The sequence below is a fragment of the Secundilactobacillus yichangensis genome (assembly GCF_016861565.1).
In the GTDB taxonomy this organism is placed as follows: domain Bacteria; phylum Bacillota; class Bacilli; order Lactobacillales; family Lactobacillaceae; genus Secundilactobacillus; species Secundilactobacillus yichangensis.
Window position 1 is genome coordinate 173,015 of record NZ_BOLK01000004.1, and the last position, 57,671, is coordinate 230,685.

Genomic DNA, 57,671 nt, shown 5'->3' on the forward strand with positions numbered 1-57,671 from the left:
CATTTCGACTTGGAATCAGAAGTGAAGATTATTTTCACGGAAGGGTTTGACAGTACCGATTTAGGCGCAGCTTACATGAACCGGTTAGACAAGTCGGCCGGTGGCATGCATTTTACGAAATAAATTCAGCTTTTATATGAACAATTAAATAAACGGTTAAGCAATAGTTCGTGTCCTACGGATGAATATTGCTTAACCGTTTATTTTTGTTTGCCTTTTAAGGTCTAGACCCTTTCTTTTTAGTATTAAATTTGTTAAACTAAGGCATACTAAATGCCAAGGAGCTGATTGTGTTGAATTACCAAGAACAAGACCCAAAGTTATGGCAAGCTATTAGTCAGGAACAGGATCGTCAGCAGCATAATATTGAGCTGATTGCATCTGAGAATATTGTGTCTCCAGCAGTTCGTGCAGCCCAGGGTTCGGTGCTAACTAACAAGTACTCAGAAGGTTATCCTTCAAAACGGTACTACGGTGGTAACGAATACATTGACATCGTTGAAAACCTGGCTATCGAACGTGCTAAGCAACTGTTTCATGCTGAATACGCTAACGTTCAACCGCACTCAGGCTCTCAGGCAAATCAAGCAACTTACGCTGCTTTCTTAAAACCTGGCGATACGATTTTAGGGATGGGTTTAGACTCAGGAGGTCATTTGAGCCACGGTGCCAAGGTCAACTTTAGCGGTAAGCTGTACGAAGCATACAGTTATGGGTTGAACCCTGATACTGAGCTACTGGATTACGATATGATTCGTGATTTAGCCTTAAAAGTGAAGCCTAAGATGATCGTTGCCGGTGCTTCTGCTTACAGCCGGGTGATTGACTGGCAGGCCTTCCGTGATATCGCTGATGAAGTTGGCGCTTACCTGATGGTGGATATGGCGCATATTGCTGGATTAGTGGCCGCTGGTTTACATCCTTCGCCAGTCGGTATTGCCGACGTGGTCACCACAACGACCCATAAGACGCTGCGTGGGCCTCGTGGTGGTTTGATCCTGTCACAGGAGAAGTATGCTAAACAAATCAACTCTGCGGTCTTTCCGGGCACTCAAGGCGGTCCTTTGGAACACGTGATTGCAGGTAAAGCAGTAACGTTCCTTGAAGATCTGCAGCCTGAGTTTAAGGATTATGCTGCTCAAATTATTAAAAATGCTCAAGCAATGGCTGAAGTGTTTAATGAAGCTGACAAGGTTCGGGTAGTTTCCGGCGGTACTGATAATCACTTGATGACGTTAGATGTTAGTGGTACTGACTTAAACGGTAAGCAAGTCCAAGAATTGCTGGATAGTGTCATGATTACAACGAATAAAGAGTCAATTCCTAACGAGAAACTCAGTCCGTTTAAGACCTCTGGTGTTCGTTTAGGGACTCCTGCCATCACGACGAGAGGTTTCAAAGAAGACGATGCTAAGCAGGTGGCTGAACTGATCGTTACCGCAATTGATAACCACGATGATGAGGCGGTACTTGAACAGGTTCGTCACGACGTTCGTGCGTTAACGGATGCCCATCCAATTGATAAATACGTGGCTCCGATTAAATTCGACTAAAACAGAATATGATTAAGTGTTAAGAGCAGTTCAATTATTCGGCGTATGCTATCCGATAATCGAGCTGTTTTTTCATATGGAAACACCTTTAAAATAGGCGATCAGAGAAATTTTAGTCATTCTTATAGTTTAAAATGTGATGCAGATTTCTTTACACTCTTTTTACTTTTTTATCTTCACGGGTTCCTTTGCATGGTACAATTGAAAGAAATACCAAAGGAGTGTCAAAAACATGGGCAAGTTTCAGGTTATGGATCACCCATTGATCCAGCATAAACTGACAATTATTCGAGACAAGAATTGTGGGACGAAGGTCTTTCGTGAGGTCGTTGACGAAATCACCATGTTGATGGCGTATGATGTTGCACGGGATATGCCGTTAAAAGATGTTGAAATTGAGACGCCAATTGCCAAAACTACCGTTAAGACGTTAGCCGGCAAAAAAGTCGCTATCGTGCCGATTCTGCGTGCCGGGATTGGAATGGTCGACGGTATTATGAAGTTGATCCCAGCGGCCAAAATTGGCCATATTGGGATGTATCGTGATGAAAAGACGTTGGAACCTCACGAATACTTCGTTAAGCTGCCTGCTGATATTGACCAGCGGCAAATCTTTGTTGTTGATCCGATGCTTGCAACTGGCGGTTCTGCTATCATGGCAATTGATGCCTTGAAGAAGCGGGGTGCCACTAACATTAAGTTTGTCTGCTTGGTTGCTGCTCCGGAAGGTGTCAAAGCCCTTCGTAAGAAGCACCCAGACGTTGATATTTATACGGCTGCCCTAGATGATCATCTGAATAAGGATGGGTACATTGTTCCTGGTTTAGGTGATGCTGGTGACCGGTTATTTGGAACGAAGTAAATTCGCATAAATATGATAACAGTCAATTAATATGAATCTGTCTCGTAAGCGTTAGACCGGTCGATTAATTGGCTTTTTTTATCCGTATATTTTTCCGAATAGCTTTGTATTTTCATATGAACGGTGGTATTATTTTGTTTGTATTTGTAATGAAGATTTTTCATTAAAATACTACGTTCGAAGATTTGAAATTTGACTTGTTGATTAATGAACGAGGTTCTTCAGAACTTCCAACGTTAACTAGTTTGAAAAGAGGTGATACTCTGTGGGAGATCCATCTTCAGTTGCAACCTTTCAATTCGGGGGACTTACGTTTAATGCCGCAAACATCTTTTCGGGGTTAATTGCGTTTGTACTCGTTTTTTTGTTTGTATTTGCGCTTTCTCGGCACATCACAATGAAGCCAGGTAAGGGACAAAACGTCCTGGAATGGTTAATTGATTTTACAAACGGAATTTTGAAGGGTTCTATCCCTGGAAATGAAACGGGCGCTTTCGGCCTTTATGGGTTCACCTTGTTCCTATTCCTGTTCATTTCTAACCAGCTTGGTTTGTTCTTGCAAATTGCTGTTGGTGGGAAGGACTTTGTTAGAAGTCCAACTTCTGATCCAATCGTTACCATGACATTCTCGTTAGCAACCTTAATGATTGCTCAGTTTGCCGGTGTAATGAAGTTTGGTTGGAAGAAACACTTCTCAGGTTACTTGCAACCGTTCGTTTTTTGGTTACCAATTAGTATCTTTGAGGAATTCACGAACTTCTTGACGTTAGGTCTACGTATTTTCGGTGTGATTTTCTCTGGTGAAATGTTGCTGAAGATTATCGGTAACCTTGCCTTCTCGCATGGGATTGCGACGATGATCGTGGCAGTTCCACTGGAATTGGTATGGCAAGGGTTCTCTGCATTCCTTGGTGCCATTCAAGCGTACGTGTTTGTAACACTTTCAGCCGTTTATATCGATAAGAAGCTTGAAATTGAAGAGTAATTTGTCTTCAAATGAAGCTTGAAGTTGAGGAGTAAACGACTTACAATATTCATCTATTATGTCTACATCATTTTAAGGAGGAACTACAGATTATGGGAGCTATTGCAGCAGGTATTGCCATGGCCGGTGCAGCTATCGGTGGTGGTGTCGGTGATGGTATCGTTATTTCTAAGATGCTAGAAGGTATGTCACGCCAACCAGAATTATCTGGTCAATTACGGACTAACATGTTCATTGGTGTTGGGTTGGTTGAAGCCATGCCTATCATTGCCTTCGTTGTGGCCTTGCTTGTTATGAACAAGTAATGTTTTGCAACACGTTAAATTTAATTTTTAACAGAAGGAGGTGTCAATAGATGTTTTCACATTTAGCCGTAGCTAGTAGTCTTGCAATTGGAGATATGCTCTTCTATGCGATTTGTTTCATCATATTGATGTGGTTGATCAAGCTGGTTGCTTGGAAGCCAATCAATCAAATGATGCAAGATCGTGCTGACAAGATCTCTAATGATATCGATTCAGCAGAAAAGTCGCGTGACGATGCAGCAAAGCTTGCAAAACAACGTCAAGATGCGCTAGCTAATTCTCGTCAAGAAGCTACAGGAATTGTTGATTCTGCTAAGAAGCAAGGTCAACAACAACGCGATGGTATTTTAGCTCAAGCCCAAACCGATGCTCAGGCATTGAAGGACAACGCTAAGAAGGACATCGAGCAAGAGCGTCAAGATGCATTGTCTAGCGTACGTAACGATGTGGCTGACCTATCTATTGAGATTGCTTCCAAGATCATTCAAAAAGAATTAAACGCTGATGATCAAAAGGCATTGATTGATTCTTATATCGAAGGGTTGGGGAAGTAACATGAGTCTTGATAAGGTAACGGTAGCCAAGCGCTACTCAAAAGCGCTGTTTGAACTGCTTGCGAGCAACGACCAACTGGACGCTGCTTACGGGGACCTCAAACAGCTTCGTAAAGTCTTTCTGGACAACCCGCAATTGGGCAGTGCATTAACCGATAGTAGTTTAGCGCTAGCTAAGCGGGAAGCCTTAGTCAAGCCGTTATTAGATAGTACTGAAGGTACGATCCATAATTTGGTTCAAATGGTTTATGATTACGATCGGATGGATGCAATGGTAGAAATCATTGATCAGTTCGAACAACTGTATGATGAACATAACCAAACGGTTTATGCCGATGTCACTACTGCGGTCGCCCTTGATGATGCACAGCTTGATGCTATTAAATCAGGTTATGCTAAGCGGGTCGGCGCCAAACAAGTCATTTTAACAAGTAAAGTTGATACGTCTATTATTGGCGGCGTGATTATTCGGTCTGCTGGAACGATCCTTGATGGTTCCATTAAGACGAAAATTCACCGTTTGCGTCAAACATTATTAGTATAAGAGATCTTTATAAAGGGGTGAAACCTATATGAGCATTAAAGCTGAGGAAATCAGTGCTCTAATCAAACAACAATTAGCAAACTACCAAGACGAGATCTCTGTTGAAGAAACTGGTACTGTTACCTATGTTGGTGATGGTATCGCCAGAGCTCACGGACTTGAAAACGCGTTGGCTGGTGAGTTGCTCGAATTCGATAGCGGGGTTTATGGCATGGTCCAAAACCTTGAAAGTAACGATGTTGGTATCGTTGTCCTTGGTGATTTCACAAAGATCACTGAAGGCGATACAGTTAAGCGTACTGGTCGTATCATGGAAGTTCCCGTTGGAGATGCCATGATCGGTCGGGTCGTTAACTCATTAGGTCAACCCGTTGATGGTAAGGGCGAAATCAAAACTGATAAAACCCGTCCTATCGAACGAAAAGCACCAGGCGTTATGCAACGGAAGTCAGTTTTCCAACCACTTCAAACTGGTATGAAAGCCATTGACTCCTTAGTTCCAATTGGTCGTGGTCAACGTGAATTGATCATTGGTGACCGTAAAACTGGTAAAACAACAGTTGGTATTGATACGATCATTAACCAAAAAGACCAAGATATGATTTGTATTTACGTTGCGATCGGTCAAAAGGAATCAACTGTTCGTAGTCAAGTAGAAACCTTACGTAAGTTTGGTGCTATGGACTACACGATCGTTGTTACTGCCGGTCCATCAGAACCAGCTCCATTACTCTACATCGCGCCATATGCCGGTGCTGCTATGGGTGAAGAGTTCATGTTTAACGGCAAGCACGTTTTGATTATCTATGATGATCTTTCAAAACAAGCCGATGCCTATCGTGAACTTTCCTTGATTCTTCGTCGGCCACCAGGTCGTGAAGCTTATCCTGGGGATATTTTCTACACCCACTCACGGTTACTCGAACGGGCTGCTAAGCTGAGCGATGATCTTGGCGGTGGTTCAATGACTGCTATGCCAATCGTTGAAACTAAAGCTGGAGACATTTCAGCTTACATTCCAACCAACGTTATTTCCATCACCGATGGTCAAATTTTCTTGGATAGCGATTCGTTCTATTCAGGTATTCGGCCAGCTATCGATGCCGGGACTTCCGTTTCCCGGGTTGGTGGTGATGCCCAAATCAAGGCGATGAAGAAAGTTGCCGGGACACTTCGTTTGGACCTTGCTTCATATCATGAATTGGAATCATTTGCTCAATTTGGTTCTGATTTGGATGAAGCTACCCAGGCTAAGCTGAACCGTGGTGCTCGTACTGTCGAAGTATTGAAGCAACCGCTGCATTCTCCACTTCCAGTTGAAAAACAAGTCTTGATCTTGTACGCATTAACCCATGGTTATCTTGATAAGGTTGAGTTGGATGATATCGCCAAGTTCCAAAGCGGACTCTTTGATTTCTTCGATGCCTCACATGCCGATCTGCTTGAAACAATCCGTAAGACCGGTGATTTGCCAGACAACGATAAGATGGAAGCAGCCGTTTCTGAATTTGCCAAAACATTCCAACCAACGAATGATGACAAAGAAACCGTAGCGAACAAATAAACTTGAGGAAGGATAGTGAGAGCTGATGGCTGAATCAATGAGCGCTGTTCAACACCGCATTGCTTCAACAAAGAGTACACGCCAGATCACTTCAGCGATGCAGATGATTTCAACTGCTAAGTTGAATCAGATTCAAAAAGCAGCCGTAGGTTACCAAGACTACGTTAGCAAAGTCAAAGCTGTTGTGATGCATCTGGCAAAATCTCATCTATTGGATGGTTCCTCGAGTGATTCGCAATCCAAGCAGTCAAGTAAGACAGCATATTTAGTCATTACTTCTGATAGGGGTATGGTTGGCAGTTATAACAGTAACGTCCTTCGTGAGACCAATGAATTCATTACGAGCCACAGTGGCGATAATGAACATATGATTCTTGCAGTTGGCGGTACTGGTGCTGATTTCTATAAAAAGCGCGGTGAAAACGTGGCCTACGAATATCGTGGTGTCAGTGATGTGCCGACTTTTAACGAAGTTAGAGAAATTGTCAAAACGATTACCTCAATGTATGATAGTGGCGTTTTCAGTGAACTCTATGTTTGCTACAGCCATTTCGTTAACCGAATCAGTTCTCGGTTCCGTGGCGAAAAGATGTTGCCAGTTGACAGTGAAACACTAAGTGGCGATGCGGCTGAGGAAACTCAAGCACAACCGCTGACAGCAACTTACGATATGGAACCTTCTGAAAAGGAAGTATTGAAAGTTGTTCTACCACAGTATTCAGAAAGCCTCATTTTTGGAGCAATCTTGGATGCTAAGACGTCTGAACACGCATCAAGTTCTAATGCTATGAAGTCGGCTTCAGATAATGCTGACGACCTCATTGCTGACCTTGAATTGCAATATAATCGTGCTCGCCAAGCAGCAATTACGACTGAAATTACTGAAATTACTGGTGGGCAAGAGGCATTGAATAATTAATGACGGGAGGAATTAACGAATAATGAGTTCTGGTAAAGTTGTTCAAGTTATCGGACCAGTTGTCGACGTTGAATTCCCGTTGGATGACGAACTCCCAGATATCAATACTGCGCTTCACATCAAAAAAGATGATGGCAGTTTCCTTGTTACTGAAGTTACCCTTGAATTAGGTGACGGTGTAATGAGAACGATTGCCATGGATGGTACTGATGGTCTTCGTCGTGGAATGGAAGTTGAAAACACTGGTTCTTCAATTACCGTTCCAGTCGGCGATGACACACTTGGTCGAGTATTTAACGTCCTCGGGGATCCAATTGACGGCGGTCCCGAATTCGGCCCAGATGCTGAAAGATTACCAATTCACCGTGACGCTCCTAAGTACGATGAATTGAATCCTACTTCAGAAATTCTGGAAACCGGGATTAAAGTTATTGACTTGTTAGCACCTTATGTTCGTGGTGGTAAAATTGGTTTGTTCGGTGGTGCCGGTGTTGGTAAAACCGTTCTGATTCAAGAATTAATCCACAACATTGCACAAGGCCATAACGGTATTTCTGTCTTCACAGGTGTCGGTGAACGTACCCGTGAAGGTAACGATATGTACTATGAAATGAAAGGCTCGGGTGTTCTCGAGAAAACGGCCATGGTCTATGGTCAAATGAACGAGCCACCTGGTGCACGTATGCGGGTTGCTTTGACTGGCTTAACCATTGCGGAGTACTTCCGTGATGTTAAGGGTCAAGATGTGCTGTTATTTATTGATAACATCTTCCGGTTTACTCAAGCCGGGATGGAAGTTTCAGCCTTACTTGGCCGGATTCCTTCAGCCGTTGGTTACCAACCTACGTTGGCTACCGAAATGGGTCAGTTACAAGAACGGATCACTTCTACTAAGAAGGGTTCAATCACTTCTATTCAAGCGGTTTACGTTCCTGCCGATGATTATACCGACCCTGCTCCAGCAACGACTTTCGCCCATTTGGACGCTACCACCAACCTGGAACGTTCATTGACGCAACAAGGTATCTACCCAGCCGTTGACCCGTTGGCTTCAACTTCAACTGCCCTTGACCCACAAGTTGTTGGTCAAGAACACTATGAAGTGGCCACGGAAGTTCAACACGTTTTGCAACGTTACCGTGAACTTCAAGACATTATCTCAATTCTTGGGATGGATGAATTGTCAGACGAAGAACAGACCATTGTTGGTCGTGCTCGTCGGATTCAATTCTTCCTGTCACAAAGTTTCTCTGTTGCTGAACAATTTACCGGGTTACCAGGTAAGTATGTTCCGGTTTCCGATACCGTTAAAGGCTTTAAGGAAATCTTGGAAGGTAAGTATGATGATCTTCCAGAAGATGCTTTCCGTAACTGTGGCCCAATTGAAGACGTTGTTGAAAACGCCAAGAAGATGCAGGCTAACTTAAGCAAGTAAGGAGGGGTTCTAATTGGCTGATGATCAATCAGTTTTAACCGTTAGTATCGTAACCCCCGATGGTAACGTCTATGATAACGAGCAAGTTAAGATGCTAGTCGTAAAGACGCAGCTTGGTGAACTCGGTATTATGGCCAACCACGTTCCTGTGATTGCTTCGTTAGCATTTGATGAAGCACGTATCCAATCAGCCAACGGTGATCAGAAAGATAAAATTGCCGTAAATGGCGGTTTCATCGAATTCTCTGACAATGTTGCAACCATTGTCGCTGACTCTGCGGAAAAACAAGATGAAATCGATGTTGAACGTGCTCAAAACGCTAAGAAACGGGCTGAAGCTCGGATCAAAAAAGCGCAAGATGCACACGATAAAGATGAACTTGCACGTGCAGAAGTTGCACTTCGGCGGGCGATCAATCGAATTAACGTTGCTGGCAAGTAAAATTGCAAGCGAGGACGCTATGCCATTTATGGCTAGCGTCTTTTTTTGCTCCAAATTGAAAGCTGCATAAAAAGGAAGCTGATTGTCGGGTATTTAACAATCAACTTCCCCTTTTTATAAACTAATTGTTTAATTAAGTATTATCTAATGATTTGTATTTAGGGTTTAAGAATAATTTGAGTCAGTAATTTTTAAAATGAGTTACCTGACAGCAACTTTTGATGGTTAACCTCAAATCTTGCTTTTTCAGTAAAATATTCCACAATCATATTAAAATAATAACTCAGTCAACTGTTCCGGTTGAAGACCCTTGATGGGGGTTTGCCGTAGCTGATGTTCAATCACTGGTGTGACCGCTTGGGGCTGATAGGTCTTGCCAATCAGAGCCTGTTCGAAGCGCTGAAGGTTGATATTACTAAAGAAATCACCGGAAATCTTGATTGCTGAAAAACGCTGATGGTGATCTAAACTGAATGCAACGGCAATTACGCCAATGCCCTTTAAGTAGCGCTTATGGACGTGGTCAAAATCGCGGTGATCACTGTGCCATACCGCAGCCTCGCTAAAGTGCTCGGCGGCGATTACCCGTAAGCGGCTTTCTTCAGCAGAAGTTAAATAATCTGTTTTGGCGTTGGTGATCTCGATCAGCGCGTGTTCAAGTTGCTGTTTAAACTCCGCTGCGGTCCAGTTAGGTTGCTGTTCAATCAGGTTCACCGTTCGCTGGTGGACAGAGCTGATATGCTTTGCTTTCAGTTTTACCGGATCGACCTTTAGCACATGTGCCATCCAGTTCAGGTTTGAATTAAACAGCAGGCTGCCGTGATGCAGACGGAAGCCGTCAGTCATGTATTGGGCGCTACCAGAAACTTTGCGGCCGTCAACCACTAAGTCGTTACGGCTGTCATTTTGGGTTTTGATGCCGATTCGGTTCAGTGCTTGACTGACTAGACTCAAACCCGAAGTGAAATCAATGGTAGTGTCTTGAGTAGGCGTGATCAGAGTGAACTGACAGCCGCCTTGATCGTTATAAATGGTACCGCCACCCGACAATCGTCTGACTGCGGCAATGTGGTTAGCTTCTATAAAGGGGCGATTAAGCTCATTTTCAGCGGTTTGATACTTACCTAACATGACGGTCGGTGTTGTAGACCATAACAGTAAAACCGGTTCAGAGGGGCGCTTTTCAGTCATTAAATAGTATTCTAAAGCAAAGTTGTGTCGCACATCTAGGCTGTCGACAGGTAAGTAAATCATTTGTTTTCCACCGCTTCCAGCTCCTCCTTAGCTTTGTAGGAACTGCGGACAAGTGGTGAGCTGGCAACGAATTTGAAGCCGCGCTTCATTGCTTGTTTATAGTATTCCTGATAACGCTTCATCGGTACCCATTCACGCAGGGTGTAGTTTTTGGGGCCTGGTTGGACATATTGACCAATTGTTAAGAAGTCAACGTCGATTGCCCGCAAGTCGTCCATTAACTGGTAAACTTCTTCGTCCTTTTCGCCAAGGCCAAGCATGATCCCCGTCTTGACGTACATGGTTTTAGGCGCGTGTTCCTTGACGTACTTTAAAACGTGAAGGGAGGTCTCGTAAGTTGCACGGTTGCGAACTTTAGGCGTGATGCGGCGAACAGTTTCCATGTTGTGGTTAAAGACATCTGGGCCGGCCGCAATCACTTTATCCAAGCAGTCTTCGCGGCCTTGAAAATCAGGTGTCAGGACTTCAATGGAAGTCTTGGGATTGAGTTCCCTAATGGCGTTAATAGTTCTGACGAATTGGTCAGCACCTAAGTCTGGTAAGTCATCCCGGTCAACGCTGGTGACCACCACGTGGGTCAGACCAAGTTTTTTAGTCGCTTGGGCAACTCGTAGTGGTTCTAGCAGGTCGACATCTTTGGGATGCCCATGTGGAATGTCGCAAAAGCGGCAGGCACGGGTGCAGTTGGGCCCTAGGATAATGAACGAAGCTGATCCGCTGCCGAAACATTCGCCCAAGTTTGGGCAGTTAGCTTCCGCGCAAACCGTGTTTAGGTTCATTCCAGAAAGCAAGCTAGTCATCTTATCGACTTTTTTTTGATCGTACGTTACTTTTAACCAGCTTGGCTTTGCCGGTGCTTTAGTTGGTGCAGATGTTTGTTGTTTTGCTGTCATTTTGAATTCCTCCTAAGCGACTTCGATAGTTGCAACTAGGTCGCCAACTTTTGTGGTTTCACCAGCAGCTACCTCTTGTGCTTTTAAGATGCCATCTTCTTGGCTTTCAACTTGGCTGATGGCCTTTTCAGTTTCAACTTCAAACAAGACGTCGCCAGTCTTCACTGAATCGCCAGGCTGCTTGTCCCATTTACCGAAAAAGTACTCATCAGATTTGGGACTCAGCTTTGGCATATGAACTTCTTTAATCAAAATAATCATCTCCGTGAATGAAATGTTCAACTTAACGACTAAAGATTACCATCAAACGATAAGATTGTGAAATGGCGTAAATATTCTTTGTGGATAGCGCTTTCAAACGTTGGCATAGAAGTAAAGTTGTTGAATAAATGGCACTTCACAAGGAATATGTCTGATAGTCTATTAGTATATTAAAAAGTCAATTTTAATGAATAATTAATAATTCCAAAAATAGATTAACCTAGTTAAACTAAGTGTGAAGCAGTGATCGACTAACTTTGTGGTGAAAAAGGGATTTTTATTCGATGCAAATTTAGTCGTTTATAATGATAACTATAAAATTTATGTTACACATAAGGACTAAGATCGCGTAAAAAGTTTGCTTTGTAAAACGTAATATTACAAATGCAATAGAATTGGGGACAGAAGGCATGAAATATGCTATATTTTAGGGGTAATGCAGAAAGGAAAGTGAACCATGCAAACTATCGGTGCTCAGGCTTTGATGACATTAATTAGTCATTTTGTCTTTATTTTTGTGGCTTTTTGGAGTATTCAAAAACTACACATTGAGAACGTCATGCGGCTTTATCCGAGCCAAGCACGGGTACTGATCGTTTTACTGTCGGTAACAGTAGGCTATACCTGCAGCGAATTTTTCTTGAACTTTATAGATAATGTTAGAAATTTAATTTTTCTCGTTAAATAATGCAGCTTGTGGAGGGAATTTTTTTGGAAAAGATTATTGTACATGGCGGCCGCGAACTATCTGGGACTGTTCACATTGAAGGCGCAAAGAATGCTGTGTTGCCGATTTTAGCAGCATCGATCTTGGCTGAACATGATGATATGGTCCTCACAAACGTTCCGATTCTATCCGACGTCTATACCATGAATAAGGTATTAAAGTTTTTGAACTTGGACGTGGATTTTGATGAAGAAACAAATACGATTCGTTTAAATGCTGCTAAAAAATTGTCAACTCAAGCACCCTTTGAGTATGTTTCTAAAATGCGTGCTTCAATCGTAGTGATGGGGCCGCTATTGGCGCGCTACGGTCATGCAAAAGTTGCGATGCCTGGTGGCTGTGCTATTGGAACGCGGCCAGTTGACTTGCATCTGAAGGGCTTTGAAGCGCTAGGGGCCACTATTGATCAGCATGATGGCTACATTGAAGCCACTGCTGAGCGGCTGGTTGGCGCGAACATTTACCTTGATTTCCCAAGTGTCGGTGCAACCCAAAACATTATGATGGCTGCTACGTTAGCTGAGGGAACGACAACGATTGAAAATGTTGCTCGCGAACCAGAAATTGTGGATTTGGCCAATGTTTTGAATAAAATGGGTGCTAAAGTCCGTGGTGCCGGCACCGAAACGATTCGGGTAGAAGGCGTTACCAGCATGCACGGAACTGAACACTACGTTGTACAGGACCGAATCGAAGCGGGGACCTTTATGGTAGCAGCCGCCTTAACTCATGGTAATGTGTTAGTTAAGAATGCGATTGCTGAGCATAATAAGCCGTTGATTTCTAAACTTGAAGAGATGGGTGTCACGGTTTTGATTGAAGATGATGGCGTTCGCGTCATTGGCCCCGAAACCTTGAAGCCAACTAACGTTAAAACCTTACCGCACCCCGGCTTTCCAACGGATATGCAGCCCCAGATGACCGTCCTTCATCTCTGTGCTGATGGTACGAGTACGTTAACCGAAACGGTTTTTGAAAATCGGTTCATGCACTTGGAAGAACTTCGACGGATGAACGCCAAGTTTAAAGTCGAAGGCCGGACGGTTGCCCTGTACGGACCAACCCAGTTTAACGGCGCGGAAGTAGCGGCTTCTGATTTACGGGCCGCAGCTGCATTGGTACTTGCCGGCTTAGTTGCTAACGGTTATACACAGGTGACTAATTTGAAGTATCTTGATCGTGGTTACTATAATTTCCACTTAAAGCTAAGAGCGTTAGGTGCAGAAATTGAACGGGTTAGTGTACCGGAACAAGAAGAAGTTATTCTAAAGACTAAAACGAATGATTAATTCAACGCGGAGAGTTCGGAACGGCGAGTCTGTTCCGAACTTTTTTCGCTTACCCCATCTTAGTATGGATATGCTATAATTAACGGTTGAGATAATAAGTTCAGGAGGAATTCGATAGGATGGCAAAAGATATTGGTATTGACCTTGGTACCGCCAACGTTTTGATTTACGCGGTTGGCAAGGGAATCGTTTTAAACGAGCCCTCAGTTGTGGCGGTTGATACAAAGTCAAATCAAGTACTAGCAGTAGGCTCAGAAGCCTACCGGATGGTGGGACGTACCCCAAGCAACATTCGGGCAATCCGGCCATTAAAGGATGGTGTGATCTCTGACTTTGACGTCACTGAAAGCATGCTGTCATATTTTATTAGTAAATTAAGTGTAAAGGGCTTTATGGCAAAGCCGAACATTATGATCTGTGCACCTACCAATATTACTGAAATTGAGCGCCGTGCTATTATACAGGCTGCTGAAAAGTCCGGCGGCGGCAAAGTTTATTTGGAAGAAGAACCAAAGGTTGCTGCCGTTGGTGCCGGAATGGATATTTTCAAGCCGCAAGGCAACATGGTTATCGACATTGGTGGCGGGACGAGTGACATTGCCGTCTTGTCACTTGGTGACATTGTGGCCAGCAAGTCAATTCGAATTGCCGGTGATGAGTTAAACGCTAACATTATTAATTTCTTAAAGACTCAGCATAATTTACAGGTTGGTGAACGAACCGCCGAATCTATTAAGATCAAGATCGGTTCAGCATATCCGGATGATGATCACAACGAATCTTTGGAAGTTCGTGGTCGTGATTCCGTTTCTGGTATGCCACGGTCAATCGAAGTGACATCTAAGGATATTTATCCTGCAATCAGCAGTGTCATGGATCAAATTGTCAAGGCTGCTAAAGACGTGCTGGAAGTTGTTCCACCAGAGTTGGCCGCTGATATTATCGACCGCGGCATTATGCTTACCGGTGGGGGTGCTTTACTTCACGGTGTTGATAAGCTCTTGATCGAACAGTTGAAGGTTCCGGTTGTAATTTCAGAAAACCCACTAGATAACGTAGCCAAGGGTGCCGGTATTTTATTGGAACACATGAACGCAGCGACCACCAAGAAGCATGGTCGTAGATAGGAGTCGCTTTGAAAAGGTTATTGATGATGCTTGTGCGCGGCTATCAGCGCTTTATTTCACCGTTATTTCCGCCAACTTGCCGTTATTCACCAACCTGTTCAGCCTACACTTTAAAAGCACTGCAGAAACACGGTGCCATTAAAGGAACTTTAATGGGTGCAGCACGGATACTTCGCTGTAATCCGTTTGTGCACGGCGGCTATGATCCTGTCCCAGATCATTTCAGTTTAAAGCGCAACAAACAAGCTGAAATGGCCTATCTAAAAGAGATGAATTTAAAATAAAATTGTAAAAGGAGTTCCCCATGTCTAAAAAGAAACAACCAGTCGGTGTGGCAATCGACGATGTCACGGTTAAAGGCGTTGATGGGTTACAACTGTCCATTAATAAAGAAGTAATCGGGACCGTAATGCCACTGGAAAACGGCTCTTTTGAGGCTCAAGTTGGTTCTGATCGCCCGGTCAAAGTTAAAACACAGGACGAAGCTATTGAGTACTTGATTCAAACCTATAATCTACATCATTAATCTTCTCACTTGATATTTGAGACCTAAAAAAACGGTTAAGGATAGCAAATTTTTATCAGGATGGTGTTGAAGCCGTCTATAATAAACGCGTGAGTGAGAGGAGGATATGATGCAATGAATGAACGTCGCGAAGATGATTCAGAATCGCGAATCGACTATGGCGTTATTTTTTGCGTTCTGATGCTGGCATTGATCGGCCTTGCGTCGATTTATGTCGCGGCAACTCATGATTCCGGTGCAACCAACGTGATGACTGTCATGGTGTCGCAGGTTGCATGGTACGTTATCGGAACGATTGCCGTGGTCATTATTATGCAGTTTGATTCAGAACAGTTGTGGAAAGTAGCACCCTTGGCGTATTGGCTGGGAATTTTTCTGCTGACGGCTGTGCTGGTATTTTACAGCCGTTCCTACGCGGCTTCTACCGGTGCTAAATCGTGGTTCGCTATTGGACCATTGACTTTCCAACCTTCAGAGGTGATGAAACCAGCCTTCATCTTAATGCTGGCACGAGTTGCCAGTGACCATAATCATAAATATTATGAGCATACTACGCATTCGGATTGGCTATTATTGGGTAAAATGGTGGCTTGGCTGCTGCCAGTAGCCGTATTACTTCGGCTCCAAAATGACTTTGGGACGATGTTGGTGTTCTTTGCAATTGTGGCAGGTGTTGCACTAGTCGCGGGAATCACTTGGCGGATTATTGTTCCGGTGGCAGCTGCTTTGGCAGGTGTTGGCGGCGGGGCGTTAATGCTGGTCGCCACCACTACTGGGCGGACGATACTGGAACATTTAGGTTTTGCATCGTATCAGTTTTCACGAATCGATACTTGGCTGAACCCGGCAAGTAACACCTCTGATCAGGGTTATCAACTATGGCAAAGTATGAAGGCCATTGGCTCTGGTGGTATTTTCGGAACTGGTTTCGATGTTTCTAAGGTATACGTTCCGGTGCGTGAATCCGATATGATCTTTTCGGTTATTGGTGAAAACTTCGGTTTTATTGGCAGTTTAATTTTGATTTTGCTCTATTTCATGTTGATCTACCAAATGATCCGAGTGACATTTGATACCAAAAACGTATTTTATGCCTATATTTCAACCGGTGTTATCATGATGATTTTATTTCATACCTTTGAAAATATTGGGATGAATATTGGCTTGCTGCCACTGACAGGGATTCCTTTACCATTCGTCAGCCAAGGTGGGTCCGCGCTGATTGGGAATATGATAGGTATTGGCTTAATCATGTCGATGCGTTATCATAATAAGAGTTACATGTTTAGTCGTAACGAGGACTTTGAATAGAGTCAAAATAATTGGTATGAGGTGAAAGTATGAGTGAAGAAGCAACTTATTTCTGGACAAAAGTAATGGATGGCAAGACTCGTCTTGGGTTAACGAAAGCTGGTCAAGATGAATTAGGTACCATTAAGTTTGCTCACCTACCAAGTGTTGGCGACAAAGTGACGAAGGGCAAGACATTGATTAGCGTTGAAGCTGAAAAAGCCGTCTCGGACATTGACAGTCCTGTCAGCGGTGAAGTTGTTGCTGTGAACCCACAGTTAGCTAACGACTTTGACAGCTTAAATAGTGAAGAAGAAGCTGACGCTTGGCTCGTTGATATTAAGGAAGCCTAATTGCAGTTTGATTAGATTCTGAAATTTCAATGACATTTTTCCTTGACAGCTCTCATTGAGATGACTATACTTTTGTCATTGACTTAATTGAATAAGAGATCGGCAGAATGAGTAAGCGTTGAGTGGACGCTAAGAGAGTCCCAAGTGGTGAAAAGGGATCGGCACGAAACACTGAAGATGGTTTTGCACAAAGAGGTTACGGTGAACTTGAGTAAGCCGTGACTGGTTAACGGCCACTATCCCGTTGAGTCTTCGGACTCGTTGAGGTTATTGCTGTGAGGCAGTAACGAATATAAGGTGGTACGCGATAAGCTTCGCCCTTACTTAAATCATTTGATTTAAGTTGGGACGAGGCTTTTTTATTTGGATAAAGGAGGTAACCGCAGTGATTGAATTTAAAGACGTGACAAAAACATTCACCACTAAAGATGGCGATTTGACCGCTGTTTCCGATGTTAATTTAAACATTGATGACGGTGAAATATATGGCATTGTTGGTTATTCCGGTGCTGGGAAAAGTACCTTGACACGGATGTTAAATGGTCTTGAAACCCCAACCAGCGGTGAGATTGATATTAACGGTGATAAAATCACGGCACTTTCAGGAACGGAGTTAAGAAGAAAACGGCAAAAGATCGGCATGATCTTTCAGCATTTCAACTTACTTTGGTCACGGACAGTGATTCAAAACATCATGTTCCCATTGGAAGTGGCAGGAGTATCACGCAAGAAACGGCAGGAAAAAGCGCAGCATTTAGTTGACCTAGTTGGGTTGACCGGTCGTGAGCATTCTTACCCGTCCGAATTATCAGGTGGTCAAAAGCAACGGGTTGGGGTTGCCAGAGCTTTGGCTAACGATCCAGAAATCCTGATTTCCGATGAAGCTACCAGTGCTTTGGACCCCCAAACGACGGATGAGGTTTTGGATCTGCTGCTGGAGATCAACAAGAAAATGAATTTGAGCATTGTACTCATTACGCATGAAATGCACGCCATTCGTAAAATTTGCGATCACGTGGCAGTTATGGATGATGGTAAGGTCGTTGAACAAGGCACGGTCTTCAACGTCTTCCGGAACCCGAAACAAGAGATTACTAAGCGCTTTGTCAGTGAAGAAGTCGATCCAGCGTTGACCGATACGAACAGTATCGTGGAAGACTTGATCAAGAGTTATCCGGAAGGGACCATTGTTCAGCTGGTCTTTCATGGCGACCAAGCCAAATTACCGATTGTTTCTGAAATGATTCACCGGTTTCCAAAACTGCAAGTCAGCATCATTGAGGGCAGTATCCACCAAACGCAGGAAGGGTCCATTGGTTCACTTTACTTGCAGATCACTGGTGAGAAAGAAAGTATGGATGGCGCCTTGGAGCTGCTGAAGAAAATGCGCGTGGAAACGGAGGTGATTCACCGTGACTAACGGATCGTACTTTGCGTTTAAAACGGTTGATTGGGCCAACATGGGCGCTGCAACTTGGGAGACCATTTGGATGACAGTGGTTTCGATGATTGCCGTTGCAATCTTAGGAGTTTTATTAGGTTTGCTATTATTTGAGACAACGGCTAGTCAAAGTATTTGGGTCAAAGTGCTTAACGCTGTCGTTTCCTTCCTGGTTAACGTCTTTCGGTCAATTCCGTTCATCATTTTGATTATGTTGCTTTTGCCAATCACCAAGAACTTGGTGGGAACCATCATTGGTCCGGTTGCCGCGCTGCCATCGCTGATTGTTTCAGCAGCGCCGTTTTACGCCCGGATGGTTGAATTAGCATTCCACGAAATCGATCGTGGCGTTATTGAAGCCGCTGAAGCGATGGGAGCTAGCAGCTGGCAGATTGTCTACAAAGTATTACTGCCAGAGAGTATGCCGGCATTGGTATCAGGTGCAACGGTGACGACCATCTCATTGATTGGCTATACCGCAATGGCTGGTGCTATCGGTGCCGGTGGCTTAGGGAACTTGGCCTACATTGATGGTTTCCAGGCAAACAATAACACCATCGTGCTGGTTGCAACGGTTATCATTGTGGTTATCGTTTTTGCATTTCAATTTATTGGGGATTTCCTGGTTCGCCGGATTGATAAGCGGACCTTATAAAAACTTATTATTCTACATTTTGGGAGGAATTGTTCATGAAGACTTCGAAACGGATTCTAGGTATTTTAGGAATTGCTGCAACGACCATACTATTAGCCGCTTGCGGTAACAGTTCAAGTAAGCCAAAAACCACTACGATTACGGTGGGTGCTTCGGCCGTGCCTCACGCACAAATCTTGAAGCACGTTCAGCCTCAACTGAAAAAGGAAGGCGTTAACTTAAAGATCAAGGTTTTCCAAGATTACGTTATGCCTAATAAAGCCTTAGCAAGTAAGGAATTGGATGCTAATTACTTCCAGCACACACCATTCTTAAACCAATGGAACAAAGCTAACCATGGTACGTTGGTCAGTGCCGGTGGTGTTCACTTGGAACCAATTTCAGCTTACTCAAAGAAAGTTAAGAACTTAAAAGATGTCAAGGATGGGTCAACCATTTTAGCAAGTTCTAACACCCCTGACTACGGCCGTATCTTGACGATTTTGCAGGATGCTGGGTTGATCAAGGTTAAGAAGGGTATTGATATTACCACCGCAAACTTCTCAGACATTACGTCAAACCCTCGTCATTTGAAGTTCAAGCACAGTTATGAACCAAAATTGATGCCAAGTATCTACAAGAACGGTGAAGGCGACGTGGACTTCATTAACGCTAACTACGCTGTTCAAGCAGGCTTGAATCCATTGAAGCAAGCTATCGCAACTGAAAAGTCATCGTCTCCATACGTCAACATTGTTGCCGTGCGGAAGGGTGACCAAAAGAAGCCAGCTATCAAGAAATTGATGAAGGCATTGCAATCAAAGAGTACACAAAAGTGGATCTATAACCACTATAAAGGTGCCGTATTGCCAGCTAAGAGTTATAAGTAAGAGAGCTTAAAAAGGGACGTTTAGCCCCCAGAGTATAACAGAAATAACCCTATCACCCCGAACTTGGGTGGTAGGGTTATTTCTGTTATACGGCCGGGGGCTGTCTCTTTTTACGCGTTTAGGCTAGGTAAACGGAATAGCTTCACATTTTCTAACCCCCAAAAAATTTCCAATTGACAAACCATCGTCTCACCTTTATAGTTAGCTACATGAGTAACTAACCAAATAACGAATGGTTATCATTATGGATCAATGGAGGGGAATCATGACACTAAACCCAGTTGTCTCGGTACGAGACTTACACAAAACCTATGGCAGGACAGGTGAGAAGCAGTATGAGGCATTGAAGGGCATCAGCTTTGATGTAACCGCGGATGAATTTGTCGGCATCATGGGTGCCTCAGGGTCAGGCAAAACGACATTACTTAATATTCTAGCAACGTTAGATGAGCCGACGTCGGGTGAAGTCGAAATTAACCAGCAGGTTTTAGCCAATTTAAAGGGTAACCAAATTGCTGATTTTCGGGCCAAGCAGGTAGGCTTTATTTTTCAGGATTTTAACCTGCTAGAGAATCTAACGAACTATGAAAACATTGCGTTGCCACTCTCATTACAAAATATCAGTCGAAAAAAAGCGCAGCCTGAAGTTCAACGGGTTGCGAAGCAATTAAATATAGAAACGATTTTAGAAAAATATCCAACTGAAATCTCTGGCGGACAAAAGCAGCGAGTTGCCGCAGCACGGGCACTGGTCTCTCATCCAGCCATTCTTTTCGGCGATGAACCTACTGGCGCTCTTGATTCAAACAGCGCTCGGGATCTATTAGAGATGCTGTCAGCCGTGAATCACGATCAACAAGTGCCAATTTTACTGGTGACGCACGATCCGTTTTCTGCCAGCTATTGCCAACGCATCTTGTTTATTAAAGATGGCAAAATTAGTCAGGAAATTAGAAGAGGGAGCCAATCCCAACAGCAATTCTACCAAGCTATTCTTGATACGCTTGGCACATTTGATTAGGGGAGGACAGCCATATGTTAAACAGACTTGAATTTGCCGGTATTAAAAGCCGGCTAAAAGATTACATTGTGCTGTTTTTTGGTTTGATCATGTCCAGCGCGATATTTTATATGTTTGAATCATTGGCGACTAATAAAGCCTTTATTAAAGCCAACGCACGACAGATTACTGGTGCCGGCTTCATCTTCTTATTTGGTGCCATTCTCTTGACCATCATTACGCTTGTTTATGTTTTTTACGCCAATTCATTTTTAATGAGTATGCGTCGTCATGACTACGGCTTATTCATGATGCTTGGTGCGAAGCAATCTAAAATTGGCCAGCTGATATTAGTAGAAACGATGGTGATTGGTACCATTGCTAGTGTGATTGGTACGTTGGTAGGCTGGGGGCTCACTGCTACTGTTGGTCCGTTTTTAATGAGCCGAATGATTGGTACCAAATTACAGCATTTCAACGCTTTTTATTTACCAGCGGTTTTGATTACCATTGCACTGTATCTCGTTTTGTTTCTAATTGCTGGGGTGATCAACCGGTTTGCGTTAACGAAGACGTCAGTAATGCAGTTGTTGAAAGGTGACAGTCAGCCAAACAGGACCGTGTTGAAACCCATCAGTCAGCTAGCTCAGGTTGGCATCGGCATTGCATTGCTTACGCTTGGTTACTATGCCATGAGTCACATTCAAAAATTTGCGCTAAGCGCTATACCAATTGGGTTAGTGACCATTGTACTGGGGACTTATTTCTTATTCAACGCCATTTTTGTTTGGCTGATACTACTACTCAAGCGCTCAGGTTGGAGTAACCGCGGGTTAAACGCCTTTACGTTATCACAGCTTAGCTTTCGGATTCATAACTATACCAAAATTTTATCGGTAGTTTCAATCCTGATTGCTCTTTCATTGGGAGCAATTACTGTTGGCATTGGTATGCAGCGGCAAGTAACAGCTTTATCAACTGCCAGCAGCCCTTATACCATGGCAATCAAGAATCCATCGCGAAAAACTAGTCAACTGATCGATCAGTTAGCATTAGATACCAAGGTCACTTATCAGCAAAAGGAGACCAATAAGGTGATCTATTACCGTGCTGACCAACTCAAAAAACAGCCGGTGCAGTTTACTGGTTTTAAACCGCTATTGGATTCAAATAGAAGAAATCGTTTAGCATCACCGAAATACCGGAGCCTTACCAGTACCCAATTAAAGCAGCATCCAGAAAAATTGATGGTGCTGCAGCCGAATGCGCCTCAAAAGACTTTCCGGCTTGTTTCGCGAACTGTCTTTAACAAGGTTCCGGGTCAATCCCAGCGGTTAACGCTATTCAGGGTTAAAAATTTGCAGGCAGAAAAAACTAGGTTAAAACGAATCGTTGCTAGTATGGGAAGCCCTGCAGTTGAAACGATTCCGGGGACCTATGGTACTTTTGTTCTCGGCACGGTGTTATTCGGTGGTCTTGAATTTATGGGTTTCTTTTTAGGAATCGCTTTTCTAGCCATGCTTGCTAGTTGCCTGATGTTTAAGATCCTCAGCGGGGCTGCCAGCGATAAACGGCGTTATGAGATGTTAAATAAGGTTGGTGCCCGGCAGTCACAGCTTCGAGGTTCGATTGCTCGTGAGATTTTGGTTTTGTTTGCATTGCCCGCAATCGTTGGAATTGTCCACGTCCTTTTTGGGCTTCAGATGTTTAAGGTATTAATGCTGAATCCGTATTATCAGATTTGGTTACCATTTACAATTTTCTTTGTCTTGTATATGATTTATTACATTATAACCGTTCGGCTATACGACCACATTGTGTTGCCAAAGCTCACAATCGATAAATAAGTGGTTAACGGTGAAAGGAAGGATTGGATGGTGGATCATGCAGTTTGACTTTAATAGTACTGAACCGCTGTACCTACAGGTTGCGGAGCAGATTGAAGAAGCCATTTTTACGAACAGCTTTGAAGAGGGGACGCAAGTGCCTTCTACAACGGAAATTTCTAAACAATTTCACATTAATCCGGCCACGGTTCTTAAAGGGATGAACATTCTGGTCACTCATCATTTTTTGGAAAAGAGGCGTGGCTTGGGGATGTTTGTAGCAGCGGGTGCCCACGCAAAAATCCGGGAAAAAAGGCAGGCGGAATTCTACGACGACTACGTGATTAACCTGGTCAAAGAAGCAAAAAAATTAACGTTACCCGAAACAACCATTCTTGAAATGATAAAAAGGGGGTTCAAAAATGGCTAAATCTAAGCCAATTATAATTAAGCACGTCAGTAAATCGTTTGCCAAGCAGCAAGTTCTGAACAATATTGATCTGACTATCGAACCGGAAACAATCTACGGTCTATTAGGCCGAAACGGTGCTGGTAAAAGCACGTTATTCAACATCATTACTAATCGAATTCCGTCAAGTAGTGGAGAAGTCACGATTGGCGGTCAAACGGTAACCAACAATGATGAGCTGCTTAACCGAATCTACCTCATGAGTGAAGCAAACCTGTATCCCTCAAGGATGCGGGTGAAGGAGATCTTTAAATTAACGGCTCAGCTCTATCAGGGAATGGATATGGCACTGACTCAAACATTGACAAAACAGTTTGGGCTAAATGTTAATACCCGTTTCAGTAAACTGTCTACTGGATCACGTTCAATCATGAAACTGATTATTGCCTTGGCGGTTGATGTTGACTACGTTTTCTTAGATGAACCAACGCTTGGGCTGGACGCCAATCATCGCCGCTTATTCTACGATGATTTGCTGGATAGCTATGCTAAACGGCCGCGCAGTTTTATTATCTCCACGCATTTGATAGAAGAAGCCAGTAGCTTAATCGAACGCGTCTGGGTCTTGCAGGGCCATCAGATCATTATTAATGGGTCTACTGAAGCGGTATTGAATAAGGGCTTTGCTGTGACTGGGCCAACCGTGGATGTTGAAGCTTATACGAAAGGTTTGAATATTATCGGCCATGAGGCGTTGGGCAATCTGATGGTCCACTACATTTACGGTGAGCTGAATAACGATCGGCCGATACCGGACACTGTTTCAATCAGTCATATCGATTTACAGCGGCTATTCATTTATTTAACTAATCAGGAGGTGGCAACCGTTGAGAATTAAAGCGGCCTTTTCGTATCAGCTTAAAAATTATTTTAAATCATTCGGCTGGGTTTATTTGTGGTCAGTCGCGGTAGTTGTCATACTGCCCTTCTTGATTTCGCTGCTTCTAGGGAGAATCAACATTTATGACATAAGCAACTACTTGCCTCAGTTATTGCCAGCCATGATTCTAAGCTTTTATCTCTTCGTGTTTGGCGGGATCAGTTATGATGGGTTCAAATTATTTATTCAAAATGGGATTGGCCGAAAAACTTATTTCTTCAGCAAACTATACGCCTTGACCATTATTCTGGTAGTGGGTGAGGTTATTAACGTGCTGTATGGCATTTTCTACCATCGATTCATTAACGCCAAAAAGAACCCGGTGATGACCTTTAGCGTGTTATATGGGCACTATTTCAATTCAGCGGCTGCCAATGCGGTCTCAGTGTTTATCATTACGATACTTTTTATTGCTTGCATCATGGTTACCGGGATGGTCATCGGATCGTGTTTAGGCTTGTTCAGCCGGCGGATGCAACGGGCAATCATTGTTGGCGCCCCAATTGTTCTATTTGTGCTTTTGGCAGTGCTGGTGATGTTAAATGATCAAACTAGCTTAAAAATGACCTGGATAGGTGATTTCTTACTCTTTATTGTTGGTATGGGGAACCAATCGAATACCGGTCATTTTGTGGCTTTTGCACCAATGCTTTCGGGCGCAATTTACTTCATCGTGATGTTACTGATTAGTTACCGTCTTACTTTACATTTTCGGGTTCCCAGATAGTAACGGGGTTCGACTGCTTATTTTCTCGCTAGTCATAAACGTGCTAAAATAAGAACATGATCAAAGATCGGAGCGAGAAAAGTGGAAGCCAACAATCAGATAGATGACATACGTGAAGAGCTAAATGAAATCCGTAAACAGGTTAACGCAGGTGAACTATTTCAATCACTCAGCGGCAGACTTGAGTCATTGGTCAATTCGGTAAAGTGTGAAACAACTGTAAGTGATGTACAGCTACCTGATGATAATGACGGGATTCGCGACTTACTGACGCAGCTGAACGACCAGCTTAGAGATGAATCGCTAATCACCGTCAGTGATCAGCAAGTTCTTCAGTTGGTGCGGCATATTGGATCACCTGATCCCAACGTTCGCGATAAGGGAATTTATTTCCTGTTTAACGATCTGATTCAGCAGCACTTACTTTCAGATCAGCAAATGACAATGGTCGTGCGCTATTTAACCAGTGATACGGTCCTTTTCGCTCACATCCTTGAACCTGAAAACGACGCTGTCTACCAGCGGGCATTCGCGGTGCTGTTACTTTCAGTCATGATGTATGCCGATCGTGCCGGCTACCACTTTTTGGACCAGGATTTGGTCAATCAAGTTGTTGATCAGTTGGCGTTATACATGGTGTTAGAAGCAGATACTCGCGGTTTTATTAAAACTAACGGCTGGGCCCATGCATTCACCCATATCGGTAATTTGCTGGACGAACTGTCAGAGCGTGAGCATTTGAAGCGGGCGGATAAACTTTTTCTCATGGCAATCATCATTGAGCGGTATAAGACGTTAGACGGTCCCTTAATTTTTGGGGAACCGCAGCGCTTAGCTGGCTATCTCGCACGGCTGACGAATAAGAATCAACTGTATGCCGACTACTTCTTGAAGCAGCTTAAACATTGGCGGCAGGAGTTAGTAGTGGTGCAGCAGCAGGAGAGTCAATCTGGCTGGAACCGGATCTATAATCGTGGCCGGTTGATTGAGTCAATGATTGTCCGGCATGATTTCAACGACAGCATTATGCAATATTTGCGCTCAGTGATTGACTTTTTAGCTTAGTGAGTGAAAGGGTGAAACCAATCAATTATTATCGACGTTTATTTCAAACGAGTTATCAATTATTAAAGGTGCGGGTGATTAACCTCGGCTGGCTCCTGTTGCTGGCAATCTTAGTTACACTGCATATTCTCATGTTGAATCCAGGTTTAGTAGCCACCAAAGTGATCCTGATTATTGGTTTTTTATCAGGATTAATTTTTGAGTTGAACTTGATCTTAACCGCCTTTACGACCAATAAAACTATTTTGAATCAAACTGACCTCCTGATGCTGACGTCGTGGCACAGATTAGGCAAGCGCTGGCTGCAGTTAACGAGCCTGGTGGTTTTACTGGCAGTTTTATGGTTACCATTTGGGGATGCCGGTTTTACGGCACCAGTACTTAACTTAGTGATGCTGCCCATCAAGTGGGTGGACACGGTTGTCTTGCAGCGCCGAATCGTGGTTGCAGTTCTTATTGTGTTATACGGGATTGTACTGTATGGTTTTCTCAAATTGCTGGGTTTCTTGCGAGTGACGGTCAAGCCGGAATTGGTACCGATCAATGGCTGGCACCGGCTAGTGTGGTTCTTGCGCCCGCTGGTAGCTATTTGGCTGCCAATGTCAATTATTGACCACCTGGTTGTTCACGCTTTGCGCGGCTTAAGCAGTCTGCTTTCAAATGGGGTCGGTAATGGTACTAGTCTGGTCACCTTGGTTGTGGTAATTATCTTCTCACTGATCAGCCTTAGTCTTTTTTTGTTGGCGATGGTCTGGGAGTCGGTTGCGCAACCGGATTTTCAGCCGGAATTTTCGGAGGACGAAGCCCATTTGCACAGCATGGCCTGGTTCCCAACGGGATTAGTCATGCTTTTAATTATTCTTTTTGGGTTTCAAGCCTTTCATTTTGGTTCGGTTGCAGCTTCACCGAGTCTGACGATTGCACACCGCGGAGTGATCGGTAACAATGGTATTCCCAATTCACTGGATGCCTTTGAACGGACCGTGAGACATCAGCCAAATTTTGTTGAAATTGATGTTCAAGAAACCAAGGACGGTCAATTTGTTGTTTCTCACGGTGAAGATGTGAACTTAAAAACCGAAACTGGCGCAAAAATTTCAAACATTCAGAAGTTAACGTTGAATCAGCTTAAAAAAAATCGTGCTGAAAAAGACGGGAAAACAACCAAAATTATTAGTCTAGCCAGTTATTTAACAGCAGCTAAAAAAGAGAATCAGCGGTTGATCGTTGAAATTAAAGTGACGCCTCGTGACAGTTCTGATATGGTTCAGCGCTTTGCTGCGCAGTATGGTAGCCAGCTGATTGCCAATCATGATTTTGTGCACACCATGAGTTATCAAGCTGTTCTTAAGCTGAAACAGTTAGACCCCAATCTGATTGTGGGCTATATTGTGCCGCTGAACGTGATGTCGATTAAAAATTTGCCTGCCGATTTTTATTCCTTGCAGGCAATCGGTCTGAATACGACCATGATTCGACAGGCCCATTCCATCGGAGCGCCAGTTTTTGTTTGGACACCCGATAAGATTGCTGACATGCAGATCATGCGGGTGCTTGGGGTGGATGGTCAAATTACCAACCAGACAACTAAGCTTCAGCAAGTTAATCGTCAGCCCGTCAAACAGTTTAATTGGGCAATCGTTGAAAATGTCGTGAACCAGTTCTGTTAATTTCACGTATTTAGCTCTATAAGGAGCTGATAATATGACGACGAGATGTCCGTGGGCTGAGAAAAGTCCGCAATTATTGATCTACCATGATTTAGAGTGGGGTGTACCGGTTCGCGATGAGCGGCAGCTGTTTGAAAATCTATCTTTGGAGATATTTCAAGCAGGGTTAGCTTGGCATTTGATTTTGAAATACCGGGAAGCTTTAAGGGGAGCCTTTGAACAGTTTGAGCCGGATAAATTAGCTCAAATTACACCCGGTCAGCTACAGGCACTGCATCATGATAAGCGCATTATTCGTAATCAGCAGAAAATTGACGCTGTCATTGAGAACGCGAGGGTACTCAGCAGTCTGCATGAATTAGGCTGGACTTTAAGTGATGCCTTGTGGCAGCACGTTAACGGAACGCCGTTAGATCATCATCTAAAACCGGCCGAAACATTGGCGAGTGACTGGTTTGTAGCTGAATTAGCTCAGACCTTACGACAACTTGGGTTTAAACGAATTGGGCCGAAGACTTGTTATTCGCTGTTGCAGGCTTCCGGTATCGTTAATGATCATTTAGCGGATTGTTACCGCCACGATGAAATTGCTCAAACAGCATCGTAAAAACAAATCAAAAACGAGATCACTCAAAATCTTGAGTGACCTCGTTTTTAGTTATTAGAATTAATTTTCGGCTTTCTTTCTAGGTTGTTTAGCTGGCTTATTTTCCAAGTCTGTCCGCACAACCAGAACGTCACAAATCGCTGTACGAGTAACGTATTCAGTAACTGAACCAATCAATAACCGTTCTACGGCGTTTAAACCTGTAGCACCGATCATGATTAAATCAATACCTAACTTCTTAGGCATGTCACGAGCGATGATGGTCTTTGGTGCACCATATTCAATCGAGTAGTCAACGCTGCTAACGCCAGCATCTTTTGCTTGTTGAATGTACTTGTCCAAGGTCTTCTTGGCAGTATCGGTTACTTCTTCTACCATAGTAGTGTCGAAACTAGAAATATTTTGAAATGCCCGGGTATCCACAACGTGGACCAAGTGCAGGTCAGAATCGTTCCGCTTGGCAACGGCCACAGCTTTTTCGAATGCTAACTCGGCTTCGTAAGAACCATCAACTGGAACTAAGATGTGCTTATATTGTTGTAACATGATGACTCACCTCTCTCTACTTGTTACCTCTATTTTACGTTATTTTACGCCAAATAAAAAGAGAAATGTAAACCGTTTTCATTTAATTTTCGGAAAGAAGTGAACCAGCATTAATTGAATGGCTAAAATATCAAGCACACCAAGTAATAATGTCATGGAAATAAAGACGTCGTTTTGCATAACGGTAGCAACTGCGGCGATTATGCCAACAACGAATAATGACCAGCCTGAAAACTTAACGATGCCCGATAAATTCGGGTTTTCTTCGGGATGGAAAACCAAGAATGGCCGGTGAGTATGGGTAAGGAAAAACCACCCAAGAAAAAAGGTCAATAACACGTACAGAATCATTAAAATATTAATAACCACAAGGAAACCTCCAGGCTTTACGCCGCTTTTTGTCATAAAATAAAAAAGCTGGCTTACAAGGTGCAAGCCAGCCCCAAAGTGTTGCCACTTTGAAGATCTAATAGTGCCGTTAATTTGTCCGATAGGTTTTGGCCCGCTGATAAGCAGGTGGGACGGGTATATCTGCGTTCATGCTACCAAGTGTAAAAGGCCTGCAATCCGGAAGAGTTAACCCATGTCCCAATGTAACATTAGTTGTTCGGCAAACACGTATGTGGACAACGCGCACACCCTAGAACTTGTCTATATCTTAGCATATTTCAGCCAATATTGCCATTTTGATCTTCTTAGGTGCGTTAGCCTTTGGCGTGCTGTGCCTTTCGCAACCGTTCATACTGCTGTGCCAGCGCGGTTTCAAATTTACCGTTGGTTTTTGGCTCATAATATTGTGCATTTTTAATCTTATCAGGCAGATACTGCTGTTTAACCCAGTCGTTTTTAAAGCTGTGCGGGTATTTATAATCTACCCCGTGACCGAGGTCAGCAGCACCTTTATAGTGTGAATCTTTCAGGTGAGCAGGAATATCGCCGTAATGACCAGAGCTGATATCAGCCATCGCAGCGTCAATGGCCATGATACCCGAATTGGATTTGGGTGACAGACACAGCTCAATTACTGCATCGGCCAGTGGAATTCTGGCTTCAGGGAAGCCTAACCGTTGCGCTGCCGTTACGGCCTCAACGACCCGGGCAGCTGCCGGCGGGTTAGCCAGGCCAATGTCTTCATAAGCAATTACCGTCAGCCGTCGGGCAATGGTTGGCAAGTCGCCCGCCGTTACCAGCCGAGCTAAATAGTGTAATGCTGCATCAGTGTCACTGCCACGAATTGATTTTTGAAAGGCGGAAATGACATCGTAATGGGCATCGCCGTCCTTGTCATGGCTGAAGGCTTTCTTTTGCAGGCACTCTTCGATGATTGGCAAAGTGAGGTGAATGACACCATCTGTAGGATCAGTGGACTTAGCCGCTAATTCTAAGCCGTTCAAGGCACTTCTGAGGTCACCATTTGTGGCTGTGGCTAAAAGGTTCTCGGCTTCTGGTGCTAAATCAATTTGCTGATTACCCAAACCGTTTTCTTTATCAGTTAGGGCACGGTCAATTGCGGTTCGGATGTCGTCTGGCATCAGTGGCTTTACTTCGAAAATTTGCGTTCGGCTGCGAATAGCTGGATTAATACTGATGTAGGGATTCTCAGTGGTTGCCCCAATCAGTACGATCCGACCGTTTTCCAAGTGGGGCAGTAAAAAGTCCTGCTTGGCTTTATCCAGCCGGTGAATTTCGTCTAACAACAGGATTACCGTACCGCTCATCTTGGCTTCTTCAGCCACAATTTGGAGGTCCTTTTTTGAATCTGTAGCAGCGTTTAATTTTCGAAAGGCATATTTCGTTGAACCAGCTATGGCACTGGCAATACTAGTTTTACCGGTACCAGGTGGTCCGTAAAGAATCATTGACGACAGCATTTTAGCTTTGACCATTCGGGAGATAATTTTGCCCGGACCCACTAAGTGCTGCTGCCCGACCACGTCTTCGATCCGCTGTGGTCGCATGCGGTAAGCTAAAGGTTGTGGCATAGTTTGACTTCTTTCAAATAATTTAAAGACCGAGGTGTTTCTTCATTTTAGTCCAGAAGGTTGTTTGAGCTGATTGGGGCTTCGGTTGCTCATCTGCTGGTTGTTGGGCAGTCTTATCTTCAACTTTAATCGGATATTGATTAATTGCCGTTTTTGAAACCACGACTAATCCTGAATCGGTGGGGTTATTCCCGTAAAAATCATCTTGAACGATGGTGAATGCCCGTTGAAGCTGACCGGCGATTTGTAAATAGGGTTTCAGAGCGGTCATTCCAGTGTGACCGTTAAAAATCACCTGGTAATCTGGATGAGCATTCAATTCTGCTTGAAACGCTGACAGATATTCGGTCTTTTGAAGCTGTTGGATCGACATCAGCAGTGATACCCGTTCGCGAAACGTGCCCAGGTAGGTTCGCTGCTCATCAGGATGCAGCTTTGGCGGCCCGTACATGGCGTTATCCAAGTGAGACGTCATTTGATCTTTGTCAGGCATTGCGTAACACCAACTTTCATTAATAGTAAGACTATTGTAACATGTCTGTATGAACACAGACACCATGAAGAACGGGGGAGAGACTTTGTTTAATGATTCTGATTTTCAGGCTTTTGACGATCCAACGTTAGGGGGAAGAATGGCCGGTATTCGCAGCGAAATCGACCCAAAATTTGACGCCTTAGCACCGTTAGTGATTGAAACACTGGGTTTTCAAACGCCGATTTACGCCCACGTTGCTAAACATTTACGCCGGCACAAGAATCCGCCGATGAATACGTGGATCGCTTTTAGTACCAACAAGCGGGGTTATAAAATGAATCCGCATATTATGGTCGGTTTTTGGGACGACCGGCTGTTCGTTTGGCTGGCTAGCCTAGCTGAAGCTAAGGAGCGGGCACAAATGATTCAGCGATTATCGCGGCTATTACCGGAACTGGCTAAGCTTAATGATCACTATGATGTTAGTCCAAATCACATGGCGAAAACTTTTAGCCCAATTTCGGCTAGGAAATTAGACAAGCAACTAACGCGCTACCAACAGGTAAAACAAGCTGATTTTTTAGTCGGCCGTCAGTGGTTGCGTGGCGACGCAATCTTTGCTGATCCTACGCAGGTTGAACGGGAGGTTCTGGCAACTGTCACAGATCTGCGGCCGTTTTTTAACCAGTTAATTCAATAGAAAATCAAAAAAAAGCAATTTGCACATAACGTGCAAATTGCTTTTCTTTAGATAAACAACGCTTATTAACGGTTGTAGTATTCAACGATAAGAGATTCATCGAGGTCTGCATCCAATTCTTCACGTTGTGGTAAACGAACCAGTTTACCTTCAAGCTTGTCAGCATCGAACTCAACGTATTGAGGACGACCAACAACGGCTTCAACGGCATCCTTGATGATTTGCATATCCTTTGACTTTTCACGAACACTGATCACTTGACCAGGTTTAACTTCGTATGAAGGGATGTCAAGGCGCTTGCCATCAACGGTGATGTGACCATGGTTAACCAGTTGACGAGCTTGGCGACGAGTAGTAGCCAAACCTAAACGGTAAACCACGTTGTCTAAACGACGTTCGAGTAAGATCATGAAGTTAACACCATGCTTACCTTCGCGAATCTTACCTGCGCGAACGAATAAGTTGTGGAATTGACGTTCAGTCAAACCGTAGGTGAAACGCAGCTTTTGCTTTTCACGTAATTGGGTCCCATATTCGGAAAGCTTTGAACGACGGCCTTGGCCATGTTCGCCGGGTGCGAATGGACGACGTGCTAATTCTTTACCAGTACCTGAAAGTGAAACGCCAAGACGACGTGAAACGCGCCAGCTTGGTCCTGTATAACGTGACATAGATAGTTCCTCCAAAAATTTTAGTTGGAGTAAAATAATTTGACGTGAGTTTGATATTCGTGCAGATCCCTTTGCGGTTTTCGCCCTGTGCAGCCGCAGGTTACTTACCGAACCACCTTTTGGCAGTGATCTGTTGACGAGCTTACCGCTCACCGCTGCATTATTTTACACAATCGCCAGTATACAGCCAATTCCTACTGAATGTCAATATGTTTCAATAGGATAGCGGCGAATTGTTCCAGTTCTGTACGGTCATTTTCAGTGAAACGGCCAATCTTTGGAGAGTCCAGATCCATGACGCCAATCTTCACGCCGTCCTTGGTAAGTGGAACTACCACTTCACTATTGCTGGCCGAATCGCAAGCAATGTGACCGGGAAACTGATGAACGTCCTCTACTAACTGGGACCGCTGCGTTTTCAAAGCAGTCCCGCAGACACCAGCACCGTTTTTAATGTGCATGCAGGCTACATTGCCTTGGAAGGGGCCGAGCAGCAGTTCATCTTTCTTTGGCTGGTAGAGGTAAAAACCCGCCCAGTTTAGGTCAGCCATGCTTTGATTCAATAGGGCTGACGCGTTGGATAAGTTGGCAATCAAATTCGTTTCATTATATAGGAGCGCATCCAGCTGTTGATTCATCATTGAAACGGTGGTATTTGTTTCCGTCATTTTGATTACCCCTCACGTTTTAGTTTACGAATCTTGAAATTCGGGTGAAGCCTTTTCACAAGGTATGCTATAATTTAAACTGGTATAGATTTTAATGGGTATTTGATGAAAAATCAATCATAATCTATCTAAATATACATATAAAAGTGTATTTTGGTAACGAAGGATGGGGATTAGATGTTTAGGATACTAATAGGTGTCATTATCCTGGCAATTGTCATATACGCCGGTATATTAATCTACCAGCAGTATCTGATCAGACGGTTGAAGGGAATCGATCAAAAGCGAGAAGGACTGTCAATTGATAAATTGGGTGATTCAGTTGATCAAGTTCGTGCCATGAGTCTGACGGGGAAAACCCTGGAAGAAGTGGAACAGCTTACCACGGACTTTAGTGATCTGAAGGAACACCGGCTGCCGAGACTCAAGCAGCAAGTCAATGACGCTATTAATAGCGCTAAACAATACCGGGTACTGACGGCACAGCAGGAAGCTAAAAAAGCAGCTGCCTCGCTGGAAGTTGCTGAACAGGCAATCAAGCAAGTGCAAGATCACGTTGCGGAACTTAAGAAGATTGATGCCCAGCATAAGCAGGCAGTAAAAACGCTGGAGTCACGCTACCAATCGTTACGAAAAACGTTACTGGCGAAGAACTTTATGTATGGGGATGCCATTGACGGTCTTGAAACCCAGTTAGGGAAACTGGAAGATGATAACGATCATTTCCGTGAAGTCACCAGTAAAGGGGATCATGAAGAAGCAGCCAAATTACTGGGCCAGCTTCAAGTTGATACCGATCACCTAGACGAAATGTTAAAGGCAATTCCCCCGTTAGTTACTAATTTGGAGACCGAATTTCCAACCCAGATCAAAGAGTTGACTCAGGGTGAAAGTGAACTCACACAGGAAGGCTATCAATTCCCCATTGCTGATTTAAAGGATCAGATTGCTGCATTGCCCGCTGAAATCAGTAAGAGCAAAGAGATGCTGGCAAAACTGGACGTTGATGCGGTTAAGCAAGCAGACACTGCGTTATCCACTAAAATCGATCACTTTTATGATTTGATGCAAAAGGAAATAGTTGCTAAGACCAAGGTTACTAAGAACCTGGATTACCTGTCTAAGTTTATTAGCCATGCACAAAATCAAAACAGTGTTTTGATGAAGGAACTGGAACGATTAAGTCATAACTATACACTAGACCATCAAGAAGTAGAAACCACCCGGGAGTTCACCGAACAGCTTCGTAACATTGAGACGGCCTATCAAAAAGACGTGGAAAATATCCATAGTAATGAAGCTGTTTATACGGATGTCGAAGCGCGTCAAACACGACAGATCCATGATTTAACTCAAATCGAAAAGCAGCAGCAAGAAATAAACGATTCAGTTGCGGGATTAGCCAAGGAAGAAGAGCAGGCTAATCAGAATTTGCAGCAGTTTGAATTTAAGCTGCATAGTATTCGTCGGGAAGTCGAAAATCTGAATCTGCCTGGTGTAGCTAAGAGTTATCTAGATTATTATCAGGTCGTTAGCGATGAAATTGATAAGCTGACGGATGATATGAATCAAGTTCAGATTAATATGGAAGATATCACCAAACAACTGATTATGATTCAATCTGATTTAGACATTTTAACTGAAAAGACCAACGACCTTATCGACAGCGCGCAGTTAGCAGAACAGTTGATTCAATATGCTAATCGTTACCGCATGACCCACGAAGAAGTAGCAACAGCTAGTCAGGAAGCACAGCGGCTATTCGATGAAGAGTATGATTACCCCAAGAGTTTAGAGACTATCGCAACCGTATTGGATGAAGTTGAGCCGGGTTCATACAAGCGGTTAGAAGACCGTTATTATAAGAGTAAGCAGCCAGTTACTGATGAAGATGCTGGTGAGGTTTCGGAGAAGTAGGATTGTAATATTGGGAGTGCTGTGGGAATGCAGTGCTCCTTTTATATTGCTGAATTGGGCTTCAGCGGGCAGAGAGCTGCATGTAAGGGACTGACCACACAAATCCAAGCCCGGGATTTATGTAATCAGTCCCTTACACTTCGCTCTCTAAGCGCCCACTTCCGCACCTTTGACTTGCTTCCCCCCTCCATATCCTATATAATCAACCCCAGTCTATTTGATTGGAGTCGAACCAATCTAAAACGCAAAGAGGCAGAATATACATGATTTATTTTGATAATAGTGCAACAACGAAGGCTGATCCCGAAGTCGTTTCTACTTACGATAAAGTAAGCGAAAAGATTTGGGGTAACCCTTCTAGTTTACATCAGTTTGGTGAAGAAGCCTTCAACTTACTGGAACAGTCCCGCAAGCAGATTGCCGATTTACTTGGTGCATCTCAGAGCGAAATTCTGTTTACCAGTGGCGGTACCGAAGGCGATAACTGGGTTTTGAAGGGGACTGCTATTGAGAAACGGCAGTTTGGTAACCATTTGATTACCACTGCTGTTGAGCATCCTGCCATTCATAATTCAATGGAACAGCTTAAACAACTAGGTTTTGAAGTCACTTATTTACCAGTTGATGAACACGGTCGAATCTCCATTGACGATTTGAAAGCTGCCATTCGGCCAACCACGATTTTGGTTTCAATCATGGCCGTTAACAACGAAATCGGGACGATCCAACCGCTAAAAGAAGCCGCTGAAGTTTTGAAAGATTACCCAAAGATTCATTTTCACATTGATGCCGTTCAAGGTATTGGCAAGGGCATCCAAGATCTGATCATGAACGATCGGGTAGACTTTGTGACCTTTTCTGGGCACAAGTTCCACGCACCGCGGGGCATTGGTTTTATCTATGCCCGTCGCGGCCGTAAAATCGCACCGTTACTCACTGGTGGCGGTCAGGAACGTAATTTACGTAGCGGGACTGAAAACCTGCCGGCAATCGCTGCCATGGCAAAGGCGTTACGTCTGCTATTAACGGATGAAAAGCAGAAAGTGACTAAGGAAGCTGAAATCAAGCAGCGAATCTTTGACCACGTTAAGCAGTTTCCGTTAGTTACGACTTTTTCTGAAGACAACGATGGGTTTGCACCGCACATCTTATGTTTCGCAATTCAAGGTGTTCGTGGCGAGACCATTGTCCACGCCTTTGAAGAACAAGGAATTTATATCTCGACGACCAGTGCCTGCAGTTCTAAGAAGCACTTAGCTTCAAGCACTTTGACGGCGATGCACATTCCAGAAAGCCTCTCAACCAGTGCTATTCGGATCTCGTTGGATGACCATAACACGTTGGCAGAAGCTGATGAGTTCAATCAGGTCTTTGATAAGCTTTACGACAAATTCAAATTGTTATCAGCATAAGATTTAATCGAAAAGGAGGTCCACATGCAATATTCTGAAATTATGGTGCGTTACGGGGAACTTTCGACCAAGGGAAAGAATCGGAAAGATTTTATCCGTCAGCTTGGCCGGAACGTTCGTCATAGCCTTCATGAATTTGAAGGCTTAGATATTCGTGCGCAGTATGACCGCTTGCACGTTGCACTAAATGGCAACGATTCAGCACCGGTGATTGAACGCTTAAAGGGCGTCTTTGGCATCGAAAATTTTTCACCAGTGATCAAACTGGAAAAGGATTTTGAAGCCGTTAAAAAGACCGCTCTAGAGATGATTCAGGCTCAGTACAAACCGGGCATGACGTTTAAAATCAATACTCGACGTCAGGACCACCATTTTGAATACGACACTAACCAGATCAACGATAAGCTGGGTGGTCATATTTTACGTAACGTTCCAGGAATTAAAGTTAAGATGAAGAACCCTGATATTACGTTGCGGGTAGAAGTTCGCCTAAACGGGATTTTCCTTAGCAGCGAAACCATTCCTGGTGCCGGCGGGTTGCCCGTTGGTACTGGTGGTAAAGCAACGATGATGCTTTCTGGTGGCATTGATTCACCAGTAGCAGCTTACCTTGGTATGAAACGTGGCGTTAAGCTGGATATGGTGCACTTTTTCAGTCCGCCATATACCAGTGAACAGGCGCTGGCCAAGGCCAAGGAGTTGACTTCAAAGATTGCCGGATATGCTGGCAGCATTAACTTTATTCAAGTTCCGTTTACCAAGACTCAGGAAACGATTAAGGAAAAGGTGCCAGAAGGCTATTTGATGACCATTCAGCGGCGGATGATGCTGCGGATTGCTGCCGCCATTACGCAATCCCGTGGTGATAAGGGTGTCTTCACTGGTGAATCCCTTGGACAGGTGGCTTCGCAGACGCTTGAAAGCATGATGGCCATTAATGACGTGACCACTTTGCCGGTATTGCGGCCCTTAGTTTCAATGGATAAGACCGAGATCATTAAGATTGCCGAGAAAATCGACACTTACGAGCTGTCGATTTTACCATTTGAAGACTGCTGTACGATTTTCACGCCGCCGGCTCCTAAGACGCGGCCAGATTTAGAAAAGACCCGTAATTTTGAAAAGCTCATCGATGTCGACGGCTTAATGCAAGAAGCACTTGAAGGCATTAAAGTGACCGTGATTCATCCCGGTGAAAACTTTATGAACCAGCAAGAGGACGTTTTTGCGGAATTACTTTAACCTAAATTTAACACCGGAGCGTTCACTTTCTCTCAGATAACTTTGAGCGGGAATGAGCGCTCTTTTTGCGCCAAAACAGGTCTGATTACGCTTGCAATTTTCAGCCTCACGCTGTAAATTTAAGCTATAGTTGCACCCAAAAGGAGTGTTTAATTGATGAAGGTTAAATTTAACGGTGAAGCAGTTGAATTGGAAGGTAATCCACCTCAAGTTGGGGATCAATTACCGAAGTTTAAGTTGTTTAATCAAGATGGTGAGAAGGTTAAGATGGCGCAGCTGATTGGTAAGTCATTATTGCTTTCAATCGTGCCGGATCTGCAAACGCCCGTCTGCAGTACGCAAACGCACAAGTTTAATCAGCAGGCTGACCACTATCCGGATGCGACCTTTGTGACGATTTCAAATAATACGATTGCCCAGCAGAAAAACTGGTGCGGCGCAGAAGGGGTTATGAACCTGCAAGTGCTTTCTGATGAGGAGCTGTCATTCGGCTACGCCACCAACTTGTACTTACCAAACATGGGTGTTTTGACCCGTGCTATTTTGATTGCCGATGCTGATGGTAAGATTACTTATGAGGAAATTGTACCGGACGTTGCCCACGAACCTGATTACGTCGCAGCATTAAAAGCCTTAGAAAAATTAACATCTAGAGTTGACGAGTAGCCGAAAAATGGCTATCATATCGAGTATAAGCAATGAGCAAGAGAGTTGACCAACCGGTATTGCGCAGAGAGAAAGCCCTTGGCTGAAAGGCTTTTCGATTCGCTGATCGACAGTAGCTTGCGAGCTGTCAGACTGAACGCACAGTAGGTCTGACCGGAGTGACATCCGTTAACGATTGTTATTAAGAGGGGTTTAAAAGCCCAATTTAGGTGGTACCGCGAAAAGCACTTCGTCCTATTATTATAGGATGAAGTGCTTTTTCTTACATAGCAATCGAATAAGAAAGGAAGAGATCAAATGACAGATAAGTCAACAGAAATGCCACCCAAGTACGATCCGCAAGCCGTTGAGGCCGGTCGTTACGATGAGTGGCTGTCAGAAGGGCTGTTTAAGCCTAGCGGAGATAAAAAAGCCAAACCATATTCAATCGTTCTTCCCCCGCCAAATGTGACTGGTAAATTGCATTTAGGCCATGCCTGGGATACGACGTTACAAGATATGCTCATTCGTCAAAAACGGATGCAAGGGTACGATACCCTTTGGCTACCAGGAATGGACCATGCCGGAATTGCTACTCAAGCGAAGGTTGAAGCTAAACTTCGTGAACAAGGGATCAGCCGTTACGACTTAGGTCGGGAAAAATTTGTCGATAAAGTTTGGGAATGGAAAGACGAATTTGCCAGCACCATTAAGACGCAATGGGGCAAACTGGGCCTTTCGCTTGATTACTCCCGTGAGCGGTTCACCTTGGATAAAGGGCTGTCGGACGCCGTTAAAAAAGTGTTCGTGCAGCTTTACCGTAAGGGCTTGATCTACCGTGGTGAATACATTATTAACTGGGATCCTCAAGCACGGACTGCCTTGTCCGACATTGAGGTTATCCACAAGGATGATAAGGGTGCTTTTTACCACGTTAAGTATAAATTTGCCGATGGTAAAACCAAGTTAAACGGCAAGGACTACATCGAAATTGCCACTACCCGTCCTGAAACGATGATGGGTGATACTGCCATTGCCGTTAATGCTAGTGATGAGCGGTACAAGGACGTTGTGGGCAAGAAGGTTATTTTACCGCTTGCTAACCGTGAGATTCCAATCATTACCGACCAGCATGCTGATCCGGACTTTGGGACTGGGGCCGTTAAGATTACTCCTGCCCATGACCCGAATGACTTCCTGGTTGGGAACCGTCACAACTTGGAACGAATCAATACCATGAATGAAGACGCAACGATGAACGAAAAAGCCGGTAAGTACGAAGGTCTGGATCGTTTTGAAGCACGTAAAGCCATGGTTAAAGATTTGCAGGATCAAGGCTTGATGATTTCCATCGAACCAATCGTCCACTCCGTTGGTCACTCAGAACGGACCGGTGTTCAAGTTGAAGCCCGGTTATCAACCCAGTGGTTTGTTAAGATGAAACCATTAGCAGAACAGGCTTTAAAGAATCAAAAGGGTGACGATAAGGTTGATTTCGTCCCAGAACGGTTTGAAGGGACGTTTACTCACTGGATGGAAAACGTTCATGACTGGGTGATTTCCCGTCAGCTCTGGTGGGGTCACCAGATTCCAGCCTGGTACAACAAGAAGACTGGTGAAATCTACGTTGACGAGCAGCCACCAAAGGACATTGAAAATTGGGAACAAGATAAGGATGTTTTAGATACTTGGTTCTCTAGTGCGTTGTGGCCATTTTCAACCATGGGCTGGCCTGATACGGATGCCCCAGATTTCAAGCGCTACTTCCCAACCAATACCTTGGTAACCGGCTACGATATTATCTTCTTCTGGGTTTCACGGATGATTTTTCAATCACTTGAATTTACTGGCCGTCGACCTTTCAAACACGTGTTGCTTCATGGTTTGATTCGTGATGAACAGGGCCGCAAGATGAGTAAGTCATTAGGTAATGGGATCGATCCAATGGACGTTATTGACAAGTACGGTGCCGATGCACTGCGCTGGTTCTTATCTAACGGGTCAACACCTGGTCAAGATATTCGGTTTACTTACACTAAGATGGACGCTGCCTGGAACTTTATCAACAAGATCTGGAACGCCAGTCGTTACGTTATTATGAACCTGGGCGACATGAGTACGCCTAAACTGCCTGATGAAAGCGAATGGGACTTAGCTGACCGCTGGATTTTAAGCCGTTTGAATAAGACGGTGGCACAGGTAACGGAACAGTTCGACAAGTTTAACTTTGGTGAAGCTGGCCGAGCACTTTATGATTTCATCTGGAATGATTTTTGTGACTGGTACATTGAAATGAGCAAGGAAATCCTGACCGGTGACGATGAAAAAGCCAAAGCTAATACCCGTAACATTTTAGCTTACGTCTTGGATCAGACCCTGCGTCTGCTGCACCCAATCATGCCATTTGTTACCGAGAAGATTTGGCTGACAATGCCGCACGACGGCAAGTCACTGGTTACCGCTAAGTACCCAGTGGTTCACGACGAATTCGACAACGCCCAGGCTGAATCACAAATGGCTAACTTGATTGAATTGATCAAGGCCGTTCGGAACATTCGTGCCGAAGCCAACGCGCCAATGTCATCTGAAATTGACGTGCTGATCAAGACTGACAATCAGGAATTAGCTCACGTCTTTGAAACCAACCGTGATTACATCGACCGGTTCGTTCATCCAAAGGAATTGACAATCGGCGCTGACGTCAAGGCACCTAAACTTGCCATGACTGGAATTATCACTGACGCTGAAGTTTATGTTCCACTGGCTGAGTTGGTTGATTTGGACGAAGAAGCAGCTCGGCTGAATAAGGAAATCAAGAAGTTTGAAGCCGAAGTTGACCGGGCAAAGAAGAAGCTCAGCAATGAACGCTTCGTTGCCAACGCGCCTGACGATGTGGTTGAGGGCGAACGTCAAAAACAGGCTGATAATGAATCTAAACTAAAAGCAACTCAGGATCGTTTAGCTGCTTTGAAAGCTGAACAGTAGTTGTTACACATGTTATAATAAAATTCAGAATCAAAGGGGCGGGATCAATATTGATTCCGCTCCTTTTTAAATGAGAAGAGTGGAGATTGATAGTCATGGTGGAGAATTACGATGAGGCGTTAAGTTTTATTCACGGCCGGACGAAGTTTAAGAAAAGCGATCATTTGAACCGGATGCGGAAATTCTTGAAATTGCTGGGCGACCCGCAAAAGGAACTTAAAGCGATTCACGTTGCCGGAACCAACGGAAAGGGGTCGACCGTTGCCTATTTGCGGGATCTGTTAATGTCGCAAGGCTACACGGTAGGGACCTTTACGTCACCGTTCTTAGTTCGGTTTAACGAGCGCATTTCAATCGATGGGCAACCTATTTCTGATTCTGAACTGGTTAAACTAGTTAACCGGGTGCAGCCCGTAGTCGCTGACCTGGATGCCCATTATCCAGAAGGCGGCCCGACGGAGTTTGAAATCATTACCGCAATGATGTTTCTTTATTTCAAGACTAACGTTGACGTGGCCGTGGTCGAAGTTGGCATTGGCGGATTACTGGATTCAACCAACGTCTTTACGCCGGCCGTTTCAGTGATCACAACGATTGGGTTTGACCACATGAAGATCCTGGGGAACACGTTACCGGAGATTGCCGCGCAAAAAGCCGGGATTATCAAGCCAACTGTTCCCGTAGTGGTTGGCCGCTTGCCGGAGTCGGCAATGCAGGTGATGGAAAAGACGGCAGCCGCAAACCACAGTCCACTTTATCGATTGGAACACGAGGTAACGGTTACGATTAAGTCCGAGGCCGGCTGGCAGGAGAAGTTTGATTATCAGTTTAAAGATCAATTGTTTAAGGGCTTAAAAATCAGTATGCTGGGTGATTATCAAGTGGATAATGCCAGCTGCGCACTAACCGCCTTTATCCTGTATCAGCGACAGCAGCACCAAGCGGTCAACCAGTCGGATGCTGCCCGTTCGCTGGCGCAAACCGTTTGGGCAGGCCGTTTCGAGCCCATTAACCAGGAGCCGCTGATCGTGATCGATGGTGCGCATAACGAACCAGCTATTGAAGAGCTGACGGCCCTTTTAAAGCAGCGGTTCAGTGATAATGAGATTTACATTTTATTTGGTGTTCTGGCAGATAAGCAGCATGACAAGATGCTGGCTACCTTGCGGACCGTTTCCAACTTACACATTGTGCTGACTACTTTCCAGGGACCAGGGACCCGTGCGGTGACTGATCCTGAAGAGTTAGCTGCGCAGTATCAAAACGACGATCGAATTGAAGTAATTGACAACTGGCAACTGGCAATTGGCACTATTTCGCAGCGGATGTCAGCTGAAGATTTATTCCTGATTACCGGGTCACTCTACTTCATTTCTGACGTGCGGGCATTCTTCAAAGAGCCTTAATACATTATCCTTATATATGTAATGTTTAAATTCTTTTAAATAACAAATTAATACTTGCCAGACTGACCTATAATTGGTTATGCTTTTAATCGGCGAGTAGTTATTAAATTTTCGAGGTATGGTATAATAACACCTAGCAAATTAACAAGCAATCAAACGAGTGATTGTGGCTAAATGAAGGGATGAAACAGATTGTTCGGATTAGGAACTAAAAACATTGGTATCGATCTTGGGACAGCCAACACGATCGTCTACGTAGACGGTAAGGGTATCGTTTTACGCGAACCTTCAGTTGTCGCTAAGAATTCGAAGACCGGCGAAATTGTTTCAGTCGGTGAAGATGCAAGAGCAATGATTGGGCGGACACCAGCGAGTATCGTTGCCATTCGGCCAATGAAGGACGGCGTTATCGCTGACTATGATACAACCGTTGCCATGATGAAATACTACATTCAAAAAACGTTAGGCAGCTCAAACGGCAAGCCTTACGTCATGGTTTGTGTGCCTAGTGGTGTTACAGAAGTGGAAAAACGTGCTGTGATTGATGCAACCCGCGTGGCTGGCGCCCGCGATGCATACGTACTTGAAGAACCATTTGCTGCTGCAATCGGTGCGGGGCTTCCCGTTATGGATCCAACTGGTAGCATGGTTGTGGATATTGGTGGCGGAACCACTGATGTTGCCACTATTTCACTTGGCGGTATCGTTTCAAGCCGTTCAATCAGAATGGCCGGTGACAAACTGGACGAAGCAATCGTTGCCTACGTTCGTCAGCACTTTAACTTGCTGATTGGTGAGCGGACTGCTGAACAGTTGAAGTGGGACATTGGTTCTGCTTCTAAGGAAGCTGTTAAAGCTGACGATGGCGCATCAATCAGAGGCCGTGACCTCATTACAGGTTTGCCTAAGACAATTGATGTTTCAGCTGTGGATATTGCTGAAGCAATTCACGAACCAGTTGAAGAGATCATTGGAGCAGTTAAAGAGACGCTTGAAGAAACATCCCCTGAAATTGCAGCTGATGTGATTGATCACGGGATTGTTCTGACCGGCGGCGGTGCTTTATTGCACAATTTACCAGACGTTATCGCGGATGCAACTAAGGTACCAGTATTTATTGCTAACGACCCACTTGACTGTGTCGCTATTGGTACTGGTGAATCGCTTAAATCCATCGACGTCATGAAAAAGAAATAGCATTCGGGAGTGAGGCATTGGTTCTGGTTAATCGTTGGATGCGGTCAGTTTAGTATTTAACAATTAGGAACACCTCAAGCCGTGTAAGCAAATAATTCCGTATGTTCATTTTCCGAACATACGGAATTATTTACTTACAGGTAGTCAGGAAGATGCCATACTTTTTTATGTTTAATGTAAAAAGAGAACGAGTCAGTATTTCGGCTCACTCTCCAATCACTGGAGGACGATCATGAATAAATTCTTTTCAAACCGACGATTAGTGATTGTGATTGTTTGTCTAATTGTCAGTTTTGGGTTAATGAGTGTCTCCGTTGCCATTCGCAACAAACGTTCGACACCACCGATGATTCAACAGTTTGGCAACGATGTTGTCGGGTTAGTTAACCGCGTCGTTGCTTGGCCTGTTAATGGCCTGAAAGGTTCGGTTACCGGCTTTTCTGATTTAATGAATACGTATCAGGAAAACCAACGGCTAAAGGGCCAAGTCCAAGAACTGGCACAGACTAAAGTTCATGATCAAGCAATCAGTCAAGAAAATAAAAAGCTAAAAAAAGAACTCAAGTTAGACCATGCATTGACGGACTATTCACCAGTTAATGCAACGGTCATTGCCCGAACCCCTTCGGCATGGCAAAATCAAGTGATCATCGACAAAGGTAGTGCCGCGGGAATTAAGAAGAGTATGCCTGTATTGTCAGGATCAGGGATTGTTGGCCGAATTTCTGAGGTCAACCGGACAAACAGTAAAGTTGAACTGATTTCAAACAGCAGTGAAGCCGCTAACCGGTTTGCTGTGACGATTACCAATAAGTCCGGTCAAAGTGTCCATGGAATTGTTTCGGGTTATAACCGTGATAAGAACCTTATCGAAATGGGTAACGTTACTTCTAAGACTAAGATTGAAAAGGGCGACAAAGTTTCAACCAGTGGCCTGGGCGGCGTGATGCCTTCTGGTCTGTTTGTCGGTACCGTGGCAAGTACTGGAACTGATAATTATGGTTTAGCAGCGAAAATTTCAATTAAACCCGCAACCAACTTATCTGAATTAAGCGTTGTGACGGTAGCTGTTCGACAAGCTCAAACAACCAATTAAGGAGGCAACTATGTTACGAGTAACTAAATTACGTTACGGCTTTCCGATTGGGTTGTTCCTGTTTTTCTATTTAGACGGAATTTTAGGGGCGGCGTTTCCACGGCAGCTGTTTAGCGTGCCATATTCCATGAGCAGCTATCTGGTTGTTTTGTGGCTAGTGTTTGCCGTTTTCTTTGAAGATCAAATTCAGATTCCGCTAACCATCTGGGCGGCAATTGCAGGTGGACTGTTCGATGTTTATTACACGGGTATTTGGGGTATCTTTGTATTTGTTTTTCCAATTGTGGTTGCACTGACGAGGGCTTGTTATAAAGCCTTCCCAATTAACTTTTTGAGTGGTTTGCTGGTTTATTTTATCGACATCACTGTAATTTGCAGCCTGAGTTACTTTGGTAATTTAGTCGTGCATATGACCACTGCGTCATTTACGGATATGATGGTCGATTCGTTAGCACCAACGTTGGCTTATAATTTAGCCGCTTATGTCATACTATATTTTCCGGTGCAATGGTTATTCAATCGTTTGAGGAATTAAAAAGGGGTCGGGAGTATGCAAGCTGTAGTGTTACGTGGTAATCAGGATGGTTATCAACTTGTGTTGGATCAAGCAGCTAGTTTTAGAGAGATCAAGAAGACACTTAGGGAACTTCTTGATAATTTAGCAGCCGATTCTAATGCCACCAATCAAATCAGTTTTGACGTGCTTAGTAATCAACGTTTATTGACTGCTGAGCAAAATAAAGAATTAGAACAGATTTTTAGTGAATACGAACATTTTCAGATTCATAAGGTGATTCCAGACGTGATCACCATTGAGGATGCTATTCATTTAAAAGAACAGGATAACGTTCATTTAGCAACGCAGACGATTCGTAATGGACAGACGCTGGAGATGAAGGGCGACGTTCTGTATCTGGGGTTGATTAATGAAGGCGGACGCCTATTAACTACTGGTAATATCTATATCATGGGAACCGTTTTGGGCATTTTACAAGCCGGTTATCCTAGCGGTGAAGATAAAGTGGTAATCGGTGATCTGCAGCACGCTCAACAAGTTCGGATTGGTGAACAAATCAGTATTGTAGAAACTGACCAACCAGCAAAAGGCAGTCAGACCGTTGCGTACGTGAACGATTTACACGTGCTTGAATATGGTCAATTAAGTGATTTAAAGACGATTAATCCGAAGATTTATCACCGAATGGGAGGCTAACGAAGATGGGAAAATCAATTGTAATCACCTCTGGTAAGGGGGGTGTCGGCAAGACAACTTCCAGTGCCAATATTGGAACCGCTCTAGCCTTAATGGGGAAGCGGGTCTGTTTAGTAGATTTAGATATTGGCCTGAGAAACCTGGACGTTGTGCTGGGGTTAGATAACCGCATTATCTTTGATATTGTTGACGTTGTCGAAGGTCGTGCCAAACTTGCCCAGGCGCTAGTTAAAGACAAGCGCTTTGATGACTTGCTGTACCTGTTGCCAGCTGCTCAAAACACCGATAAAACAGCTTTGACTGAAGATCAGGCTAAAGCAATTGTGGACGAACTGAAAAAGGAATTCGATTACGTCTTGATCGACTGCCCTGCAGGTATTGAACAGGGCTTTCTTAACGCAATTGCGGGTGCTGATGCAGCCATTATCGTGACTACCCCAGAAATTTCCGCGGTTCGTGACGCTGATCGCGTAGTTGGTTTATTAGAGAAAAACCCGTTAAAAGAAGAATCACACTTGATTATCAACCGGATCCGCAGTCATATGATGGCTGATGGCGAAGCGATGGATATTGATGAAATTACACATCACCTCGGGGTACCGCTTTTGGGAATCGTTTTGGATGATGATGAGGTTATTGCAACTTCCAATCGCGGTGAGCCTATTGTGCTGGAGTCTGAGAACCCTGCTGGTCACGGTTATCGGGATATCGCCCGTCGTTTGGAAGGCGAAACGGTGCCGCTGATGAAAATTCAACAGCCGAAAACCGGCTTCTGGTCTAAGATTAGTCGCTGGTTCTCCCGCGGATAACGGTTAGAATTTGAATTTACGGTTCGATTTAATCGAATGCGAGTTGACAAGGAATATATTTAAGATATAATGAGAACTAATCTAATAAAACAAACGTTGATCAGACTAGTAGTTAAATTTAATTAATCAGAGAACCCGCGCAGGTGAGAACCGGGCAATTAAGTTTGATGAATCACATCTGGGAGTTGACTCTTTGAACAAAGTAGGAGAGCTCCGGTAAGCTCGTTATCGCTGAAGTTTATTATATAAACTTACTGAGGTTGGCTGTGTGAGCAGTCAGCGAATCAGAGGTGGAACCGCGAAATTATCGTCCTCTTAGCTTAATTGCTAAGAGGACTTTTTAATTTCATTAATAAACTTTGTGAGGATTGCTGTGCAAGCAGTAATCGAATTAGAGGTGGAACCGCGATATTGTCGCCCTCTTGAACTGTTAGTCAGCTCAAGAGGGCTTTTTTTATTAAGAAGGGGGAGACATTATGTTACATTATGTATCTGAAATTTTACCGTCACTGCTGAGTGGTGCCTGGATGACCATCAAAATTTTCTTCTGGACATTGATTGCTTCGATACCGCTTGGTATTCTGGCTAGTTTAGGGTTAACGTCAAGAATTGCACCGCTTCGCTGGATTTTAAAATTCTACGTTTGGCTCATGCGGGGCACGCCACTGTTACTGCAATTAATTTTCGTCTTTTATGGGCTGCCGATTATTGGTATTATCTTCCAACGTTATGATGCCGCATTATTTGCATTTATTTTGAATTACACAGCCTACTTTGCTGAAATCTTCCGTGGTGGTTTTCAAGCGATTGACCAGGGCCAGTATGAAAGTGCTCGGGTACTTCGATTGACTCGTGGTCAAACACTTCGAAAGATTGTGATCCCGCAAGTGATCAAGATCGTTGTGCCATCCATTGGGAATGAAACAATTAACTTGATCAAGGATTCATCGTTAGTTTACGTTATTGGCTTGGGCGATCTGCTGCGTGCCGGAAACGTTGCGACTGCAAGAGACGTCACGTTATTGCCACTAGTCTTAGTTGGTGTGATTTACTTGCTGATGACTGCCGTTGCTACTTACGCTTTACGTAAAGTGGAGCAGCACTACCGGGTATGGCGATAAGTTAGAGAGGGGAAACGCATATGCTAGAACTTAAAAATATTAAAAAGCAATTTAGCGGTCGTACCATTTTAGATAATTTCAACATGCAGGTGCCGGATGGTCAGATTACTTCAATCGTTGGACCTTCAGGGGCAGGTAAAACCACTTTATTACGTTGCATTAGTGGCTTGGAAAAAACTAATTCAGGGACCTTCATTTTGGATGGGAAGACCTTTGATCCGGCAAATAACCGCGACAATGACAATGTTATTGGGGTTGTTTTCCAAGATTTCCAGCTGTTTCCAAATTTGACGGTGTTAGATAACATTACTTTGGCACCGCAATTAGTGTTGAAGCAGTCAAAGGCTGAAGCTGAAAAGCGGGCCCAGGAGCTGATCGATCAGCTTAACTTGACTGGTAAGGAAGGTTTGTATCCTTACCAGTTATCAGGCGGTCAAAAGCAACGGGTTGCCATCGTGCGGGCTTTAGCAATGAATCCGAAGATTCTTTGCTATGATGAACCAACCAGTGCATTGGATCCGGATTTACGTCACACGGTCGAAAACATTATTCTTGGCTTAAAGAAGGATAATATGACACAAATTGTTGTTACTCATGATATGGAATTTGCGAAAAATATCGCGGATCAAATTGTTCGTGTTGAACCGATTAAAGCTTAGTGGGGAGGAATAAGCATGAAAAAAAGCATGAAGAAAATTTGGCTTTGCCTGATCATGCTGGTCTGCACCGTCTCACTATTGTCTGGTTGCAGCGGTGTCAGTGTTGGTAAGCGGGCTAATCATGTCGATAACTGGAACCGAATCCAAAAGCGCGGTTTCGTTACTGTCGGATTAGATGATACCTTCGTACCGATGGGATTCCGGCAAAAGAGCGGCAAACTGGTCGGTTATGATGTTGACTTGGCAAGAGCCTTGTTCAAACTTTATGGTATCAAGGTCAGCTTCCAGTCAATCGACTGGTCAATGAATGCCACTGAACTGAATAATGGGACCATTGACCTGATTTGGAACGGGTATTCTAAGACGCCTCAACGGGAAAAGAAAGTGGCTTTCAGTGACACTTATCTCCAAAATGACCAGACGCTGGTATCTCTCAGGAAGAATCACGTTAATTCATTTGCAGACATGCAGGGAAAGACTTTGGGTGCCCAAGCCGGTTCATCAGGCGCACAGGATATTAGTCAGTATCCTAGCATGCTGAAGAATCGGATCAAGGGCAAGTCACCCGTACTGTACGATTCGTTTACTAACGCGTTTATTGATTTAAATGCCGGCCGGATTCAAGGGATGATCATTGATTCGACCTATGCCGGTTATTACATCAATCACGAAAGCAATCCGAAAGACTACAAGATTACTAACGGTTCATTCCCGAAGGAACAATTCGGTGTTGGGATGCGTAAAACCGATGTTACCATGCGACACAAAATCAACCGTGGGTTAAAGATCTTAGCTAAAAATGGCACTTTGGCTAAAATCAATCACAAGTGGTTTGGTAACAGTGCTGATTCACCGTTGCTGAAAAATAATAAGTAGCGTATAAAAAAATCGCTTAGTACTTCAAAATAAGTACTAGGCGATTTTTTTTACGGTTTATAAATCAGGGAAAAAGGTATCATACAGTGCTTTAATGGCGACTTTGGCTTCATCTTGCTTAATGCCAAACATCATGGAGATTTCTGAAGCACCCTGGTTCACCATGATCAGTTTGACGTTTTGACGTGCCAGTGCGTCAGTTGCTTTAGACATGATGCCAGTACGGTTAGCCATGCCTTCACCAACGACCATGAGCAGTGCATAGTTGTGGGAAATATGGATTTCGTCTGGCCGTAAGGCAATAACTAGTTCGCGGATCAGCGTATCTTCCAGTTCGGGAGTCAGCTGATCTTGTCGCATAATGACCGTCAGATCATCGATCCCAGAGGGCATGTGTTCGTATGACAGGTCGTATTCAGCAAGTAATTTAAGGATTTTTTGCGAAAAACGTTTTTTATCCAGCATGTATTTTCGAATATAAATGCCGCAGAAGTTCGGTGAACTGGCAATTCCTGAGACGGGGTACGCCGGATTGACCCGCTTGTGCGAAGTGATGGACGTTCCCCGTTCACTAGGATGGTTGGTGTTTTTAACCACTACTTGAATATCACCTTGAATAGCTGGGATCAGCGCTTCATCGTGGAAAACGGAAAAGCCGGCATAGGATAGTTCACGCATTTCTCGGAAGGTCATGTTATGAATGGCAATCGGGTGGTGGACAACCTGTGGATTGGCAGCGTAGATTGCGTCGACGTCAGTAAAGTTTTCGTACCGTTTGGCGTGAACACCACGAGCAATAATGGCACCCGTGATGTCGGAACCGCCCCGGGAAAAGGTACAAATCTGTCCCTGATCGTTATAGCCAAAAAAGCCGGGGATAACGCGGACCAGCTTACTGTCTGCCCATTCACTGATTCGTTCGTAACTGCTAGGGATGATCTCAGCGTCGTCTGGTGAGTCCGTAACGACTAAACCAGCGTCTTTAGGATCCAGAAACTTAGCGTTGACACCAGCAGCTTTCAGCACTTGAGCAATCAAAACGGCATTCATTTTTTCACCGTGCGCTTTGAAGGCTGCCATCAGGTAAGCATCATCTTGATAATCAAGATGTGGCAGGTTTAAAATGGTATTTTTGATTTGTTCAAAAGCGGCTTGGGGAATCTTAAAAGCGGTGGCAATCTCTTCGTAGCGGGCAATGATCTGTCCGGTAATGGTCTCGCTGGGTTCATCATTCAGGGTTGCTTTGGCGTATTGAATCAGCAAGTCGGTCACTTTGATATCACCATCAAAACGTTTTCCAGGTGCCGAAACAACGACGAAACGACGCTGATCGTCGGCCTTAATAATATTAACCACCTTGCTGACTTGAGCAGAGTTGGCTAGGGAACTTCCCCCGAACTTCACGACTTTCATTACGATTCCTCCTACTGACTTGATTTAACATTAAGAATAGCAAAGAAGTTGGTTAAAACGCAAGCTGACCCCAAAAATTTAAACTGGTAGGAAGTAGAACCCAACTGTTTTAATTCACCGGATTTCTTCAGTAACGAGTTTACCAGATAACGGAACGTTCACAATTAAGTTTTAATCAGAAAGTTATGACAATTAATTTTAATTTTTCAATCCAAAAGGGTGGCGTTTTAGCTATAAATCATCTAATATGGTTTGGTAATGTCCAAAGGAGGGCTAAAATTGCCAAAGCAATTAGCAAAGGGCGTGTGGTTAAACGTCATTCCAACGACCCAATTTAAAACCATCAGTATGACGGTTGATTTTATCGCACCTGGCAACGTTCAGGAACTATCCAACCGAATTTTATTAGCACAGCTGCTTGAAACCAGCAGTGCTCAATATCCAACACAGACTTCGTTAGCACAGAAATTATCGATGATGTATGGCGCCAGTTACGGCGTGAACGTTTTTCGTTATGGGCTGCAGGAAGGCCTGCGTTTTTCAAGTACCATTATTAACGATCACTTTATTGGCGGTGAATCACTGCTGGCCGAAATGGTGGCCTTTTTACACAGCGTGATTTATCAGCCGCTGATTAAAAATGATGCCTTTGAACCGGTTACGTTTACCCGTCAAAAGCAAAACTTAATGGCTTACTTAAAGTCTTTAAACGATGACAAGCAGTACTACGCTGAGCAGCAGTTAAGCCAGCTCTACTTTAAAAACGAACCGTTTTTTGCCACCAGCCTTTACGGTGACGCACAAACCATTAACGCAATTTCCGCGAAGAGTCTATACGTAATTTATCAAAAACTGCTCGCAACCAATCAAATTCAAATTACGGTAGCTGGCGACGTCTCGGAGACCAATTTAGTCAGTGCCTTAGAAGATTGGCAGTTAGCTGATCGTCAGATTGCTGATTCAGAATTGATCTATCGGCGTCCCCAAGCTGAAATGGTGTCAAAAACTGAGGGGCAGCCATTGCAGCAGTCCAAACTTAACATGGCGTATAAACTGCCCGTTTATTATCGGGAGACGGACTTCTATAAAGCGTTAGTGTTTAACGGCTTATTTGGCGGCACGCCAATTTCAATGCTGTTTAAAAACGTCCGTGAAAAGAACAGCCTGGCTTACTATGCTTCCAGCCGCTTTGACGGCTTTACCGGCACGCTGCTGGTGCAGACTGGCATTGACCAGTCCAATGAATCAGCGGTTAAAGCGATTATTGCTGAACAGTTGGATGCAATTGCCAACGGTCAGTTCAGTGATGAAGTGTTTGACCAAGTCGTTGCCAGTCTGATCAACGGCAGAGAATCACGGTTGGATTCTCAACGTGCGCTGGTCAATCAAGCAATGCTTGATCAGCTGCTCCATAGCACTGTCAGTGCAGCTGACTGGGTCAAGCAGATCAAACGGGTTACTAGAGAAGATGTTGCAAAGATGGCCAAACAGGTTCATCTGCAAGCAGTCTACTTTTTGAAGGGAGAGGACGCCAAATGAAACAGCAGCACTACTCAGATTTAGGCGAAACGCTCTACTCAGAAACTTTAAGTAACGGTTTACGCGTTTACTTATTGCCCAAGGCAGGCTTTCATAAAACCTATGCTGTAATGACCACTGACTACGGTTCAATTGATCAGTCCTTTGTTCCGCTGAATGGTACGGCACCGGTAACGCAGCCAGCAGGAATCGCCCATTTCTTGGAACACAAGATGTTTGAGAAAGCAGATCATGACGCGTTTGACACGTTTGCACATTTTGGTGGCAGTTCCAACGCGTTTACCAGTTTTACGCATACCAGTTATTTATTCTCAGCTACGCATCATCTAAAAGAAAATTTGGAAACGCTGCTGGATTTTGTTCAGGACCCGTACTTTACGGATCAAACCGTGAATAAGGAAAAGGGCATCATTGGCCAAGAAATTCAAATGTATGAGGATGATCCTAATTCGCGAGCTTACTTTGGTACGATTGCTAATCTTTATCCAAATCAGCCATTGGCGGATGATATTGCGGGTTCAATTGAATCAATCGATAAAATTAAGCCGGCTGACCTTTATTTAGCTCATCAGACGTTCTATCATCCAAGCAATATGAGCTTGTTTGTTGTGGGCCGCCTTGAGCCGGCTGAAACGTTGGAGTGGATTGCCGCTAATCAGAGTGGCAAGCAATTTGCCAAACCAGCGCCGATTCAACGGATCCTGCCGCCAGCATCACAGCAAATTATTGCGCATAAACAATTGCTGATGCCCGTTGAGCGGCCGAAAGTGACTATTGGTATTCGTGGAATGGATGAATTGCCAACCGGTCTTAACCGGCTGAAGTATGAAGATGCGCTTTCGCTTGGTTTTACGTTACTGTTAGGTGAAACGGCTCCCGACTTTTTGTCGTTGTATGATAAGGGCATCATCGATGATAGTTTCGGCTATAATATTGAACTGCAGCGCGGTGCGCATCACGTGATCATGGCGGGTGAGGCTGAGGATCCAGAGGCCTTTGAAACTGCAGTAACCGATATTTTGCATCATGCAACTGACAAATTGGCCGCTGCGGGCGATCGGTTTGAAGCCGTTCAGCGCGAGGCGATTGGCAGCACATTATCTTCGTTTAACTCGTTAGAAGCGATTGCCAACCAGTTTGACGACCGGTTATACGGCGACGCCAGTTTGTTTGACGAAGTCGGTGTGATCAAGGCGCTGAACATGGCGGATGTCATGCAGACCATGGAGCAGTTTATCAGTAAAGCTGGTATTAGCCTTCAAGAAATTGCTCCTGGTCATTAAGAAAGCTTTAAAAAGAAGCTGGACAGGAATTCATCATTAAATCATAGCGCGACGTATGCTATACTAATACTGAAATAACGAGACTTAATAGGTTAATAGGTGGAGAAAAATTTATGAGTGAAAATACTAAGTCAATTGGTGAAACGCTTCGTGACGCCCGAATCGCTAAAGGTTTTACCCTAGATGACCTTCAGCAGACGACAAAAATTCAAAAGCGGTACCTAATTGCAATTGAAGATGGTAAGTTTTCAGATTTACCCGGTGATTTTTACGTCCGTGCGTTCATTAAGCAATATGCACAGACCGTTGGTTTGGACGGTAACGAATTACTTAATGAATACAGTGATCAGCTGCCAAGTACTAAAACCCAGGAATATGTGGACCGGGTCAACGAGGAGAATCCCTCTACCCGATCGGCACAACGTAAGGTTGATGACCGAGCAGCTAAAATCAAGCGGCAAGTCCCAATTGTTGCTGCAGTAGTGGTTGTTGTGGCAGTTTTGATTGGAATCTGGTTAGCAACTACCCGAAGTTCACAGTCTAGCAACAAGTCCCAAAATGTGGATAGCAGTTCGGTTTCAGTATCGGGCAGCTCAGCTAAATCCAGTTCTTCAGCCAAGGCTTCCAGTAAGAAAGCTTCAGCTTCTTCGAAGAAGGTATCCAAGGCTAGCTTTAGTAAGGTTTCAACGTCTGGTACGGCAACTGTTTATACCATGAAAAACGCACCAAAGGTTAAAACCATTAAGATCAAGACGTCGAATAATGCTTGGGTATCCGTTACTTCTGCTGGGACTTCGGCCTTCCAGGGAACGGTAACTGCCGATAAAGTTCAGACAGTCAAGTTGAATGCCAACGCAACGTCGGTCACCCTGAATTTGGGTAACGCGCCCGACACTAAGATCAGTATTGGTGGCAAATTATTACCAATTTCAAAAGCTACCAGTTCTGCAACGACCGCTTCATCAACGACTGCATCGTCAGCGGCTGACTCAACGACTACTGGTACTGCCAGTTCAAGTTCCGCAACGTCAACGAATACGACTTCTCAGGTACAAAATATTACCGTACAATTTAAGTAATCAAAAAAGGTAAGCTGAATGGCTTGCCTTTTCTTGAGACATTTATCTGGAGGGAACACTGTGAATTTACCTAATAAATTAACAATCGGCCGGATTATTCTGATTCCAATCTTTCTGATTATTCTGGCGGTACCGATGGACTGGGGTTCAGTAGTCTGGTTATCAACGAGAATTCCAGTAACCCAAATTGTGGCTGCAATTGTTTTCGCGGTGGCATCAATAACGGATTTTCTGGACGGACAGATTGCTCGGCGGCGGCATTTAGTGACTAACTTCGGTAAGTTTGCTGATCCGCTGGCCGATAAGATGATTGTAATGACGGCTTTCGTTTTGTTAGTCCAAATGGGTCTAGCACCTGCTTGGGTCGTTGCAATCATTGTCTGCCGTGAATTAGCAGTTACCGGGTTACGCCTAATTATCGTTGAGAATAACGGTCGGGTCATGGCCGCGGCTTGGCCTGGTAAAATCAAGACCACCTCGCAGATGTTCAGTATTATTTTATTGCTGCTTAACAACGTTTTGTTTGCTAACTGGCATTTTCCATTGGGAACAATTTTACTTTACGTTTGCCTGTTCTTTACGATTTATTCAGGAATTGATTATTTTGTTAAGAACCGAAGCGTTTTTGCGGATTCGTTTAACGATTAATATGTAAAGGGCATACTCTTGAAACGGGAGTGGCCCTTTTTTGCTATAATGAAGAAGATTAGGACAGGAGGGTAAACTATGAACGCAGAAATTGTTGCTGTGGGTACTGAGTTATTGTTGGGTCAAATTGCCAATACAAACGGTGCGTATTTGGCTCAAAAGCTCGCTGAAATTGGTGTGAACGTTTATTACCAGACAGTCGTAGGTGATAATCCAGAGCGCCTTGAGAGTGTCTTAGAAGTTGCTGAGAAGCGTAGTGATTTGGTATTGACGATTGGCGGCCTTGGCCCCACTGAAGATGATTTGACTAAGCAAATTGTGGCTCGCCATTTAAATGAGCCGTTAGTAACTGATGAAGCTGCAAAGGTTAAAATTGATGACTATGCTGCAAAAAGCGGTCGAAATCAAACACCGAATAATGCCAAACAGGCTTTAAAAATTCAACATGCAATTAGTTTAACCAATCATAATGGATTTGCGGTAGGGGATCTCTATTTAAATCAGCAAGGGCCTAGTTATGTCTTATTGCCTGGTCCGCCAGCTGAATGCTTAATGATGATCGATCGAGAATTAATTCCCGAATTGAAAAAACATGGGCAGCAAAGTCACGTATTTAGTTCTAAGGTGATGCGATTTGTTGGTATCGGTGAATCCAAGCTGGTGACTGATCTGGCTGACTTGATCGACAATCAGACGAACCCAACCATTGCACCATACGCAAAAATGGCGGAGGTTACACTTCGAGTAACTGCTTCGGCGACGGATGAAAAGCAAGCTGATGAACTGATACAGGGTGTAGTTGATCAAATAATGGCCCGTGATGGTCAGTACTTTTACGGCTATGGTGATGACAATTCCCTTGCTAACGTGGTCGTTAATCAGCTCATTGATCGTCAGCTTTCTGTAACTGCGGCTGAAAGTCTGACTGCCGGTGAATTTCAGAGTACGATTGGCAGTATTTCAGGTGTCTCGGCGGTGTTCCCAGGTGGCTTTGTGACTTACGCAAACGAAGCTAAGCACCAATTATTGGAGATTCCAGCCAATGTTATCAACTCTCAAGGGGTTGTCAGCAAGTCGACAGCCATTTGGATGGCTAGACGGGCAAAGGAAAAGATGCAAACTGATATTGCAGTTTCCTTCACTGGCGTTGCTGGCCCAGATGAGCTGGAAGGACAGCCAGCTGGTACTGTCTGGATCGGTATTGCTTATCGGGATGAAGAACCTAAAGCCTACTTATATCACTTTACTAATGGGCGTCAGCAGGTTCGGGCACGGTCAGTAATGGCAGGATTGAATCTTATTCGTCAAAGATTAGCAGCCAACTAAAAATACGAACCTTTGTTCTATTTTTGCTTGCAATTTTGTGTTAAGAAAGGTATAGTTTATCTTGCAAATGGCTACTAAGGAGGAACTACATGGCTGACGAACGGCAAGCAGCGTTAGATGCTGCATTAAAGAAAATTGAAAAAAACTTTGGTAAAGGTTCTATCATGCGAATGGGTGATAAAGCTGATACTCAAATCTCAACGATTTCCAGTGGTTCACTAGCACTGGATAATGCATTGGGTGTGGGTGGTTATCCTCGGGGTAGAATCGTGGAAGTTTATGGGCCAGAAAGTTCTGGGAAGACGACTGTCGCATTGCATGCAGTTGCGGAAGTACAGAAAAATGGCGGTACGGCTGCTTATATTGATGCTGAAAATGCGTTAGACCCAGCATACGCCACTCATTTAGGGGTTAATATCGATGACCTGTTGCTTTCACAACCAGACACTGGTGAACAAGGTTTGGAAATTGCAGATGCACTGGTTGCAAGTGGTGCGGTTGACATGATCGTCGTCGATTCCGTAGCTGCTTTGGTTCCTCGAGCCGAAATTGATGGTGAAATGGGCGATGCTCACGTTGGGTTACAAGCCCGACTAATGTCTCAAGCGTTACGTAAATTGTCGGGATCTATCAATAAAACCAAGACGATCGCCATCTTTATCAACCAAATT

General features: G+C 44.1%; 60 protein-coding genes, 1 other RNA gene and 2 other annotated features (2 of these 63 running past the window's edge). Of the genes, 50 read left to right on the forward strand and 11 right to left on the reverse strand.

Going from position 1 to position 57,671, the window contains the following annotated elements:
* From JUE95_RS05325 to JUE95_RS05375, 11 genes are all read left to right on the forward strand, one after another.
* Nucleotides 1-123, forward strand: the 3' portion of a protein-coding gene (locus tag JUE95_RS05325) for an L-threonylcarbamoyladenylate synthase (protein WP_203649737.1). 894 nt of this gene lie to the left of the window's left edge; only the last 123 of its 1,017 coding nucleotides appear in the window; its start codon lies beyond the left edge, outside the window; the stop codon is at nucleotides 121-123.
* Nucleotides 124-293: 170 nt separating this feature from the next.
* The gene (gene glyA, locus JUE95_RS05330; protein ID WP_268920904.1) at nucleotides 294-1,553 is read left to right on the forward strand and encodes a serine hydroxymethyltransferase; all 1,260 of its coding nucleotides are present in this window, start codon (nucleotides 294-296) and stop codon (nucleotides 1,551-1,553) included.
* Nucleotides 1,554-1,785: 232 nt separating this feature from the next.
* The gene (gene upp, locus JUE95_RS05335) at nucleotides 1,786-2,415 is read left to right on the forward strand and encodes a uracil phosphoribosyltransferase (protein WP_203649740.1); all 630 of its coding nucleotides are present in this window, start codon (nucleotides 1,786-1,788) and stop codon (nucleotides 2,413-2,415) included.
* Nucleotides 2,416-2,680: 265 nt separating this feature from the next.
* A complete protein-coding gene (gene atpB / locus JUE95_RS05340; RefSeq protein WP_203649741.1) occupies nucleotides 2,681-3,400 on the forward strand; it encodes a F0F1 ATP synthase subunit A in 720 nt (239 codons plus the stop codon).
* A 92-nt stretch (nucleotides 3,401-3,492) separates the two neighbouring features.
* Nucleotides 3,493-3,705, forward strand: a complete 213-nt coding sequence (gene atpE, locus JUE95_RS05345; protein WP_089088992.1) for a F0F1 ATP synthase subunit C — start codon at nucleotides 3,493-3,495, stop codon at nucleotides 3,703-3,705.
* 50 nt (nucleotides 3,706-3,755) lie between these two features.
* Nucleotides 3,756-4,259 carry a F0F1 ATP synthase subunit B gene (gene atpF / locus JUE95_RS05350; protein WP_098825986.1) on the forward strand — a complete coding sequence of 168 codons (504 nt, stop codon included), beginning with the start codon at nucleotides 3,756-3,758 and terminating at the stop codon, nucleotides 4,257-4,259.
* A gap of 1 nt (nucleotide 4,260) precedes the next feature.
* The gene (gene atpH, locus JUE95_RS05355) at nucleotides 4,261-4,803 is read left to right on the forward strand and encodes an ATP synthase F1 subunit delta (protein WP_203649743.1); all 543 of its coding nucleotides are present in this window, start codon (nucleotides 4,261-4,263) and stop codon (nucleotides 4,801-4,803) included.
* Nucleotides 4,804-4,831: 28 nt separating this feature from the next.
* Entirely contained in the window at nucleotides 4,832-6,367 is a 1,536-nt protein-coding gene (gene atpA, locus JUE95_RS05360; RefSeq protein ID WP_203649745.1) for a F0F1 ATP synthase subunit alpha, read from the forward strand.
* A 25-nt stretch (nucleotides 6,368-6,392) separates the two neighbouring features.
* The gene (locus JUE95_RS05365) at nucleotides 6,393-7,286 is read left to right on the forward strand and encodes a F0F1 ATP synthase subunit gamma (protein WP_203649747.1); all 894 of its coding nucleotides are present in this window, start codon (nucleotides 6,393-6,395) and stop codon (nucleotides 7,284-7,286) included.
* A 22-nt stretch (nucleotides 7,287-7,308) separates the two neighbouring features.
* On the forward strand, nucleotides 7,309-8,721 hold the full coding sequence (gene atpD, locus JUE95_RS05370; RefSeq protein WP_203649749.1) for a F0F1 ATP synthase subunit beta: 1,413 nt from the start codon (nucleotides 7,309-7,311) through the stop codon (nucleotides 8,719-8,721).
* A 13-nt stretch (nucleotides 8,722-8,734) separates the two neighbouring features.
* Nucleotides 8,735-9,163, forward strand: a complete 429-nt coding sequence (locus tag JUE95_RS05375) for a F0F1 ATP synthase subunit epsilon (protein ID WP_203649750.1) — start codon at nucleotides 8,735-8,737, stop codon at nucleotides 9,161-9,163.
* Between the two features lie 270 nt (nucleotides 9,164-9,433).
* Here the strand turns inward: JUE95_RS05375 and JUE95_RS05380 are convergent, their stop codons facing one another.
* The 3 genes from JUE95_RS05380 to JUE95_RS05390 are packed head-to-tail and all read right to left on the reverse strand — an operon-like array spanning nucleotide 9,434 to nucleotide 11,571.
* On the reverse strand, nucleotides 9,434-10,417 hold the full coding sequence (locus JUE95_RS05380; RefSeq protein ID WP_203649752.1) for a lipoate--protein ligase: 984 nt from the start codon (nucleotides 10,415-10,417) through the stop codon (nucleotides 9,434-9,436).
* The gene (gene lipA, locus JUE95_RS05385; protein ID WP_203649754.1) at nucleotides 10,414-11,310 is read right to left on the reverse strand and encodes a lipoyl synthase; all 897 of its coding nucleotides are present in this window, start codon (nucleotides 11,308-11,310) and stop codon (nucleotides 10,414-10,416) included. Before lipA ends, JUE95_RS05380 begins: the two co-directional genes overlap by 4 nt.
* 12 nt (nucleotides 11,311-11,322) lie before the next feature.
* The gene (locus JUE95_RS05390; protein ID WP_235995207.1) at nucleotides 11,323-11,571 is read right to left on the reverse strand and encodes a lipoyl domain-containing protein; all 249 of its coding nucleotides are present in this window, start codon (nucleotides 11,569-11,571) and stop codon (nucleotides 11,323-11,325) included.
* Between the two features lie 457 nt (nucleotides 11,572-12,028).
* Between JUE95_RS05390 and JUE95_RS05395 the strand changes: the two genes are divergently transcribed.
* The 18 genes from JUE95_RS05395 (at nucleotide 12,029) to JUE95_RS05480 (ending at nucleotide 28,092) form a co-directional block, all read left to right on the forward strand.
* Nucleotides 12,029-12,259 (forward strand): DUF1146 family protein, encoded by a 231-nt coding sequence (locus JUE95_RS05395; protein WP_089089265.1) that lies wholly within the window; start codon nucleotides 12,029-12,031, stop codon nucleotides 12,257-12,259.
* Nucleotides 12,260-12,282: 23 nt separating this feature from the next.
* Nucleotides 12,283-13,587, forward strand: a complete 1,305-nt coding sequence (gene murA / locus JUE95_RS05400) for a UDP-N-acetylglucosamine 1-carboxyvinyltransferase (RefSeq protein WP_203649758.1) — start codon at nucleotides 12,283-12,285, stop codon at nucleotides 13,585-13,587.
* A gap of 119 nt (nucleotides 13,588-13,706) precedes the next feature.
* On the forward strand, nucleotides 13,707-14,714 hold the full coding sequence (locus JUE95_RS05405) for a rod shape-determining protein (protein WP_203649760.1): 1,008 nt from the start codon (nucleotides 13,707-13,709) through the stop codon (nucleotides 14,712-14,714).
* 23 nt (nucleotides 14,715-14,737) lie between these two features.
* A complete protein-coding gene (gene yidD / locus JUE95_RS05410; protein ID WP_373305666.1) occupies nucleotides 14,738-14,998 on the forward strand; it encodes a membrane protein insertion efficiency factor YidD in 261 nt (86 codons plus the stop codon).
* A gap of 20 nt (nucleotides 14,999-15,018) precedes the next feature.
* Nucleotides 15,019-15,240, forward strand: coding sequence for a DUF2969 domain-containing protein (locus tag JUE95_RS05415; protein WP_203649763.1), 222 nt, complete (start codon nucleotides 15,019-15,021; stop codon nucleotides 15,238-15,240).
* A 114-nt stretch (nucleotides 15,241-15,354) separates the two neighbouring features.
* Nucleotides 15,355-16,551 (forward strand): FtsW/RodA/SpoVE family cell cycle protein, encoded by a 1,197-nt coding sequence (locus tag JUE95_RS05420; RefSeq protein WP_203649765.1) that lies wholly within the window; start codon nucleotides 15,355-15,357, stop codon nucleotides 16,549-16,551.
* A gap of 29 nt (nucleotides 16,552-16,580) precedes the next feature.
* Nucleotides 16,581-16,883 carry a glycine cleavage system H family protein gene (locus JUE95_RS05425; RefSeq protein WP_203649767.1) on the forward strand — a complete coding sequence of 101 codons (303 nt, stop codon included), beginning with the start codon at nucleotides 16,581-16,583 and terminating at the stop codon, nucleotides 16,881-16,883.
* A gap of 385 nt (nucleotides 16,884-17,268) precedes the next feature.
* Nucleotides 17,269-18,303, forward strand: coding sequence for a methionine ABC transporter ATP-binding protein (locus tag JUE95_RS05430; RefSeq protein ID WP_203649769.1), 1,035 nt, complete (start codon nucleotides 17,269-17,271; stop codon nucleotides 18,301-18,303).
* 40 nt (nucleotides 18,304-18,343) lie between these two features.
* A complete protein-coding gene (locus JUE95_RS05435) occupies nucleotides 18,344-18,979 on the forward strand; it encodes a methionine ABC transporter permease (protein WP_203649840.1) in 636 nt (211 codons plus the stop codon).
* Between the two features lie 35 nt (nucleotides 18,980-19,014).
* Nucleotides 19,015-19,848 carry a MetQ/NlpA family ABC transporter substrate-binding protein gene (locus JUE95_RS05440; RefSeq protein ID WP_203649770.1) on the forward strand — a complete coding sequence of 278 codons (834 nt, stop codon included), beginning with the start codon at nucleotides 19,015-19,017 and terminating at the stop codon, nucleotides 19,846-19,848.
* A 265-nt stretch (nucleotides 19,849-20,113) separates the two neighbouring features.
* Entirely contained in the window at nucleotides 20,114-20,869 is a 756-nt protein-coding gene (locus JUE95_RS05445; protein ID WP_203649772.1) for an ABC transporter ATP-binding protein, read from the forward strand.
* Between the two features lie 14 nt (nucleotides 20,870-20,883).
* The gene (locus JUE95_RS05450) at nucleotides 20,884-22,695 is read left to right on the forward strand and encodes an FtsX-like permease family protein (protein ID WP_203649774.1); all 1,812 of its coding nucleotides are present in this window, start codon (nucleotides 20,884-20,886) and stop codon (nucleotides 22,693-22,695) included.
* A 37-nt stretch (nucleotides 22,696-22,732) separates the two neighbouring features.
* On the forward strand, nucleotides 22,733-23,104 hold the full coding sequence (locus tag JUE95_RS05455) for a GntR family transcriptional regulator (protein ID WP_203649776.1): 372 nt from the start codon (nucleotides 22,733-22,735) through the stop codon (nucleotides 23,102-23,104).
* On the forward strand, nucleotides 23,097-23,981 hold the full coding sequence (locus tag JUE95_RS05460) for an ABC transporter ATP-binding protein (protein WP_203649777.1): 885 nt from the start codon (nucleotides 23,097-23,099) through the stop codon (nucleotides 23,979-23,981). Before JUE95_RS05455 ends, JUE95_RS05460 begins: the two co-directional genes overlap by 8 nt.
* Complete coding sequence (locus JUE95_RS05465) at nucleotides 23,971-24,750, forward strand: hypothetical protein (RefSeq protein ID WP_203649779.1); 780 nt, start codon at nucleotides 23,971-23,973, stop codon at nucleotides 24,748-24,750. Before JUE95_RS05460 ends, JUE95_RS05465 begins: the two co-directional genes overlap by 11 nt.
* A gap of 81 nt (nucleotides 24,751-24,831) precedes the next feature.
* Complete coding sequence (locus tag JUE95_RS05470; protein ID WP_203649781.1) at nucleotides 24,832-25,815, forward strand: DUF2785 domain-containing protein; 984 nt, start codon at nucleotides 24,832-24,834, stop codon at nucleotides 25,813-25,815.
* 11 nt (nucleotides 25,816-25,826) lie between these two features.
* Nucleotides 25,827-27,485 (forward strand): glycerophosphodiester phosphodiesterase, encoded by a 1,659-nt coding sequence (locus JUE95_RS05475; protein WP_203649783.1) that lies wholly within the window; start codon nucleotides 25,827-25,829, stop codon nucleotides 27,483-27,485.
* 34 nt (nucleotides 27,486-27,519) lie between these two features.
* Entirely contained in the window at nucleotides 27,520-28,092 is a 573-nt protein-coding gene (locus JUE95_RS05480; RefSeq protein ID WP_203649785.1) for a DNA-3-methyladenine glycosylase I, read from the forward strand.
* Between the two features lie 60 nt (nucleotides 28,093-28,152).
* Here JUE95_RS05480 and JUE95_RS05485 read toward each other — a convergent pair whose 3' ends face one another.
* The 5 genes from JUE95_RS05485 to JUE95_RS05505 all read right to left on the reverse strand — a co-directional run bounded on the left by JUE95_RS05485 (nucleotide 28,153) and on the right by JUE95_RS05505 (nucleotide 31,113).
* The gene (locus tag JUE95_RS05485) at nucleotides 28,153-28,638 is read right to left on the reverse strand and encodes a universal stress protein (RefSeq protein ID WP_203649786.1); all 486 of its coding nucleotides are present in this window, start codon (nucleotides 28,636-28,638) and stop codon (nucleotides 28,153-28,155) included.
* A 78-nt stretch (nucleotides 28,639-28,716) separates the two neighbouring features.
* On the reverse strand, nucleotides 28,717-29,007 hold the full coding sequence (locus JUE95_RS05490; RefSeq protein WP_203649788.1) for a hypothetical protein: 291 nt from the start codon (nucleotides 29,005-29,007) through the stop codon (nucleotides 28,717-28,719).
* Between the two features lie 90 nt (nucleotides 29,008-29,097).
* Nucleotides 29,098-29,288, reverse strand: a non-coding RNA gene (gene ssrS, locus JUE95_RS05495) — 6S RNA.
* 54 nt (nucleotides 29,289-29,342) lie between these two features.
* Nucleotides 29,343-30,620: a replication-associated recombination protein A gene (locus tag JUE95_RS05500; protein WP_203649790.1), complete on the reverse strand. Its 1,278-nt coding sequence runs from the start codon at nucleotides 30,618-30,620 to the stop codon at nucleotides 29,343-29,345.
* A gap of 22 nt (nucleotides 30,621-30,642) precedes the next feature.
* Complete coding sequence (locus tag JUE95_RS05505) at nucleotides 30,643-31,113, reverse strand: YueI family protein (protein ID WP_203649792.1); 471 nt, start codon at nucleotides 31,111-31,113, stop codon at nucleotides 30,643-30,645.
* 85 nt (nucleotides 31,114-31,198) lie between these two features.
* On the opposite strand from JUE95_RS05505, the gene JUE95_RS05510 reads away from it, so the two are divergent.
* Nucleotides 31,199-31,795: a DUF1054 family protein gene (locus tag JUE95_RS05510; RefSeq protein ID WP_203649793.1), complete on the forward strand. Its 597-nt coding sequence runs from the start codon at nucleotides 31,199-31,201 to the stop codon at nucleotides 31,793-31,795.
* Nucleotides 31,796-31,860: 65 nt separating this feature from the next.
* On the opposite strand, the gene rpsD is transcribed toward JUE95_RS05510, so the two are convergent.
* Both rpsD and msrC read right to left on the reverse strand, forming a co-directional pair.
* Nucleotides 31,861-32,466: a 30S ribosomal protein S4 gene (gene rpsD / locus JUE95_RS05515; protein ID WP_098826499.1), complete on the reverse strand. Its 606-nt coding sequence runs from the start codon at nucleotides 32,464-32,466 to the stop codon at nucleotides 31,861-31,863.
* A gap of 194 nt (nucleotides 32,467-32,660) precedes the next feature.
* Nucleotides 32,661-33,134 (reverse strand): free L-methionine (R)-S-oxide reductase MsrC, encoded by a 474-nt coding sequence (msrC, locus tag JUE95_RS05520; RefSeq protein WP_203649795.1) that lies wholly within the window; start codon nucleotides 33,132-33,134, stop codon nucleotides 32,661-32,663.
* A gap of 177 nt (nucleotides 33,135-33,311) precedes the next feature.
* Here msrC and ezrA point away from each other — a divergent pair, with 177 nt between their 5' ends.
* From ezrA to JUE95_RS05590, 14 genes are all read left to right on the forward strand, one after another.
* On the forward strand, nucleotides 33,312-35,051 hold the full coding sequence (gene ezrA / locus JUE95_RS05525; protein ID WP_203649797.1) for a septation ring formation regulator EzrA: 1,740 nt from the start codon (nucleotides 33,312-33,314) through the stop codon (nucleotides 35,049-35,051).
* 263 nt (nucleotides 35,052-35,314) lie between these two features.
* Nucleotides 35,315-36,463, forward strand: coding sequence for a cysteine desulfurase family protein (locus tag JUE95_RS05530; RefSeq protein WP_203649798.1), 1,149 nt, complete (start codon nucleotides 35,315-35,317; stop codon nucleotides 36,461-36,463).
* Nucleotides 36,464-36,487: 24 nt separating this feature from the next.
* Complete coding sequence (thiI, locus tag JUE95_RS05535; RefSeq protein ID WP_203649799.1) at nucleotides 36,488-37,705, forward strand: tRNA uracil 4-sulfurtransferase ThiI; 1,218 nt, start codon at nucleotides 36,488-36,490, stop codon at nucleotides 37,703-37,705.
* Nucleotides 37,706-37,861: 156 nt separating this feature from the next.
* Nucleotides 37,862-38,371 (forward strand): thiol peroxidase, encoded by a 510-nt coding sequence (gene tpx / locus JUE95_RS05540; RefSeq protein WP_203649800.1) that lies wholly within the window; start codon nucleotides 37,862-37,864, stop codon nucleotides 38,369-38,371.
* 23 nt (nucleotides 38,372-38,394) lie between these two features.
* Nucleotides 38,395-38,611, forward strand: a binding site (T-box leader).
* A gap of 57 nt (nucleotides 38,612-38,668) precedes the next feature.
* The gene (locus JUE95_RS05545; RefSeq protein ID WP_203649801.1) at nucleotides 38,669-41,335 is read left to right on the forward strand and encodes a valine--tRNA ligase; all 2,667 of its coding nucleotides are present in this window, start codon (nucleotides 38,669-38,671) and stop codon (nucleotides 41,333-41,335) included.
* 95 nt (nucleotides 41,336-41,430) lie between these two features.
* A complete protein-coding gene (locus JUE95_RS05550; RefSeq protein WP_203649802.1) occupies nucleotides 41,431-42,741 on the forward strand; it encodes a bifunctional folylpolyglutamate synthase/dihydrofolate synthase in 1,311 nt (436 codons plus the stop codon).
* A gap of 192 nt (nucleotides 42,742-42,933) precedes the next feature.
* Entirely contained in the window at nucleotides 42,934-43,938 is a 1,005-nt protein-coding gene (locus JUE95_RS05555; protein ID WP_203649803.1) for a rod shape-determining protein, read from the forward strand.
* A gap of 232 nt (nucleotides 43,939-44,170) precedes the next feature.
* Nucleotides 44,171-45,034 carry a rod shape-determining protein MreC gene (gene mreC / locus JUE95_RS05560; RefSeq protein WP_203649804.1) on the forward strand — a complete coding sequence of 288 codons (864 nt, stop codon included), beginning with the start codon at nucleotides 44,171-44,173 and terminating at the stop codon, nucleotides 45,032-45,034.
* A 10-nt stretch (nucleotides 45,035-45,044) separates the two neighbouring features.
* A complete protein-coding gene (gene mreD, locus JUE95_RS05565) occupies nucleotides 45,045-45,569 on the forward strand; it encodes a rod shape-determining protein MreD (protein ID WP_203649806.1) in 525 nt (174 codons plus the stop codon).
* A 15-nt stretch (nucleotides 45,570-45,584) separates the two neighbouring features.
* On the forward strand, nucleotides 45,585-46,247 hold the full coding sequence (locus JUE95_RS05570; protein WP_203649808.1) for a septum site-determining protein MinC: 663 nt from the start codon (nucleotides 45,585-45,587) through the stop codon (nucleotides 46,245-46,247).
* A 5-nt stretch (nucleotides 46,248-46,252) separates the two neighbouring features.
* Complete coding sequence (minD, locus tag JUE95_RS05575) at nucleotides 46,253-47,056, forward strand: septum site-determining protein MinD (protein ID WP_203649810.1); 804 nt, start codon at nucleotides 46,253-46,255, stop codon at nucleotides 47,054-47,056.
* 87 nt (nucleotides 47,057-47,143) lie between these two features.
* Nucleotides 47,144-47,374, forward strand: a binding site (T-box leader).
* 158 nt (nucleotides 47,375-47,532) lie between these two features.
* Nucleotides 47,533-48,177, forward strand: coding sequence for an amino acid ABC transporter permease (locus JUE95_RS05580; RefSeq protein WP_203649811.1), 645 nt, complete (start codon nucleotides 47,533-47,535; stop codon nucleotides 48,175-48,177).
* 20 nt (nucleotides 48,178-48,197) lie between these two features.
* Nucleotides 48,198-48,836: an amino acid ABC transporter ATP-binding protein gene (locus JUE95_RS05585; RefSeq protein ID WP_203649813.1), complete on the forward strand. Its 639-nt coding sequence runs from the start codon at nucleotides 48,198-48,200 to the stop codon at nucleotides 48,834-48,836.
* A 15-nt stretch (nucleotides 48,837-48,851) separates the two neighbouring features.
* Nucleotides 48,852-49,712, forward strand: a complete 861-nt coding sequence (locus tag JUE95_RS05590) for an amino acid ABC transporter substrate-binding protein (protein ID WP_203649815.1) — start codon at nucleotides 48,852-48,854, stop codon at nucleotides 49,710-49,712.
* Nucleotides 49,713-49,769: 57 nt separating this feature from the next.
* Here the strand turns inward: JUE95_RS05590 and JUE95_RS05595 are convergent, their stop codons facing one another.
* Entirely contained in the window at nucleotides 49,770-51,125 is a 1,356-nt protein-coding gene (locus JUE95_RS05595; RefSeq protein ID WP_203649816.1) for an aspartate kinase, read from the reverse strand.
* 279 nt (nucleotides 51,126-51,404) lie between these two features.
* Here JUE95_RS05595 and yfmF point away from each other — a divergent pair, with 279 nt between their 5' ends.
* The 6 genes from yfmF to recA form a co-directional block, all read left to right on the forward strand.
* Nucleotides 51,405-52,664: an EF-P 5-aminopentanol modification-associated protein YfmF gene (yfmF, locus tag JUE95_RS05600; RefSeq protein WP_203649819.1), complete on the forward strand. Its 1,260-nt coding sequence runs from the start codon at nucleotides 51,405-51,407 to the stop codon at nucleotides 52,662-52,664.
* On the forward strand, nucleotides 52,661-53,947 hold the full coding sequence (gene yfmH, locus JUE95_RS05605; RefSeq protein WP_203649820.1) for an EF-P 5-aminopentanol modification-associated protein YfmH: 1,287 nt from the start codon (nucleotides 52,661-52,663) through the stop codon (nucleotides 53,945-53,947). The genes yfmF and yfmH overlap by 4 nt, the downstream gene beginning before the upstream one ends.
* Nucleotides 53,948-54,060: 113 nt before the next feature.
* On the forward strand, nucleotides 54,061-55,026 hold the full coding sequence (locus JUE95_RS05610) for a helix-turn-helix domain-containing protein (protein WP_203649821.1): 966 nt from the start codon (nucleotides 54,061-54,063) through the stop codon (nucleotides 55,024-55,026).
* A 60-nt stretch (nucleotides 55,027-55,086) separates the two neighbouring features.
* A complete protein-coding gene (pgsA, locus tag JUE95_RS05615; RefSeq protein WP_203649822.1) occupies nucleotides 55,087-55,674 on the forward strand; it encodes a CDP-diacylglycerol--glycerol-3-phosphate 3-phosphatidyltransferase in 588 nt (195 codons plus the stop codon).
* Nucleotides 55,675-55,752: 78 nt separating this feature from the next.
* Nucleotides 55,753-57,000, forward strand: coding sequence for a competence/damage-inducible protein A (locus tag JUE95_RS05620; RefSeq protein ID WP_203649823.1), 1,248 nt, complete (start codon nucleotides 55,753-55,755; stop codon nucleotides 56,998-57,000).
* Nucleotides 57,001-57,089: 89 nt separating this feature from the next.
* A protein-coding gene (gene recA / locus JUE95_RS05625; RefSeq protein WP_203649824.1) for a recombinase RecA crosses the window boundary here: on the forward strand, nucleotides 57,090-57,671 show its 5' portion. The gene runs 522 nt beyond the window's last position; only the first 582 of its 1,104 coding nucleotides appear in the window; its start codon is at nucleotides 57,090-57,092; the stop codon falls past the right edge of the window.

Coding starts and splice junctions, on each gene's coding strand:
- upp (WP_203649740.1), top strand. CDS start 1,786: ATGGGCAAGTTTCAGGTTATGGATCACCCATTGATCCAGCATAAACTG.
- atpE (WP_089088992.1), top strand. CDS start 3,493: ATGGGAGCTATTGCAGCAGGTATTGCCATGGCCGGTGCAGCTATCGGT.
- atpF (WP_098825986.1), top strand. CDS start 3,756: ATGTTTTCACATTTAGCCGTAGCTAGTAGTCTTGCAATTGGAGATATG.
- atpH (WP_203649743.1), top strand. CDS start 4,261: ATGAGTCTTGATAAGGTAACGGTAGCCAAGCGCTACTCAAAAGCGCTG.
- atpA (WP_203649745.1), top strand. CDS start 4,832: ATGAGCATTAAAGCTGAGGAAATCAGTGCTCTAATCAAACAACAATTA.
- JUE95_RS05365 (WP_203649747.1), top strand. CDS start 6,393: ATGGCTGAATCAATGAGCGCTGTTCAACACCGCATTGCTTCAACAAAG.
- atpD (WP_203649749.1), top strand. CDS start 7,309: ATGAGTTCTGGTAAAGTTGTTCAAGTTATCGGACCAGTTGTCGACGTT.
- JUE95_RS05380 (WP_203649752.1), bottom strand. CDS start 10,417: ATGATTTACTTACCTGTCGACAGCCTAGATGTGCGACACAACTTTGCT.
- lipA (WP_203649754.1), bottom strand. CDS start 11,310: ATGACAGCAAAACAACAAACATCTGCACCAACTAAAGCACCGGCAAAG.
- JUE95_RS05390 (WP_235995207.1), bottom strand. CDS start 11,571: ATGATTATTTTGATTAAAGAAGTTCATATGCCAAAGCTGAGTCCCAAA.
- JUE95_RS05395 (WP_089089265.1), top strand. CDS start 12,029: ATGCAAACTATCGGTGCTCAGGCTTTGATGACATTAATTAGTCATTTT.
- JUE95_RS05405 (WP_203649760.1), top strand. CDS start 13,707: ATGGCAAAAGATATTGGTATTGACCTTGGTACCGCCAACGTTTTGATT.
- yidD (WP_373305666.1), top strand. CDS start 14,738: ATGATGCTTGTGCGCGGCTATCAGCGCTTTATTTCACCGTTATTTCCG.
- JUE95_RS05415 (WP_203649763.1), top strand. CDS start 15,019: ATGTCTAAAAAGAAACAACCAGTCGGTGTGGCAATCGACGATGTCACG.
- JUE95_RS05420 (WP_203649765.1), top strand. CDS start 15,355: ATGAATGAACGTCGCGAAGATGATTCAGAATCGCGAATCGACTATGGC.
- JUE95_RS05425 (WP_203649767.1), top strand. CDS start 16,581: ATGAGTGAAGAAGCAACTTATTTCTGGACAAAAGTAATGGATGGCAAG.
- JUE95_RS05435 (WP_203649840.1), top strand. CDS start 18,344: ATGGGCGCTGCAACTTGGGAGACCATTTGGATGACAGTGGTTTCGATG.
- JUE95_RS05440 (WP_203649770.1), top strand. CDS start 19,015: ATGAAGACTTCGAAACGGATTCTAGGTATTTTAGGAATTGCTGCAACG.
- JUE95_RS05445 (WP_203649772.1), top strand. CDS start 20,114: ATGACACTAAACCCAGTTGTCTCGGTACGAGACTTACACAAAACCTAT.
- JUE95_RS05450 (WP_203649774.1), top strand. CDS start 20,884: ATGTTAAACAGACTTGAATTTGCCGGTATTAAAAGCCGGCTAAAAGAT.
- JUE95_RS05455 (WP_203649776.1), top strand. CDS start 22,733: ATGCAGTTTGACTTTAATAGTACTGAACCGCTGTACCTACAGGTTGCG.
- JUE95_RS05460 (WP_203649777.1), top strand. CDS start 23,097: ATGGCTAAATCTAAGCCAATTATAATTAAGCACGTCAGTAAATCGTTT.
- JUE95_RS05480 (WP_203649785.1), top strand. CDS start 27,520: ATGACGACGAGATGTCCGTGGGCTGAGAAAAGTCCGCAATTATTGATC.
- JUE95_RS05485 (WP_203649786.1), bottom strand. CDS start 28,638: ATGTTACAACAATATAAGCACATCTTAGTTCCAGTTGATGGTTCTTAC.
- JUE95_RS05500 (WP_203649790.1), bottom strand. CDS start 30,620: ATGCCACAACCTTTAGCTTACCGCATGCGACCACAGCGGATCGAAGAC.
- JUE95_RS05505 (WP_203649792.1), bottom strand. CDS start 31,113: ATGCCTGACAAAGATCAAATGACGTCTCACTTGGATAACGCCATGTAC.
- rpsD (WP_098826499.1), bottom strand. CDS start 32,466: ATGTCACGTTATACAGGACCAAGCTGGCGCGTTTCACGTCGTCTTGGC.
- msrC (WP_203649795.1), bottom strand. CDS start 33,134: ATGACGGAAACAAATACCACCGTTTCAATGATGAATCAACAGCTGGAT.
- ezrA (WP_203649797.1), top strand. CDS start 33,312: ATGTTTAGGATACTAATAGGTGTCATTATCCTGGCAATTGTCATATAC.
- JUE95_RS05530 (WP_203649798.1), top strand. CDS start 35,315: ATGATTTATTTTGATAATAGTGCAACAACGAAGGCTGATCCCGAAGTC.
- thiI (WP_203649799.1), top strand. CDS start 36,488: ATGCAATATTCTGAAATTATGGTGCGTTACGGGGAACTTTCGACCAAG.
- tpx (WP_203649800.1), top strand. CDS start 37,862: ATGAAGGTTAAATTTAACGGTGAAGCAGTTGAATTGGAAGGTAATCCA.
- JUE95_RS05545 (WP_203649801.1), top strand. CDS start 38,669: ATGACAGATAAGTCAACAGAAATGCCACCCAAGTACGATCCGCAAGCC.
- JUE95_RS05550 (WP_203649802.1), top strand. CDS start 41,431: ATGGTGGAGAATTACGATGAGGCGTTAAGTTTTATTCACGGCCGGACG.
- mreC (WP_203649804.1), top strand. CDS start 44,171: ATGAATAAATTCTTTTCAAACCGACGATTAGTGATTGTGATTGTTTGT.
- mreD (WP_203649806.1), top strand. CDS start 45,045: ATGTTACGAGTAACTAAATTACGTTACGGCTTTCCGATTGGGTTGTTC.
- JUE95_RS05570 (WP_203649808.1), top strand. CDS start 45,585: ATGCAAGCTGTAGTGTTACGTGGTAATCAGGATGGTTATCAACTTGTG.
- minD (WP_203649810.1), top strand. CDS start 46,253: ATGGGAAAATCAATTGTAATCACCTCTGGTAAGGGGGGTGTCGGCAAG.
- JUE95_RS05580 (WP_203649811.1), top strand. CDS start 47,533: ATGTTACATTATGTATCTGAAATTTTACCGTCACTGCTGAGTGGTGCC.
- JUE95_RS05585 (WP_203649813.1), top strand. CDS start 48,198: ATGCTAGAACTTAAAAATATTAAAAAGCAATTTAGCGGTCGTACCATT.
- JUE95_RS05590 (WP_203649815.1), top strand. CDS start 48,852: ATGAAAAAAAGCATGAAGAAAATTTGGCTTTGCCTGATCATGCTGGTC.
- JUE95_RS05595 (WP_203649816.1), bottom strand. CDS start 51,125: ATGAAAGTCGTGAAGTTCGGGGGAAGTTCCCTAGCCAACTCTGCTCAA.
- yfmH (WP_203649820.1), top strand. CDS start 52,661: ATGAAACAGCAGCACTACTCAGATTTAGGCGAAACGCTCTACTCAGAA.
- JUE95_RS05610 (WP_203649821.1), top strand. CDS start 54,061: ATGAGTGAAAATACTAAGTCAATTGGTGAAACGCTTCGTGACGCCCGA.
- JUE95_RS05620 (WP_203649823.1), top strand. CDS start 55,753: ATGAACGCAGAAATTGTTGCTGTGGGTACTGAGTTATTGTTGGGTCAA.